This window comes from Pseudoduganella sp. RAF19 (assembly GCF_052114165.1).
Taxonomy (GTDB): Bacteria; Pseudomonadota; Gammaproteobacteria; order Burkholderiales; family Burkholderiaceae_D; genus Rugamonas.
Genome location: NZ_JBFREF010000005.1, coordinates 674,679 through 732,349, shown reverse-complemented (window position 1 = coordinate 732,349; position 57,671 = coordinate 674,679). Strand labels below are relative to the sequence as shown.

Genomic DNA, 57,671 nt, shown 5'->3' with positions numbered 1-57,671 from the left:
GCGACCAAGAGCTTCATCACTTCGCTGGTGGCTGGCGCGCGCATGGTGGCGCAGTGGCAGAACGATCCCGAACTGATGGCAGGTCTGGATGCGCTGCCGGAAGCACTGCGCGCCGCTGGCCAGGCTGACTGGTCGCAGGCGCTGGATGTGCTGGCACCGGCCAAGAACATCATGGTGGTCGGCCGCGGCATCAGCTTCCCTGTCGCGCTGGAATCCGCACTGAAGTTCAAGGAAACCTCGGCCCTGCAGGCGGAAGCCTTCAGCGGCGCGGAAATCAAGCACGGCCCGATGGCGCTGATCGAAGAAGGCTATCCCCTGCTGATCTTCGCAACCCGTGGTCCGACCCAGGCTGGCCTGCTGGCGCTGGCCGACGAAATGCGCGGCCGTGGCGCACGCGTGCTGCTGGCGGCTCCGGATGATGTGGCTTCGCGCGATCTGACGCTGCCGGTAGCCTCGACGCCGGACCTGGACCCGATCGTGGCAATCCAGGCCTTCTATGTGATGGCGGCCAAGCTGTCGGCTGCGCGCGGCCTGGACCCGGATCGTCCGCGCCATCTGCAAAAAGTCACCAAGACCAACTGATCCCCTCCCCGGCCATCAATGAAGATCAAGACTATGGTTGTTGCATTGATGGCCGCGACTACCTGCGCCTGGGCGGCGCCGGTCCAGAAGATCGAGTTCTGGACCTTCAGCATGAAGCCCAAGTTCACGCCTTATTTCGAAGACCTGGTGCGGCGCTATGAGACCGCCAATCCGGACGTGAAGCTGGAGTGGGTCGACTTCCCCTGGGATATCATCCAGACCAAACTGGTGACGCGCATTGTGGCCGGAACGCCGCCGGCGCTGGTCAATCTCAACGTACCCTGGGCTGATGAATTTGCGCGCGACGGCTTGCTGCAGCCGGTCAACGGCCTGCTTGATGGCGCCCACTATATGCCCGCCGCGCTCCAGGACCTCACTTTCCGCGGCAAGACCTACGGCTTCCCGCTGTACAGCAATGTCGCGGTGATCGCCTACAACCGCGAGATCTTCCGCGCTGCGGGAATTCCTCACGCGCCGCGCAATCTGGATGAGCAGCTGGCGTTTGCGCGTCAGATCGCCCAGCGCACGGGCAAGGCTGGTTTGTGTCCCGCGCTGTCGAAGATTGATGGACTGATGATGCAGCAAGGGTTGCCCGTGCTTGCGGGCGGACGCGCCGTCTTCAACTCCGAAGCGCACGTCGCCTTCATCCGCAAGCTGGCCGATACATACCGCGTGGGTGGTCTGCTAAAGGATAGCCTGTTCGCGGAGGACAATTTCCCTGCCGCGATTGATGCCTACAAAGGCGGCCGCCTCGGCATGCTGCTGGCGCCACCGACTGCCATGAAACGCATCCAGTCGGACGCGCAGGATATTTATTCGATTACCGATGTCGCACCCGCGCCGCTTGGCCCCACGGGCATTGCGGATGGCGGTTGGCTGATTCACTTCGGCATTCCGGCTGGCGTGCCCTCGTCGCAACTGCCCGCGATCGGCAAGTTTGCGCGCTACCTGACCAATGACGCGAATGCACTGGCGTTTGCCAAGCAGGCCAGTGTCTATCCATCCTCAACCCAAGCGGCGAATGATGCGTTCTTTGTTTCCGTGCCGCTTGGCGCGGGCGCGGCGGAGAAGGCTGTCGCAGCCGGCGCTGTGTCGATGCCGCATGCACGCACCATGTACGTCTCCGGCATCGAAGACTATGACGAGCTGCGTCGCGCGCTGGTGAAAGCCGTCGAAGCGGGCGTCACCGGCCGCCAGGACATCCAGGCCGCGCTGGACGCCGCCGTCGCCATCTGGAACAAGAAACTTGCCGCGCACCCTGCCGCTTCGGCCGCCGGTGCAGTACCAGCGCATCCCGCCCCGACGGCGCGCCCTGTCGCAGGGGCTGGCGGCAAGGCAGCGGCGTGCACTGTCACAGAGCCGGGCGGCGACAAGGCAGTGGCGTACGCTGTCGCAGAGTCGGGCGCGGGCGCGCCGGCGGAGGTCCGCTGATGCCGCGCTCCCTGGCCGCCTGGCTCTTCCTCGCTCCCGCGCTGATCCTGCTCGCGGTGTTCTCGTTCTGGCCTGTCGGCTACGGCTCGTATCTGGCCTTCACCGACTACAGCCTGATCCGTCCTACTCACTGGGTCGGCCTGGATAACTTTCGCTACATCTTCGATAACGAGATGTTCGTGACCGGCTTGCGCAATTCGCTCATTTTTCTGCTGATGGTCCCTTTCGTGCAGATTGGCGCGCTGTCGCTGGCGGTGCTGGTCAATAACAACCTGCCCGGCATTAGGCTATTCCGCGCGGCTTACTACGTGCCGGTAGTCACCACCGTCTCCGTGGTCGGCATCATGTGGGGATTCATGTTCCACGAACAGGGCGCATTGAACTACGCATTGATGGCGCTTCGAATGGTCGACGCGCCAGTCGGCTGGCTGCAAGACCCAGCCCTCGCGCTGGCCGCGATCATGTTCGTGACCATGTGGCGCGGCCTTGGCTGGTATATGGTGATGTACCTCGCCGCCCTGCAATCGGTTCCCGCCGACATGCAGGAAGCGGCCATTCTCGATGGCGCCAACCGCTGGCAGCGATTCTGGAAGATCACCGTGCCGATGCTGCGTCCGACCATCATGGTCAGCTCCATCCTGTCCGTGCTGGCCGCGCTCAAGGCCTATCAGGAAGTGGACGTGCTGACGCAAGGCGGCCCAATGAATTCCACCTTCACGGCCCTGTACTACGCCTACGACCAGGGACTGAAGCACCTGAAGCTGCCGCGCGCGCTGGCCGCGAGCTTTATCGTTTCGCTGATCTGCATCGGCATTGCTCTGCTCTGCCTGCGCTACCTGAAGCCCAAGCACCGATGAAGACTGCCGCCCATTACCTGCTGCTCGGCGCCATCGCGCTGCTGTGCGTCTTCCCGTTCTGGTGGACGCTGGTGACGGCGCTGTCTACCGAAGGCAATATCTTCGCTTACCCACCGACCTTCTGGCCTAAATCGCCTTCGCTGGCAAATTTCGCGGAAGTGTTCCGCGTGATCCCGATCCTGTCCTTCCTCAAGAACTCGATCCTGATCGCCGTCTTCACGGTGTTCTGGAAGCTGGTGCTGTGCTCCATGGCTGCCTATCCGCTGGCGCGCATGCAGTTCCGTGGGCGCAAACTGGTGTTCGGCCTGATTCTCGCCACGCTGGTGCTGCCTTCCGAGGTCAACTTCCTCGTCAATTTCATCACGGTCACCAAACTGAGCCTGGTCGATACCTACGCCGGCGTGATCCTGCCGAACGTGGTCACGGCGGTTGCCATTCTGCTGTTGAAGCAGGCATTCGAGGAAGTGCCTCAGGACCTGATCGATGCAGCGCGCGTGGACGGCGCCTCTGAATGGATCATCTTCTCGCGCATCATGCTGCCGTTGATCGCACCGTGGCTCGCCACAGTCGGCATCCTGACCGCGGTGGAAGCCTGGAACGAATACATCTGGCCATCCATCGTGATGAGCAAGCCGGACGAATTTCCGCTGTCGGTTGGCGTGCTGTATTTGCGCGGCACCTTTGGCAGCAGCACGCGCGTGATCGCGGCGGGCACCATCATCACTATTCTGCCGACACTGGCGGCATTCCTTTTCACCCAACGTTATTTCATGCGCGGCATGGACGGAGCTGTTAAATGACCCATAATGAACTCAGAAAAATCGCCGGTAAGCTGATCATGATCCGTTTCCCCGGCACGGTCCTCGATGCCGCGACGGCAGACTTCATCCGCGATAACGGCATCCGTGGCGTATGCCTGTTCCGCGGGAATATGACCGACTCCGCCCAGCTGTCCAAGCTGACCGCCGATCTGCGCGCGGTGATGGGGCCTGAATCGCTGATCGCCATCGATCAGGAAGGCGGCGCCGTGGTACGTTCAACCTGGGTGCCTGCGCCGCCTGCCGCGATGGGCCTGGGCGCCGCCGACGACCTCGAACTGGCGCGCCGCACTGGCGCAGCGGTGGCACGTGCCGCGAAGTCGCTTGGCTTCAACTGGAACTTCGCACCGGTACTGGACCTGAACAACAATCCGAACAACCCGGTAATCGCCGAGCGCTCTTTTGGTGCGGAGCCAAAGCGCGCCGCCGAACTGGCGATGGCGTGGATGGCGGGCAGCCATGCTGAAGGCGTAGCCTGCTGCGTCAAGCACTTCCCAGGTCACGGCGACACGCACGTGGATTCTCACCGCGACCTGCCAACTGTGGACAAATCCGTCGACGAACTGAACGCGCTGGAACTGGCGCCGTTCCGCATGGCCGCGCCGCAAGCGCCTGCCATGATGACCGCGCACATCGTCTATCCGGCCATCGATGCGGAAAATCCGGCCACCATGTCGCCTGCCATTCTGGACGGGATTCTGCGCAATCAGTGGGACTACAAGGGCGTGATCATCACCGACGGCATGGACATGCACGCGATTGCGGGCCGCTACGGCGTAGGCAATGCCGCCGTGCGTGCGCTGGTGGCGGGCGCCGACATGGTCATGGCGCTGGGCACCACGGAAACGCAGAACGAAACGCTGGATGCGATTGCCAAGGCCATCGCCGACGGTTCAATCACCCAGGTGCAAATTGACGAACGCCTTGCGCGCCTGTCCGCGCTGGCGCAAGAGTATCCATGCACACCGCGTGCTTATGCGGAAGATGCGGCCGATCGCGAAATCATGTCCGAAGGCTGGCGCCGCGCACTGACCGCGCGCGGCAACCCGCAACGTCCGGCGGCGGGCAGCAAAGTGCGCCTGGTTGCACGTCAGGACGTGGTGAGCGACGGCGTTTCCGAAGCCGGCGTACCGGCGGGTGTTGTCGCGGCCTCGCTGGGCAAGCTGTACGAAGTGGAGTTGATCACCTTCAGCGACGCCAACACTTTCGACTGGAATGCGCTGCCGCAGGATGGCCGCTTCACCTTCCTGGCGTCCACCTCGCGCCTGCGCTACGGCGACCACGCCCGCAACAACTGGAAGCCGGACCTGCACCTGGCGCTGTGGAATCCGTATCAGGCGCTGGACATCCAGTCCCCGGCACTGATGACTTACGGCTTCGCCGCTCCAGCATTGGAAGCCATCAACGCCTGGTTGTCCGGTGCGTTGGAAGCCCAAGGCCGCTGCCCTGTTCCCGGTTTCGAATAAGGACCATAAACGATGAGCGCCAACCGCAGCCCGCTGACGTGGGTGCCGACCCTGTACTTTGCACAGGGCCTGCCTTACTTCTCCGTCGCCCTGATCGCCAGCCTGATGCTGAAAAGCCTTGGTGTGCCGAACGACGATATCGCGCATTGGACCGCCTACATCGGCGCGGCCTGGATCTTCAAGCCGCTGTGGAGCCCCTTCCTCGAACTCGCGCCGAGCAAGAAGCTCATCGTCGTCTCCTTCCAGCTGATTGGCGGCGTGTGCATGGGGCTTGTCGCCATCTCGCTGCATCTGCCCTTCTGGCTGGCGGCCTGCATCGCCATGCTGGCCCTCGTCGCCATCGCATCCGCGACCCACGATATCTGCTGCGATGGCCTGTACATCTTCAGCCTGACGGAAAAGCAGCAGGCGCAGTACGCGGGATGGACCGGCACTTTCTTCAATGCAGGCCGCTTCATTTCGCTGGGCGGTCTGGTGATCCTCGCGGGCATTCTGGAAAAATCGCAGGGTATCGTTCCTGCGTGGACCATCATCTTCTGCATCCTGTGCGCGACCATGATTGCGCTGGGCCTGTACCACAGCTGGGCGCTGCCGCTGGCGCCCAACGCCAGGCTGGAGGATCACACGATCGCCGGCGTGGCGCGTACGCTGAAGGACGTGATCATCGAATACTTCCGCAAGCCGGGTATCTGGGTATCGATCCTGTTCATCATTCTGTTCCGCGCCGGCGAAGCACAGGTGCAGACGATTGGCCCGCTGTTCCTGCGCGATGCACGCAATCTGGGCGGCCTGGGCCTGACCACGGCCGAAGTGGGCGCCGTGTACGGCACCACCGGCACCATCGCCTTCATCATCGGTTCCATCGCCGGCGGCTATTTCACCTCCTGGCTCAGCCTGCGCCGTGCGATCCTGTTCCTGATCCTGGCGATGAACCTGCCGAACCTGGTGTTCTATTATCTGTCGCACGCGCTGCCGACCGACCTGACCGTGATCGGCGCGGCGCTCAGTCTGGAAATGTTTGGCTACGGCTTCGGCTTCGTCGGCGTGATCCTGTACATGATGCAGGTGGTCGCCCCGGGCAAATACCAGACCGCGCACTACGCCTTCTCCACCGGCGTGATGCAGCTGGGCTTCGTGCTGTTCAAATGGATCAGCGGCGACATCCAGCTTGCGCTGGGCTACAAGAATTTCTTCGTGTGGGTGCTGCTTGCTGCGATTCCGGTGGCCGTGCTGTCGCAGTTCATTCCGATGACTGCCCGCCAGCGCACGCCCGCCAAGGCGGACGCGGAAGCAGCAACGGTGGTCTGAGCGATGGCAGGAGTCACCCTCAAAAACATCGTCAAGCGCTACGACGACAAACACCAGGTCATTCACGGCATCGATCTCGACATCGCTGACGGCGAGTTCATGGTGTTTGTCGGCCCATCCGGCTGCGGAAAATCCACGCTGCTGCGCATGATCGCGGGTCTGGAGCAGATCTCGAAAGGTGAGCTGCACATCGGCGGCAAGCGCGCCAACGACGTGCCGCCGGCGCAGCGCGAGCTGGCCATGGTATTCCAGTCCTATGCGCTCTACCCGCATATGACGGTGTACGAGAACATGGCCTTCGCACTGAAACTGGCTGGCCACAAACCGGCTGCCGTACGCGAGGCCGTGGAGCGCGCCGCCGCCATCTTGCAGATCTCGCCGCTGCTGGAGCGCAAACCGAAGGAGCTGTCCGGCGGCCAGCGCCAGCGCGTGGCGATTGGCCGCGCTATCGTGCGCAAGCCGCAACTGTTCCTGTTCGATGAGCCGCTGTCCAACCTGGACGCCAGCCTGCGCGTGCAAATGCGCGTGGAAATCAGCCGCCTGCACCGCGAGCTGAAGACCACCATGATTTATGTGACGCATGATCAGGTGGAAGCGATGACACTGGGCGAGCGCATCGTGGTCTTCAACGGCGGCCGCATCGAACAGGTCGGAACGCCGCATGAACTGTATAACGAGCCGGCCAACCTGTTCGTGGCAGGCTTCCTCGGCTCGCCGAAGATGAACTTCATTCCCGGCGAAATCGTGGCCCTCGGCGCGGAACATGTGGCCGTGCTGCTGGCGACGGGCGCTATCGTCGAAGTGGCAGCCCTGCCCGGCGAGGCCGCGCGCGGCGACCAGGTGACACTGGGCGTACGCGCCGAGCACCTGTCGCTGGCGCCGACCGAGTTCAATCAGATCGAGGCCAAGGTAGGCCACATCGAGTACCTCGGTGACATATCCATTGTGTATATGGCACTGCCCGGCGTACCGGAACTGGTGGCCGTCAAGCTGCCGATGGACGCTCCGCCGCCCGCGCCCGGCGCACCTGCCGGCGTGCACCTGCCACCCGAGCGCTGCCTGCTGTTTGGGGCGGAAGGAAAGTGTTTCGCTCGTCCGAAAGCTCTGGTTACAATTGGCCCCTGTTGAAAACCCGTATTGTTCCGATTTTATGGGACAATACACGTTTGTCCCTGTTTGAAGGATTGAAAACTATGTCCCAATTCCGTTTCGCCCGCATTGGCCTGCTGCTCGCCGCTATCGGTCTGAGCGCATCCCCAGCACTGATGCAAGCTGCCCATGCTGCCGATGAGAAGCCAGCCGCCGCCGCGCCGCAGGAAACCGTCCGCAAGGACATGATCAAGCTGCTGGATAACAATACGATCAAGCCGCTGATGGACCAGAAGAAGTACGCCGATGTGAAGGCGCTGCTGGACCAGGCTGACGCCATGCCGGACAAGACGCCGTACGAAGCCTACATCATCAACCGCATGCGCATTCCTGTGGCGCTGGGCATGGGCGACAAGGAAGGCCTGATCAAGCTGCTGGAATTCGCGATCAACTCCGGCCGTCTGGACGCCAAGGACAAGACCAACTTCACGCAAGCCATCGCTTCGACCTACTTTGAACTGAAGAACTACCCGAAAGCCATCGAGTGGTTCAAGCGTTATGAAACCGAAACCGGCGACACCAAGTTCCACACCACCATCCAGCGCGCTGCTTACCTGAGCAACGACTTCGCCAGCGTGAAGACTGACCTGGGCAAGGAACTGGCCGAGGCGATGAAGGCCAACAAGCCAATGAGCGTGGACGAACTGCACCTGCTGGGCAGCGCGGCCAACAAAACGAAGGACAAGGAAACCTACCTGAACGCGATCGAAGCGCTGGTCCGCTGGTATCCGAACGACGCTTACTGGCTGGACCTGCTGAGCCGCACCCGTGGCAAGGACAGCTACTCCAACCGCTTCGCGCTGGACGTGTACCGTCTGCAGAAGGTCGCCATGACCAAGATGGAAGCCGAAGACTATTCCGACATGGCTGAACTGGCCCTGCTGGAAGGCCAGCCGACCGAAGCCAAGCAGGCAATGGACGCCGCGTCGAACCAGGGCCTGATCAAGACCGACAAGCAGAAGAAGCTGAAGGCGCAAGCCGACAAGCAAGCTGCCGACGACTTGAAGAACATCGCATCCGGTGAAGCTTCGGCCAAGAAGTCCAAGGACGGCCGCGGCCTGGTCAACCTGGGTTACGCTTACGTGACGATGGGCGAGTACGACAAGGGCATCGACCTGATCAAGCAAGGTATCGCCAAGGGCGGCCTGAAGAACGCGGAAGACGCCAAGCTGCGTCTGGGCGTGGCACAGGCAATGGCTGACAAGAAGGAAGACGCCATCGCTACCCTGAGCACCGTGACCGGCACCGATGGCCGCGGCGACATGGCGCGCTACTGGATTCTGTGGGTGAACCGTCCATATCCAGCGAAAGCGGCACCGGCTGCCGAGCAATAATCAGTTTCGGCTGAATTAGAAACGGGAAAAGGCTCTGTGCCTTTTCCCGTTTTTTTATTGCTGAGAGGCGCGCACGATTGGAATCGCGCTTGCCTCAAAAGAATTTCTACGCTGTAATAGCGATCCATATGGTTATCGAAAAAACAACTCGATGCTGGATCGCCTCACACAGGACACGCGCCTGCTCCGACTGACCACACCGGCAGGCACTGCACAGCTGCTGGCCGAGTGCGTGCGCGGTGAGGAAGCGATCGGCAGACCGTTCGCGTTCGACATCTCCGCGCTGTCGACCGATGCCGCCATCCCGCTCAAATCGCTGGCCGGCCAGCCCGTTCTGCTCGAACTACTGACGGCGGACAGCACACTGCGCCCCTTCCATGGCCACATCCTCGCGGCAGAACTAAGCGGGTCGAACGGCGGCCTGGCGCGCTATCAGCTGCGCCTGGAACCTTGGACCGCTTTCCTCGGCAAAGGCCGCGACAGCCGCATTTTCCAGAACATGAGCGTGTGCGACATCCTGGATGCACTGCTCGCGAGCTGGCGAGGCCAGGGCAAGCTGGCGCCGGCATGGCGCTTCGAGTTGGCTGATCGTGGCATCTATCCCAAGCGCAGCCTGTGCACGCAGTACCAGGAAAGCGACTGGGCCTTCGCTGAGCGGCTGATGGCCGAGGAAGGCCTGTTCTACTTCTTCGAACACTTTGGCGATGCAGCCAGCCCGTCGCTGGGCAGCCATACCCTGGTGATCGCGGACCATAACGCCGCCTTCAAGCCCAATGCGCAGGCCCTGGTGAACTTCACGCAGCCGGGTGCCGTCATGCGCGAAGACAGCATGGACCGCTGGCGCAGGGAAACGCGCCAGCTGACCAATGCCATCGCCCTGCAAAGCTGGGATTACCGCACCCTGCACAAACGCACCGTGAACGCCGCCGGAGCGGACAGCGCTGCGCTGCCCTTGACCGCCAGCGACGTCCCCGGCGCGTATGCCTACACCAGCCGCGAACACGGACAGCGCCTCGCCGAAAGACACCTGCAAGCGCTGGATACCAGGCGCAATACCGCCACCGGCGCCGGCACGGTGCGGACCATCGCGCCGGGCACCACGTTTACACTGCAAGGCGAAGCCACAACTTCGATGCTGGGCGACGATGCCTGCAAGTTGCTGACCACGCGCGTGCTGCACCTGATGCACAACAACCTGTCGGCGCAAACACGCTCGGTGCTGCAGCAGAAGCTCGGCCCTTCGCCGCTGGAGGCAAGCCGGCACGCCACCCGCGAACCGCTTGCCGAGCGTCCCCTGTACCGCAACCGCGTCGAGGCCATCCGCGCCAGCCTGCCCTACCGCAGTACAGCCGAGTGGCGACGCCCGACTGTGCAGGGACAGCAAACCGCCATCGTGGTCGGCCCATCCGGTGCGCCGGTGCATACGGATCGCGACCATCGCATCAAGGTGCAATTCCACTGGCAGCGGGGAGATGGCAGCCATAGCCGCCTGTCGCCATCAATGTCCGCGGGCGAAACCGGCGCCCCGGCCGACGACCGCGCCGGTACCTGGGTGCGCGTGGCGACGCCGCTCGCCCCAATCGCCGGAGCCAACTGGGGCAGCAATGCCCTGCCGCGCGTCGGGCAGGAAGTGCTGGTCGATTTCCTGGAAGGCGATATTGACCGTCCCGTCGTCATCGGCACCTTATACAACGGCCGAGGGCAGCCTGACGCGCAGCATAACCAGGTCGCGCAAGGCAACGGCGCAGCGATCGGCAATGCGCCCGCGTGGTTCCCCGGCGAGACTGAAGCGTACGCCCATGCCGCCGTGCTGTCCGGCCTCAAAAGCCAGTCCTTGCAAAGCAGCCAGACAGGCTCCGGGGCGTACAGCCAACTGGTGTTCGACGATACGCCAGGCCAGTCGCGCCTGTCCCTGCAATGCCACGCCCAGCCGCATCAGGGCTCAGCGGAACTCAATCTCGGCTTCCTGCGCCAACAGACGGACAACCAGCGCCTGCTGGCTGTGGGCTTCGGCGCCGAGCTGAAAACCGAACATGCTCTGACACTTCGCGCCGGGCAAGGCATGCTGCTGAGCAGCCGGACCTCGCAAGGCGCCAGCGGCCAGGTGCTCGAGTCACGCGAGGCACAGGGGCAAGTGGAGGCCGGCGCAGAACGGCTGCAGGCGCTGGCCGAGCTGGCGAAGACCCACCAGGCCGGCCTGCCAAAGGAGCCCGATCCGGAAAAGCTGCCCGCAGTCGAGGGCCTGCGCAAGAGTGCGGAAGCGCTGGCAAGCCGCACCTCCGCTGGCGTCACAGCATTCGGCATGCCATTGATGCAGTGGGACAGCCCTGCCGGCATCGTTGCCGCCACACCCGCCAGCGCTGTACTCACCGCCGGTATCACGGGCAGCATGTCAGCCGGCCAGGACATCAACTTCGCCTCGCAAGCCAATCTGCTGCATTCCGCTGCGGGCGGCGTCAGCCTGTTCACGCGCGGCAAAGCGGACGACAGCCAAAAACTGAACCAGGAAACCGGCCTGCATCTGCACGCAGCCAGCGGCAAATTCAGCACGCAGAGCCAGGACGGACCGACGACTGTGAGCGCATCCAGGACTGTAACCGCCGCCAGCACGGATGCCGATGTCAGCATCGCCGCAAAGCAGCATGTACACCTTACCGCACAAGGGGCCGCGCTGCGCCTGGAGGGCGGAAATATCGAGCTGCGCGCGCCCGGCAAGGTGGAGTTCAAGGCGAGCATGAAGGATTTGACCGGCCCGCAGAACGCCAGCGCCAGCCTGCCCGCCCTGCCGAAGCTGGCCGTACCCAATCTTCCGGCCCGCTACAGCAATCGACTGGATGTCAGCAATCTCTTTGTCCAGCATGATTTCGGCGCGGTGTCGTTTGCTGCGAAACGCGCGGACGGCAAAGCGGTGACCGGCCTGCTCGACCAGCATGGCCGCACGGCCCAGGTCTTTGTACCCGCCGAGGAGAACATCGATGTACTGGCTGGCACCAGCCTGCGTCAATGGAACCTCATCTACGATTACGACAACGAGCAAGACGCATGAAAGCCAAGGATACGCCCGCCGAAGACCTGGCCAGCCTGGTCAGAATCAAGCTGATTGACCCGCTGGGCAACAGCATCGAAGGCCTCAAATACCAGATCCGCGAAGGCAGCAAGGTCGTCGCCAAGGGCAGCACGGACGGCAGCGGCGCCATTGGTCAGTTTGCGTCGCGTATTGGCGCCCAGCTCGAAATCTACGTGGAACGCTTTGCCAGCGATGGCATGAAGCAGATCAGCACCCTGGTGCCGTGGGCGGAGAAGTTCTCCGTCAAGCTGGCCAGCGGCAAGGTAAAAAAAACCGTCACGAGCGCCGAACATCATGGCGATGCCGGCGATTACCAGCGCAAGACCCATGTCGTGAAGAGCGGCGACACTTTATCGACCATCGCGGCAAAGAACGGCGCCACGGCGGAAGCGATCGCACGCCTGAACGGCATGCAGCTGAACGAAGTCCTCAGCATCGGCCGGGTACTCAAGCTACCTGTCGACAAGCCCGCCGCCACGCCCGGCGCTGCTGCCCCACCCAGCAGCAAAGCCGACCAGACGCCGGTGCCGATCAAGATCGAACCGGCGCGCGGCGAGAACGGCACGCCCAAGACCGACGCCAACGCCACCTGCGACAAGACCGGCTGCCTGAAGGTTGGCGACAGCGGACCACTGATCGAAGAATTGAATATCCGGCTGTTCGGCTTTGGCATCACCATCGTGCCGGGCAAAAAGTGGAACGAGTTCACGGACAAGACGGCCGCCGCGGTGAAGCAATTCCAGCGCGACTACATGGGCGTACCTGAAACCGGCAATGCCTGCGGCGGTGTGCTGCAGGCGCTGGACGAGTTCCGCACCAAATACCCGGTAAGCGTGGCGGCGATGAAGTGCGTCTGCGGCAAATGCGATGGCTTCGGCCATGGCTATGCCACATCCGAGAAGGTCGAAATGTACAAGAACGCGGCCAAGAAAACGCCCTATTCCGGTACCGAATACCCTGGCATCCACCGCGCCTTGATCTGGGGCTTCCGCGCCGCGCTGTTCTATACGCAGACCAAGGACGCGGACCTGAAGTACAAATTCCTGAAGATCTCGTCCGGCTACCGCTGCTGGCACGATAACAAGAAACACAGCAGAACCTCGACGAACCACATGGGCAATGCCCTGGATCTGCAATTCACACGGAATGGCGGAAAAGAGCGCTGTGCAGGCGAGGACATCGACAACCTGCGCACCAAGGTGTTCATCGGCCGCATGCACGCGCAACTGAACTGGCCGAACCAGAACAAGCTGTCGCTGGAACCGGCCTCGCTCGGCGCCAAGAGCTGGGTGCACATGGACGTGCGAGAATTCGGCGCCGACTGGAAATCCAGCCGCTATTACGCCACGACACAAGGTGCAGCGGATGGCAATCCGCTGGTCGAGATGGCACGCTCCGAATCCCGTTTCAAGCTCGTCAACTGCGCAGGCATTCCGGCACCACCGCCAGCCGGCAAGACCGATCGCCTGGCTATTGCCACCTTGAAGCTGTCCCGCGCGGGGCTGGACTTCATCAAGGACTGGGAAAAATATGGCGACAAGCCTTATGACGATTCAGAGGGCTACTGCACCATCGGCTACGGACACCTGATCGCAAAGAAAACCTGTGCAACGCTCGCGCAGGAGCGCAACTCCGAATACGAAGCCGTCAAAAGCGGGGTAACGCGAGAAGATGCGCTCTCTATTCTTGAAGACGACGTGGACACCGCCGTGCAGGTGGCGAAAAAATTCGCCCAGGTCCCCATGTATCAGCATGAATTCGATGCGCTGGTAAGCCTGGCCTTCAATGCAGGCGGATTGAAAAAATTCCCCAAGCTCGTCTCGAAACTTAACACGCTCGATTACAGCGGCTGCTGTGACGAATTCGCCGATATCACGAATGGCGGAACCTCAGGCCTGGTAAAACGCCGGCAGGCGGAAATGAAGATGTTCCGTAATAATGTCTATGACTCGACTCACTAAGAAACCCATGCAGAAATTGATTTTGCCGGCCTTGCTGGCCGCCGCCGCTTCCGCCGCCATCGCCAGCGAGCCCTCCGGCAGCTGGAAATTCGAACGCATCGTGGACTACCATGGCGACACCAAGGGCGTGCCGCCGCCAAAGACTCAGGTCATTCAGATCGTGGGCGAGCGGGTTGGCCTGGCTTCCAACTGCAACGGCAAGATACGCAAGGACCGCTATTTCTTCTCCCGGGTGTTTCAGCCCTTGGTCAAGGAGGGCGTCAGCGAACAGGAAGTGGGCAGTTTCCTGTCCAAACAGCTGAACTTCAAGCTGGACAACGAAGTGGGCTACTTCAAAACCGTCAAAGACGCTTCTTGCGACGAGCAATTCTCCAATGCCCTGCTGGCGGATGACACCCTGCTGCTACCCTACGCCGGTACATCGTTCTACACTTACCGCCGTAGCAATGGCGGTGTGGAGGCAGGTAACGCCAGCGATGCCCGCTATTTTGGTCACACGCCGTCGCAACTGCCGTTCCGCCTGGGGAGCTACCTGTCGCTGTGTGCCGATCAGCTGGCTGCCGATGGCAAGCTGCTGGAAAAATCACCGAGTTGCGGCCCGGTGTATCAACCCGCCGTGGCGCGCAAGGCGAGCACGAACAAGCTCGATCAGCTGGTGGGCAGCCACGATTACAAGAAACTGGGGGCCAGCCATGCCGATGACTACGCGCCACCGTTTGCCTCGAATCTTCGTCCGGTTTACCTGGTTCTGCCGGCGCTGAAGGATGTCTTGCTGGTTCGGGTCGATGACTTCGAAGCCGGGCCAGGCGGCAAACGCGACGTGATGAGCGGCGCCTGGCTTGCGGTGAAGGGCGGCCAGGTAACAGACCAGATCAACGAAGGGTGCGATTTCGATGAGCAGTATGTTTGCTCGGTAGACGGCAAGAACATCTACCAGCTGACCGATGCCGGCAAGTTCAAACGGTTGCGTAGTAACTGACATGGCCGCCGAATACACAGGCGACGTTGCGTCGCCGTCCCGCAAAACCTGCATATGAGCTACTTTGCCCTGCCGCCAATGAAAGATGTACGTACCGGCTGCCGGACAGCGGCAAGTCCGGCCCGGCCAAATCTCAACGGTATTCGACTGTCCCCATTCTGAAGCGCGGCGTGGTGTGCTGGGTGCTGCCGCAGCAGCGGCAGCGCTTGTCGCGTTTGATGGCGGCTTTCTTGGCTTGCAGCGTGGTTTTGGTGCGGCCACGTACCACCAGGCCTTTGCTGCGTGCGCGCAGCAGCTTGGCACCCAGGGCGTGCAAGTCGTCCACTGCATCCGACAGATCCTGCAGCACCCGCACGAATGCATCGATAGCGGCCTTGGCACGTTTCAGGCGCTTGCCGAGCGAGGCCACCTTGGCGCTGGCGGTGGCAAAGCGCGCCGCCAGCATGCCGATGCGCGCCGCTGCGGCGGTACCGGCGCTGAGCAAGGCGGTAATCACCAGCATCACCACTTCGATCATCAGATAGGCGCCGCCCTTGCCTGCCGCATAGGCATAGAAGTTCGGCGGTATCCCTTCCAGCATCAGGCCTGCATAGGATAGATAGCTCAGCGCGCTGTCATGGTCTGCGATCAGCTCCAGCACGACCGGAAAATTGGGATCGGTCCGGATGGCCTTAGCCAGCTCGGGATCGATATCCATCAGCACCGTGTCGACAAAAGCCTGCACCGGACGCGGATCGCCGTTTGCGATCAGGGTGGGCAGGCCCATGATTGCGTCGCGGTGGCGGTAGATTTTTTGCGCCTTGTCGGCCGAGGCCAGCACATTGCGCGCTGTGTCGACAACATGCTGTCCTGAAGCCTCCAATTCCTTGAGCTTTTGCGTGGCGTAGCTGGTCGCCGTGCGCTCGATCGAGGCCTGCCACCAGGCCCAGTTGTACAGCGTGTCTTCAGGGTTCTCGACGTGACGGTTCAATTCCGCCTTCAGGGCTTCGTAGCGCTCCTTGCTGTACGTGGCCAGCCGATCGTAGCCCGTGCCGGCGGCGTCCTGCAGCTTGTTGCCGAGGTTGACCCAGGTGGCCTTCTCGAACAATTCTGCCTGATCGCTCAGCCATTCGGCGCCGCCCGCATTCCAGCCTTCTTTGGCACTGATCATGAACGCCATGGTGGGGTTTTCGTCCCACTGCTGCTGGAACTCCGACATCTGCTCCATCAGGTGCAGGTAGCTGCCATGCAGACGTGCGACGATGGCGTCACGGTCTTCCGAGATTTCGCGCTCCGACACGTCCGGCTCTACGGTCGCGATTACGCCACCGTCGCGTGGCGCCAGGATTTTTTTCTCTTCGCTTTGCACTTGTGTCATATCGCTATTTCAGTGGATTGACCGACTGGCCCTTGACCAGCGTTTTGCCGTCCAGCGCGAACTTCAGGTGGTCGAGCGGCCATGGAGTGTTCCAGGCGTCGTCGTAACTGGCGGCCAGTTGCACCCAGCTGGCCTCGGAACCCGGCATGACGGGCATCACATATTCATCCTTCGCAGGGCCTTCGAAACTCTTTTTCCCCGCGTGGATGGTCAGTTTGCCGGGACATTGCACGGTGATGTTGCCGCCATCGATGGTGATGTTCGCGCCGCCGGCGGTGGCGATGCTGATCTTCTTCGCCGCAGCCCAATCGATATGGGCATTGACGCTTTTCACGTTAACCGCGCCCTTTGCCTGTATTTGCAGCGTATCGGACTGGGCCTGGATGTCGATGCTTTCCCTCGCCGCGACCAGTTGCACACCCAGCTCCTTGTCGCCCGGCTTCACCGCGCCACCCAGCATACCTAAGGCCTGGCCGGTATGCAGGCGCAACTGGCCGCCGGTGGCCAATTGCGTGTCCTGTCCGCTCATTGCAACCGCCAGCTCAGACGACGCGATCTGCAGGTGCTTGTCGGCGCTCAGGGACAGTCCCTCTCGCGCCGTGACCGCCAGCACCGGATCGGCACTGTGCGGCAGCTTGCCGTCACCACCGCCGGCCTGCCGCTTACCTGCGTCCGCGCGCGCGTCGTCAAGACTGGACGATGACACCATGCCGGAAACAGCCGTCAACAGTCCCTGCAGCGGCGCTTCCTGCCCGGCCAGTGTGGAAGCCTTCGCGCCGCTGACACCGATGCTTGCGGCCAGGCCGACCGTCTGGTGCCTGACTGCGGCGTCGCTGAAGGACTGGGCCAGCATGCGCGCCTGCTTCAGCATCGCAATGCCCGGCATGTTGTCACCGGCCGGCTCACGCCGCTGCGCAGAGTGCTGCAGGCGATAGCTGCTGACCAGCAGACCCGCGCCGCCGCGTAGCGCGCCATACGCATCGGTGCGCAGCTCGGCGCCGTGGCCGCGCAAGCTGCCGCGGTAGTTGTCCGCGGCATGGATCAGGTGTCCGAGATTCAGCTCGGTGGCCGCCTGCGAGCTGCGCAACTGGATGCGCCCCTGGCTGTCGGCATCGTCAAACAGTAACTGGTTGTAGCCGTTGGCGCCAAACTCCTTGCTGCGCACTCCCCACATCGAGGCGGCATTGCGGTGGCCCGCACTGTCCGCTGAGGCGCCATGCCATACCGGTGCGTTGCCGCCAGCCAGATTCCCCTGCGACGATACGCCGCTGTCGTGCGCGAGGTCGAAGGCCGCCGCTGGCGCCTCGTCTCCCGCGCCGCCCGGGGTGGGCGGTGTGCCGCCTTCACCCTGGCCGTTGTACAACGCGCCAACGATGATGGGCCGGTCGATATCGTTCTCAAGGAACTGCACCAGCACTTCCTGTCCAATGCGCGGCAGGAACTGGCTGCCCATGCCGCCGCCAGCAGATCGCTGCGCGACACGCACCCAGCAACCGGCGTCGGCCTGATCCTGCCAATGGAAGCGGATACGCACGCGGCCCAGCCTATCGCAATGGATTTCGTCGGCACCGGCCCGGCCGTCGCCTCCTGCGGCGCCAACCACGATCGCGCTCTGGCAACCCGATGCTGTGGGACGCGCGTGCTGGCGCGCCTGCTGCACGCCGGGCATGGGACGCCACGGCTGGCTTGCTTCCACCACGGAGAAGGCATTCGCGTACCCGCTGGACGCCGCCTGGCGCAGCGTCAGCGGGAAGTCCTCCGGCTGCGCCGGCAGCGCAGCGGCGATATCTTCCAGCAGTTCCGGCACCGGACCAAACAACTCGGCCAGTGCGTGCGCCGCCGGCGCGGGCAGGTTGTTCAACCCCACGCTCAGCACCCGCAGCACGACGCACTCCTTGCCGCCGGACTGCGTGCTGAGCGGCCCTTGCGTCAGCGTAAAACGCGTCCCCGCGCGCATGGTGCGCACGGTGGAGCGGCCTTCGCAAGCCGCAGCGCAGGCTTCCAGCGCCTGCAGTTGCAAACCGGCGTAACGCTGGGCCTCAGCACTGCTGCCAAAGTAGTATTCGCCGGGATAGTCATAGCTCTCTAGCGCCAGCGCCGCCGACGCGGACGCAGATGCGCCACCAGCCACGGCCTGTTTGGCCTTGTAGTCATAGCTCGCCAGTGTCACGGATGACGTCTGCAGGCTGCTGCGCGATTGCAGCGCGAGAATGCTGTCATGTTCTTCGCCGGCGCGCGCCGCGTGGTAGCGTATGCCCTGTCCTGCGGCGCTGCTGGCATCTTCAGGTACGGCGGCACTGTCCGTGAACAGAACCAGCGTCTGCTCCTTCTCGCCGTCCTCGAAGCGCCAGCCGATACCTTCCTCGCTCAGAAGCCGCAACACGAAGTCGTAATCGGATTCGCGATACTGGCAGCAGTAGCTCCGCGCAGGGATCGCCGCCAGTTCGGCCAGCGCATCGTCGCTCCAGCGCCATGCCGCAAGCGGTGCGTAACTGCCGAATACTTCATCCACGATGTCCGGCACACTGCGGTCCTGCCACACACGGCTGGAGCGCACTTGCGTCAGCAGCCAAAGCCAGGGAGTGATGCGCAGGCGGTAGCGCGCCATGCCCCCTTCGCTGCCCAGCAAAGCCGCCTGGCTGACGAAGCCATGGAAGGTGGTCCGGCTGCCATCGGCCAGGCTGGCCTGCAAGCCGGCGCGGCGGCCGAGCAATGCATCCATGTCGACATGAGCGCTGGTGGACAAGGCAATTACATCGCGCACGGCAGTGGCCTGCAGCGCGTCTTGCGCGAGGAAGGCCTCCACCAGCAAGCCGCCCGAACCCAGCTCGCCGCCGCTCTCGATCGTCAGCTCATACAGCCTGCTGGCGCTGGAGAACTGGGCAAGCGCGGCATACGCCTGCCGCAAAAGGTCGGTCCGCATGGCTCAATAATCGCTGACGCGCTGGCACCAGGCACCGCTGGCCGACTGGAACAAGGGCAGCAAGCTTTGGTGGCTGACCACGAAGCCATTCAGGTCGCCATCCATCTTGAACAGCTTGCGCTGGCCCAGCGGCGCCGCATCGATACGCTCCTGGTCCAGGCTGTATTCATAGACCTGAACGAATTCCTTGCCCGCCAGGCGCACCGGATCGTCATCCTGCTCGTAGTCTGAAGCAGCGCGGTCCCAGCAATCGAACTGTTCGCTGAAGGTCAGATACCAGTAGTCTTCGTGCCAGTTGCCTTTGTCGTCGATATACACGGCGGGATGCATGTGCAGGTGGTCGATGTCCTCCTGCAGCAGCCTGTCACGTAAGTTGCTGCGCACCAGCAGGTCGGCACCTGCGAACAGGATTTCGGGCGTTGGAACGTAATTGCCTGTGCGGCGATTCTCCTCCGCCGCTGCGTTGCTGAAGACCAGCGGCGGCGAACCCATTGGCTGCGGCATGAAGCGGAAGTTGCGGTCTTCGGTATTCTTGTCCGGCACCAGGAAAGGCAGCTTGTCCTGTTCGCGCGGGAGACGCACAAAGTAATACTCTTCGGCGTAATTGCTCATCTTATTTTCCAACCTCAAGCTTGTATGGGCTCTTGCCCTGATAACGTATTTTCTCGACCTGCTGCTTTGGCCCCTGCGATAGCCTGGGCGCTTCGTCGCGATAGAAATGGTTGCGGCCGACGGCGCAGGCGCCGGTCAGTTTATGGTCGCGAACCGAATCCACACCGCCGCAGCCGATGCCCATTTTGCCGAAGCGAAGCGCGACCCTGGTCAACGGCGCCTCCTCAGGCTTGCGGCGGATATTGCCGAGGATTTGTTTGCTCAGCGCGTCCAGCGCATCGATCACCTTGTCGCGGTAATGCAGGTCATTACCGCGGCAGGCGATGTGCAGTGCGCGGTCAAGCTGCTGCACCATGGTCGCCACCATATTGTGGTAGTTGGGCGGTTCGGAGTCGTCCTTGTAATCGTCCTGGTCGATCTTGAAATCGTGGTTGCCACGGTGCGGCTGCACGCCGAGGTGACAGGCGCCCTGCAGCGTGCAGGGAATGAAGGCCAGGTTCGGCAACAGATTGATGTCGTAGCCCGCCTGCTCGATCTTGTGGCCAAGGCGCGAGCGCTTCATACCTTCGCCAGAGATGACATGGTGCGCCTGCATTTGCACACCCAGGTTGCGTGGGTGCGACTTGTCATGTTCGATGGCGTCCTTGATCCGGTTCAGGTAGGAGCTGTCCTTGGACGTATTGCCCACCAACTTGGCGATGCTCATGCTGCCGCCGATCGTTCCAGTTTGCTGCGGCTGTAGACGCGGCATTCGTCCGACTTCCAGCGCGCGTCGCACACCCGCAGGCGGCAGCGCGCGGCGTCGCGCTTGTCCTGCCGCTTGCATTGTTCCAGCGCCTTCACCAGCGGCAGACGCGCGTCGACCGACGTCGGGCCTTTCGAATGGGCGACCAGGGCGCTCAGCAACTCGACATCGCTGTCCGGCTCGGCTTGCGGTGCCGTCGACGTTTTCGCCCGTACCTGCATCGGCCGGGCTTTGGGCTTGGCCGACGCGTGCGGCGCGGCCCTGGTCCCTTCCAGCATTTGCGCCAGCGATTCCGCCGGTTTGGCTGGCCCCGGTGTCGCGGGCGGCGCGGGCGTCGCTTCGTCGAGGATCGCAGCCACGGCTGCCGGCTCCGGCGTCGGCGCGGTCACAGCCGCCAGGACAGGCGCGGCGGCAGCCGGCGCGGCAGCTACAGGGCCTGGCTCCGCCGTTTCGCCGGTAACGATGAAAGCGACACACACTGCCGCCACCAGCATGAGGGCAGCAACGCCAATGGTCCACTTGCGGCCAGAACCGGATGCGGCCTGCGACGGCCTGGCGGACTGGCCGCTTCTCTGGTCCAGCTCTTTCTGCTGTTCAGCCGACAGCAGGGATGGACGGCCCCTGGTTTCGTTGTTATTAGGCAAAATGTAGCTCCTAGTAAAGGTTGTCAATACTTTACTTCAATGCCCAAAAAGGCCGCGCACTCTTCAATAGCACAATGACAAAAGAGCTGCGCACGATTGAAAACCAAGCGAGCGCAGGTTATCAGAAGTTCAAGATATACTTGCTCGCAATAATTATTTGATAAGACGAAACTTGCCTAAATTGTTACAAAATTTGCAATTTTCGTCCATCCTGATCGAGGTTTTTTCGTGCTGCTTGCCACCATCGCCCTGGTCTTCCTGCTGGCCTGCGCCATAAGCTGGATGGTGCTGTTCCCGCATCCCTCCGGCCGCGCCACGCCGTCCGCGGTCCGCCACGCCGGCGCCTTCCTGCGTCGCCGCGCGTGGATCGTGCTGGCCTGTGCGCTGTTGCTCGCGCTGCCGCCACTGCTGGCCTGGCTGTCCAGCGGCCGCACCATGCTGGGCGGATTTGACGACGACAGGCGCGCACCGAACGAGCAAATCGCCGCACTGCTGCAAGGCGAACAACTGGTACCGCCACCGGCCTTGCCTCCCCTGCTGTTCATGACGCAGGAAGTGGAGGCCGTGCGTCCGCAACTGGCGTCGGCCAGCCGCGACTGGGCCATGCTGGATCAGGCTTACTCCCAACGCCTGCTGCAAGCCTTCCGCATCATGAAGGAGCGCCATGGCTACGACATGGCGCTGCTGGAGGGCTACCGCAGCCCCGAACGGCAGGACATGCTGGCGTCTATGGGCGGCGGCGTGACCAACGCCACCGCGTTCCAGAGCTGGCACCAATACGGACTGGCCGCCGATTGCGCCTTCGTGCGCGATGGCGTGCTGGTGATTTCTGAGCGTGACCCATGGGCCATGCGCGGTTACCAGCTGTTTGGAGAAGTGGCCGAGAGCCTGGGCCTGACCTGGGGCGGCCGCTGGAAGATGATGGATTTCGGCCACACAGAATTGCGCGTGGCCGGCGTGATGAAGCGATAGGAGCGCAGCATGTCAGGAGCACTTATCCGTTTGGGCGACAAGATGTCGCATGGGGGCGTCGTGATCGAAGCTGCCCAGTTCAGCGACAGCGGCGGCAAACCGATTGCGCGCGTGGGCGACAAGGTGAGTTGCCCGGTACACGGCCCCACCATGATCGCCAGTGGCGACCCGTCCATGCTGGTGGACGGCAAGCCGGTGGCGCGTCACGGCGATCGGGTGGCGTGCGGCGCAACACTGATCGCCAGTCAGCAAAACACCACGGATGCGGGCTGACAGAACATGAACATCTGGCTGAAACGGAGCCTGGCTACCGTGGGTGTCTTTGCCGCTTGCTGGCTGTGCGCAGTCTGGTACTGGCGCGCTACCACCCGCTTGCCGGACAGCGGCGACCTGGCGCTTGGTCTGCTGGGCGCTCCGCTGGCATTGCTCACCGGCTGGTGGGTCGCGCGCCAGGGCATGGCGTTCGCAGCTACGGCGCGGTCCCGCTCCGGAGCCGTCGTCCCGTCCGTTTCGCCCGACGCCGCAGCCGCCACGGCAGCCATGCCAGTTGCGGCGCCAACCGCGCAGCTGGCGGTGCTGGCGGCAGCGCTGCGCATGCCGCATGGCGATTCAGCCGCCGAACTGGCATCAGCTTTCGAAGCCGGCAGCGCGCGCCTGGAACTTGACCCCGAACTGACGGACGCACAGGGTTTTCCCATCCTCGCGGGCCGCGTGCGCGAAACGGACACTGGCGCCGTCAAGGCCTGGCTGACGAGCCAGGGCGCGGCGCTGCCCGCGCCGCATCTGCTACGCGCCATGGCGCTGGGTGGCGCTGTCGTAGCGCAGCTCGCACAGGCAACCCGCGTGCAGGCCGCCGAATGCGTGCTGCAGGTAGCACCACTGCTGCCGCCTACCTGGTCCGACGCACAACGCGAGCAGGCCGCCCGCTGGCTGCTGTATGCCACACACGGCGCTGGCTGGCCACAGGACCGCTTGTCCTTGCGCACGGTCGGCAGCGCAGCGCCGTTCGACGCGCTGCAAGACATTGCACGGCATGCTTCCGCACCCGCCGCGCCGGATCTGTTCCTGCTGCTGGCTCTCGATTCGTCCATCAGCGAGGGCGCCGTGGCGCAGATGATGTCGGACGGCACACTGTTTGGCCGGCGCCAGCCGAATGGACGAATTCCGGGCGAAGGCGCAGCCGGCCTGCTGCTGCAGCGCGCGGCCGCCGCGCCGGAGGCAGTGCAGATACTGGCGCTGCAGGCAGGCGTTCCCGCCAGTCCGGCGGAATCGGCCGATGGCGCGGGACTCGCCGGCCTGGCCCGTGCTGCGCTGGCCATCGCCGGCACACCCCCACCGCAGCCGCTGTTCATCGCCGCCGATACCGATCACCGCAGCAGCGCCATGATGGAACTGATGCAGTCTGCCGGCAGCGTTCTACCGCAAATCGATCATGGCAGCCAGCTTGGCTGCATTGGCGCCGCATGCGGCCATAGCGGCAGCGTTGCCAGCCTTGCTGCCGCGGCGCTGGCCTGGCACCACGCTGCCGCGAGCGAAGGCCATGCACTCTGCTTCAGTAACAACGACGAGCAACAACGCTACGCGCTGCTGCTCGGTCCCGCCGCTGCCGTGGCACCTACTCTCACCTGAACCAGCCAGAAAATCATGATGATGCACAGACTCCGGGACCACCTGACATCACGCACCAGCCTTATTGTCATGGGCTGGATCGCTTTGGCTGCCGTACTGCTTCTCGCCGCAGCCCTCTTCGAACTGCCTTACACGCTGGCCTTCAGCGTATTCGGCGCCGCGCTGCTGCTGGGCGCCGCGTTGTGGTACTGGCGCTGGCGCCGCAACAAGCGCGCATCCGGCCAGCTGGGCTCCATGCTCGAACAGCAAGCGGCCGTGAATCCTAAAGCCGATCCCTCGCAACGCCACGAAATGGAGGCGCTGCGCAAGCGCATGCTGGAGGCCATCGCCACCATCAAGACTTCCAAGCTGGGTCTGCGCTCCGGCAGCGCTGCCTTGTACGAGCTGCCCTGGTACATGATCATCGGAAATCCAGCTGCGGGCAAAAGTTCGGCCATTGCCAACTCCGGCCTCCAGTTCCCGCTGTCGGGCAGCCGCATCGTGCAGGGCGTAGGCGGCACCCGCAACTGCGACTGGTTCTTCACCACCGATGGCATCCTGCTCGACACGGCAGGACGCTATTCGGTTAACGATGAAGACCGCGCAGAGTGGTTCGGCTTCCTCGGCCTGCTGAAAAAATACCGCCGCAAGGCGCCGATCAACGGCATCATCATCGCCGTCAGTATCGCCGAACTGATTGGCCGCCGCCCCGAATTTGCAATGGACCTGGCGCACAGCCTGCGCCAGCGCGTGCAGGAGCTGACCGAGAAACTGGAAGTCCACGCGCCGGTCTATATCGTCTTCACCAAAGCAGACCTGATCAACGGCTTTGCGGAATTCTTCCAGGACTGCCAAATCGGCGAGCGCGAACGCGTCTGGGGCGCTACCCTGCCCTACCGCCGCGACCATTCGAACGAGGAGGTACTGAACCAGTTCGATGTCCGCTTCGACGAGCTGTACGAAGGACTGAAGGAAATGAGCCTGGCCAATATGGCGCTGCAATGGCGCGAACGGCTGCCGCCCGGCGTGTTCACCTTCCCGCTGGAGTTCAACGCCATCAAGGCGCCGCTGCGCGCCTTCATCGCCACGCTGTTCGAAGACAATCCCTTCCAGTTCAAGCCGGTGTTCCGCGGTTTCTACTTCACCAGCGCGCTGCAGGAAGGCGAAGGCGTCTCGGCTACCACGCACCGCGTGGCGCAGCGCTTCGACCTGCAATTGCAGGAAGCAGGCCATGGCAGCAATGAGCGCCAGCATGGCTACTTCCTGCTCAAACTGTTCCGCAACGTGATCTTTGCGGACCGCGACCTGGTCGCGCAGTATGCCAGCCCGGCCAAGACGCGCATGCACTACGCGGCCTTCTTCGGCGCGGTGGCGCTGTGCGGACTGCTGCTGGGCGGATGGAGCTGGTCCTACCTGGGCAACCGCCAGCTGGTAGCCAATGTGCAGGCCGATCTGGAGAAAGCCGTCAAACTGCAACAGCAGCGGCCGGACCTGGCGGCCCGCATCGAGGCCATGGAAATCCTGCAGGACCGCATCGAACAGCTGCAACAATTCCGCGATGACCGCCCGCTGTCCGTCAGCCTTGGCCTGTACCAGGGCGAGCTTCTGGAACGCAAGCTGCGCGAGGAATATTTCAACGGCCTGCGTGAAGTGATGCTGAAGCCCGTGAGTCAATCGCTGGAAGCCTTCCTTGCAGAAGTCAATGCCAATGCGGCGCAGCTGCAACCGCAGGCGCATGCGCCGGCGCCCCAGGCACAGCAAGGCATACAGCAGTTCAAGGACGTGGCACCCGACAATGTGGAAGATGCCTACAACGCGCTGAAAACCTACTTGATGCTGGCGGATCGCAACCGCGCCGAAGCCAGCCACCTGAATGACCAGCTGACGCGCTTCTGGCGCGTGTGGCTGGAAACCAACCGCGGCGCCATGCCGCGCGAACAGATGATCCGCAGCGCGGAACGCATGATCGCGTTCTATCTGGAGCAGATCAACGATCCGTCCTGGCCGCAAGTCGAAAACCGCCTGGCGCTGGTCGACCAGTCGCGCACTACGCTGCGCCGCGTGGTGCGCGGCATGCCGGCGCGCGAACGCGTGTACGCAGACGTGAAAGCGCGCGCCGCCACCCGCTATCCGGCAATGACCGTCGCCCGCATCGTCGGCGAACAGGATCGCGAACTGGTCATGGGCAGCTATTCGATCTCCGGCGCCTTCACGCGCGCCGCCTGGGATGGCTTCGTTCGCGATGCCTTCCGCGAAGCCGCCAACCGTGAACTGAGCAGCGCCGACTGGGTGCTGAAGACCGCCAGCAAAGACGATCTGACGCTGGAGGGCAGTCCGGAGCAGATCCAGAAATCGCTGGTGGAGGCCTACAAGAACGATTATGCGAAGGAATGGCAGAAGTTCCTGCAGGGCGTGGCAATCAAGGACCTGGACGGCTTTGCCGCCGCCGCCGGCGCCATGGACCGGCTGGGCGATCCGCAAAACTCGCCCATCGCAAAGCTGGTCAACACGGTGTACCAGGAGACTTCATGGGACAACCCTTCGCTGATCGACACCGGCCTGCAGCGTGCGCAGCGCGGCCTGGGTGACTGGTTCCGCGAGACCATCCTGCGCCGCAAGCCAGGCCAGGTGACGGTGAGCGTGCCGGCGAACACAGCGCCGGGCAGCGCCCTGCCGCTGGGTCCTGTCGGCCGCGAATTTGCGGGCGTGGCGCAGCTGGTGGTGGCCAAGGACAAGGGCGCTTCGCTGATGCGCGGCTACATGGACAACCTATCCAGACTACGCGCCCGCTTCAACCAGATCCGCAACCAGGGCGATCCCGGTCCCGGCGCCAAGCAACTGATGCAGCAGACGCTGGACGGCAGCGGTTCCGAACTGGCGGATGCCTTACGCTACGTCGACGAACAGATGTTGACCGGCATGGGCGAGCAGCAGAAGCAGGCCATCCGCCCGCTGCTGGTGCGTCCGCTGATGCAGACCTTTGCCGTGATCGTGCAGCCCACCGAGGCCGAGATCAACAAGGTATGGACGGCGCAAGTGCTGGAGCCCTTCCGCAAAGGCCTGCTGGCCAAATATCCTTTCGCGCCGGAGTCGCGCCAGGAAGCCAGCAATGCCGAAATCGGGCAGGTATTCGGTCCTGAGGGCGCAGTGGCCAAATTCTTCAACAGTACGGTCGGCCCGCTGGTGGTACGACGGGGCGACACGCTCAGCGCCCGCACCTGGGCCAATATGGGTATTGCCCTGTCGCCTGCAGTCACCACCAGTTTTCCCGGCTGGATCGCACCGTTGAACGCCAATGGCGTCGCCAACCAGGCCAGCGGCGAAGAGGCGCAGACCCGCTTCCAATTGCAGACCGTCGCGGTACCGGGCGTCAGCGAATACACCATCGAGATCGACGGACAGGCGCTGCGCTGGAAAGGCCAGCCGCAACCCTGGACGCCGATGGTCTGGCCCAATCCGCAAGGCGTGCCGGGCTCCCGCATCACGGCCTTCACGCCGGACGGAAAAAAGGTGGTGGTGCTGGACGAGCCTGGCCATTTCGGCTTGAAGAAAATGATCGACTCCGCACAGCGCAAGCGCAAGGATGATGGAAGCTTCGAACTTAGCTGGAGCAACAGCGGCGTGACAGTCACGGCCAATCTGCGTCTGCTGCCTGCCGCGCCAGCCTCCGCACCGGCCCAGGCAGGACAAGGCTTCCGCAAGCTGCGCCTGCCGGACTCCGTGGTGGGTGGCACGCCTTCGCCCACGCTGGCGTCGCAGGTCGCGGCAATGGGAGCGCAGCAATGAGCCGCATGCCTACGCCTGCCGCCATCGGCTATTTCGGCAAGGTTCCCAGCCGCGCGGACTTCGTCAAAGGCGGCAGCGATCCGCGCGTGATCAATGTGCTGGATGACTGGCTGGCGCGCTCAATGGAGATGCTGAGCGCCGATGCGCGCTGGAAGCTGACTTACGACGCGGTGCAGCCGCTGCATTTCGCCCTGCTGGGGCCACGCCGCCGCTCCGCCATCGCAGGCCATATCACTGCTTCCAGCGACCAGTCCAGCCGCCGCTTTCCTTTCCTGATGGTGAGCAGCGTGGAAGTCGAGGAACCGGCCAGCTTCGCCTCATTCAGCCCGCTGCTGCTGACGCGCTTGTGGGCCAGGCTGGAGCAACTGAGCGGTGGCGTGCTGGCCGCTCCGGATGCCGGCGCGCCGCTGCAAGCGCTGCAGGGAAATACGCTCGATCTGGAACTGCGCGCGGCGGCCTATGACGCTGCTTTCGCCGACTTCCTGGAACTGCAAACCGTGGGCGCCCTGGACGGCCTGCTGGCACAGGCGGGCTTTGGCGGCACGGTGCGTCAACTGATGCTGGCGCTGGGCATGCTCCTGCAGCCGGTGATGGCCAGCAGCTCCAGCCGTCTTGAAAAAAGCCTGGTGCTGCCCCTGCCGGCCGATGCGCTATACCGCAACCTGGTGGCGGCCTTCTGGATGCACGTGATCACGCCTTTCCTGATGCGCGCCGACTTCGAATTGTCGCTCTTCGTCACGCGCCTGCACGGCAAGCCCGTGCTGGTGCTGGGCTTCAGCGGCGCTTCGCCACACACCCTGCTGGGCATCATGGACCCTCAGGTCGGCGAGCAGCATCACATCCGCTTCGACGATGTGGAATGGGTCGAAGACCAGGTCAAGGACGATTACGCGAGCCAGAAGGTTTCGGCCTATCTTGCCCAGCCGGCGCTGTCCCTGAAATCCGCGCGCGACTCGCTGCGCACCGCCTTTATTGGAAACTGATATGCGTTGCATTCCTGTCCTCCTGCTGTTTGCCGCCTGCGCGGCACAAGCCCAGTTGCCCGGCCAGGTGGTGGCCAGCGGCACCGTACCGGACGAAGCGGCCAAGACGGCCCTGCTCAACCAGTTGCGCGAGGTGTATGGCGCCGACAAAGTGGTGGACCAGCTGGCGGTCGGCCAGGTCGCCAGCCCGGCGAACTGGAGCAACTACGTACAGAAGCTGATCACGCCCAATCTGAAGCAGATCAGTCGTGGCCAGCTCAAAGTGGACGGCAATATGGTCAGCGTGCGTGGCGAAGTGTCCAATGAGGCACAGCGCCAGCGCATCGCCAGCGACTTCGCCACCAGCCTGAATCCCACCTACACCGTCAACAACGGCTTGCGCGTGGCGATGGCCGAGCAGGGCATCCTGGACCGCACGCTGGCCAACCGCATCATCGAATTCGAGAGCGGCCAGGCGGTGCTGACGCCGGCCGGCAAGACTATCCTGGACGAGATGGCGGTCGCCATGCTGAAGATGAAAGGCCAGAAGGTCGAGATCATTGGCCACACCGACAACGTGGGTCTGCGCGCCAGTAACCAGAACCTGAGCCAGGCGCGGGCGGAAGCCGTGCGCAATTACCTGTCCGGCAAAGGTATCGCGGCCGAGCTGCTGACCGCCTCGGGCCAGGGCTCCGACCGTCCTGTAGCAAATAACGACACAGCGGAAGGCCGGGCGCGCAATCGCCGCATCGAATTCCGCATGGCGCAGTAAGCGCCGCTATTGAAGGAGTAGCTATGTTTTCCGCTGAATCCCTGCTGGAACCCATCACCCCGGAACAGCCGGCCGGTATCGATCTATCCTTTTCGCCGGCCTTTGACGCCATCGCCCATGCGCGCCGTTTCGACGATCCCTCGCTGGAACAGGGCGAATGGGTCACGGAACTGAAAGAGGCCGACTGGTCGTTCGTTGTGGCTCGCTGCAGCGCACTGCTCACCGAACAAAGCAAGGACTTGCGCCTGGCCGTCTGGCTGGCCGAAGCCGCAGCGAAGCAGCATCAGTTGCGCGGTCTGGGTGAAGCGTTCCGCGTGCTGGCCGGCCTTTGCCGCGCCTATTGGAATAATGGCCTGTTTCCCCTGCCCGATGCCGGCGACAGCGAGCAGCGCATCGGCAATCTGGCCTGGATACTGAACCGCACTGCAGCGCTGACACGCGAAATGCCGCTCACCGAGGGACAGGGATTCTCCACCATCGATTTCGAGACGGCGCGCAGGCAGGCCAGCCTGCCGGACAATGTGCGCAATCCGGATTGGCCGAAGCTGGCCGATATGGAAAGTGCCCGCGCTCGCAATTCGGCACGCTTCCGCGAACAGTTTGCCGCTGATGCGCGCTACTGCATGGAAGCGCTGCGCACACTGGAAACGGCGGCTGACGAACGTCTTGGGGCGGACAGCCCGGGCTTTGCCGCCGCCCGCAATGCGGTGCAGGCGATGATCGATGCCATGCCCTCGCATGCGAGCCTGCCTGCGACGGTGCCGGCGCCCGGCCCGGATAGCGCGCAGGACGCGCAGATCATGTTCGCCCAGCCGGCTGCAATGACGCATGGCGCCGCCGGATCACGCGCGCAGGCTGTGGCCCAGTTGCGCGAGATCGCCAGCTTCTTCCGGCGCACGGAACCATACAGCCCGGCGTCCTATTACGCCGACAAGGCGGCCGACGCTGCGGAGCAGGACCTGCATACCTGGCTGCGCAGCGTGGTCAAGGATTCCGGTTCACTGGCGCATATCGAGGAGCTGCTGGGCGTCCAGCGCTCCTGAGCACTCAACGCACGCTGTATTCGAATTTGCCCAGACCGTCGGCCGCCACCTGGATGCGGCTGATGGTCCTCCCCTCCGCCATCTTCGCCAGCACGGCTTCAGCAATTTCCGGCAACAACGTCCCGTTCAGTATATTGTCGACATTGCGCGCGCCGGAATCGACCTCGGTGCAGCGCGCAAGCACTGCATCCACCAAGCTATCGTCATAATGGAATTCCGCCTTGTGGTTGATGCCGATGCGCTGGCCGATGCGGTCCAGCTTCAGTTCAATGATACTTGCCAGCGTGTCGTCTGCGATCGGGTAGAACGGCACCACTTTCAGGCGCCCCAGAAAGGCCGGCTTGAACACCTTCAGCAGCTGCGGACGGATTGCCGCTTCCAGTTCTTCCGGTGAGGGCAACTCCTCCTCGGCGCGGTTCAGGCAGGACTGCATGATGGTGGACGAGGCCACATTCGAGGTGAGGATGATGATCGAATTACGGAAGTCGATTGCGCGGCCTTCAGCGTCGTCCATCATGCCTTTGTCGAAGACCTGAAAGAACAGCTCCAGCACGTCGGGATGCGCTTTCTCCACTTCGTCCAGCAGCACGACGCTGTAGGGATTGCGGCGCACGGCTTCGGTCAGCACGCCGCCTTCGCCGTAGCCGACATAGCCCGGCGGCGAGCCCTTGAGGCCCGATACACTGTGGGCTTCCTGGTATTCGCTCATATTGATGGTGACCAGTTTGCGCTCCCCACCGTACAACGCATCGGCCAGTGCCAGCGCGGTTTCCGTCTTGCCCACGCCGGACGGGCCGGCAAACAGGAACACGCCTTTCGGCTTATTGGGATCGTCCAGATTGGCACGCGCGGTACGCACGCGCTGGACCACGGCGCCGATGGCTTGCGGCTGGCCGATCACGCGTTCCTGCAATACGTCCTTCAAACGCAGTACGGCCTGGATTTCATCCTTCACCATTTTCCCAAGCGGTATGCCGGTCCAGCCGGCGACGATGTCCGCAACCACGTGACCATCCACTTGCACCGGCACCATCGGCGTTTCACCCTGCAGCGCGCGCAGTTCGGCCAACAGCACCTGAATGTCCCGTGCGGCGCCGCCATCACCCGTCATGGCGCCCGCCGTGCCATCCCCCGCGCCATGCTTTTCCAGCGCGGCGCGCGCCTCGGCAATCCGGGCCGCCAGTGATTTCTCTTGCTCCCAGCGCACGCGCAGCGCCATCAACTCCTGCTCAGCCAACGCGCAGCTGTCGTCGAGCTGCTGCACACGCTGCGTGTGCTCGGCGCCCGCCGCCTGTTCACGCAGCAGGGCCGCAGCCTCGGCGCCTTCGCGCTCCAGTTGCCGCTGCAGTGCTTCGATCAGCGCTGGCGTCGCGCTCTGGCCCAGCGCCACCTTTGCGCAGGCTGTATCGAGCACACTGATTGCCTTGTCCGGCAGCTGGCGGCCGCTGATGTAACGATGCGACAGACGCACCGCTTCGGTGACTGCCTCGTCCATTACGCGCACACCAAAGTGCGCTTCCATCAAAGGCGCCATCCCGCGCAACATGGCGCAGGCCAGTTCTTCGCTGGGTTCTTCGACTTTCACAACCTGGAAGCGCCGCGCCAGTGCTGCATCCTTTTCGAAATACTTCTTGTACTCGCCCCAGGTAGTCGCCGCAATGGTACGCAATTCGCCGCGCGCCAGTGCGGGCTTCAACAGGTTGGCGGCGTCATTCTGCCCCGCCTGGCCGCCCGCGCCAATCATGGTGTGCGCCTCGTCAATGAAAAGGATGATCGGTTGTGGCGACTTTTTCACTTCATCGATCACGCTCTTCAGCCGATTTTCGAACTCGCCCTTGACGCTGGCGCCGGCCTGCAGCAAGCCCATGTCCAGCGTGTGAATCGCCACGCCTTTCAGCACATCGGGTACGTCGTCCGTGGCGATGCGCAGCGCCAGCCCTTCCACCACAGCCGTTTTGCCGACGCCCGCCTCGCCAGTCAGGATAGGATTATTCTGGCGTCGGCGCATCAGGATATCGATCGCCTGGCGGATCTCCGCATCGCGCCCGATCACCGGATCGACTTGACCCGCACGGGCGCGTTCCGTGAGGTTGGTGGTGAACTGGTCCAGGGCCGGAGTCCTGGCGGGCACCTGCTGCAATTCGCCGACCGGATCGCCCTCCTCCTGCGCCGCGCCAGTCTCCACCACAGCCTCCTGCGAACCGGCAGTGATCTGCTCCAGATGATGCTTGATATCGTCCGCACGGAACCTGTTGAACAGCGGCGAGCTGCGGTATGCCAGCTGTGCCAGCTCCGCATCGGTCAGCAGCGCCTGCAGTAGATGGCCGCTACGGATGAACACCTGTTGGCCAGCCTGCAGATCGAGCGAGGCAATCAGCCAGGCATGTTCGAACAGGCGCGGCAAGCGCGAAGAAAACACCGGCGTGCGTGAATTGCCCGCCTTGAAGCGGCCTATCTCGTTCTGCAGATCGCTTTGCAGCTTGCTGGTATCAACATCGAAATGCCGAGCCAGCAGAGTGAAATCGCTGCGTGGCTGTTCCAGCAAAGCCAGGAACAGATGTTCCAGATCGACTTCGAACTGGCCCAGCCCGACGCAAATGCTCGCCGCACGCGTGGCGGCCTCGCGGCAGCTCGCGTTCAATTTGCCGATCAATGTCTTCAGGTTGATGCTCATTGAATATCCTTTAAATGATGTAGCACACGTCGGCGCGGTCCTGTGATGGCGCGCCCTCGTGCATGAAACTGTCCCAGCCCAGGCGCCCTGCCGCGCCAACCTGGCCCAGCGTGGTGCCGGCAACATCCTCGCCGCGCAGCACCAGCCGGATCTCGTATTCCAGCGACACGCCGGTGAACATGGCCAGCAGCTTTTCCAGCGCCCGGGCCGCGCTGCCGCCCGGCAGGAAGGCATTGAAATCGTCGCGCCGCAGCGGCCCCACCGTCAGCCGCAGGCGCAGATCGCGCTGCCAGACGCGCGTGCCCGCCATGGCCGTCATGCCGAGCTGCGCATGGATGCCTCCCAGCGCCGTAAGCTGTTCACGCGGTACGTCATACCAGCAGCCGATAAACTGCGTCGCGGCGACCTGCACGTCAAAATATTCGCCCAGAACGCGCGCGATCATGGACGCCGATGCCGGCTTGTGGCGCAAGGCTGCGGCGAAGAAGGCCAGCGATTCATCGCGCACGCCGCCCTGTTGCAGGCGCTGAGTGAGCGACGGATTACCCAGTCCGCCCAAGGCCAGCAGCAGAGGCAGAAAGCGGTCATGGCGGTCGGCCTGATACTTCAGCGCCAGCCGGTATTTACGCCACGCTTCGTAAAACAGCGACAGCGAGCGAGTAGAGAAGGCATCAAGGAAGGCCCGTGGCCCATCGTCCTTTTCGTACAGCTGGTGGGCGGCAATCGTTTCCGTGTAGTGCGCGGGCAGCGTGCCCGAACTGCCGAGGAAGCCCATGAAATTGGGCGTCATGCGCAGATATTGCAGCTGGCGCGATGCCAGCGCTTCGGCCAGGGCCGGTGCAGTCGGCAGGATTTCGCGCGGCTCCGGACGCAGCGCCTCAATCTGGCTGGCAGGGAAGGCCAGCGAGACGGGATTCTGGAAGCGCAGGAAGTTCGCCACCGCACCTTCCTGCGGCGCGCCGTGCCGCTTTAGCCACAGCTCGAGCATGCGCACGGCCTGGAAATACTGAAAGCGGTAGGGTTCGGCGAACAGGCGCTCGATTACAGAAGGCTCAAATCGCCGCTTCGCGGTGTGCATCGCAACAGCTCCTCTCCCGACTTGGCGGCCACGATGACCAGTTGCGTGAAACTGTTGGCATGCACATATTGCCCCAGGAAGCTTTCAATGATGTGGGCAAAGGCGTGGATACCGCTGCCGACGAAAGCTTCCTCATCGACCTCCAGCCGCACTTCCATGCCGCGCACCAGGCAGGCAAAGGGATTCCCCGGCAGCCACGCATTGGCGGGCTTGTAGGCGATGGCAGTCAGGCCACGGATCTGGCGCTGGGTGGCCGGGGACCGCGGCAGGTCATACAGGGTCAGCATTTCCTGGAACGCTTCCAGTCCGCTGCCGGACAGCGACAAGTGATTCAGCGACAGATGCGAGATCAGGCGCCAATGCGCACTGCCTTCGCGACCGAAGCGCTGCGACACGGTCGGCTTGCGCAGGAAGCTGATGCTGCGCACACTGGAACCGCCCTCCATGAACAGGTCACCGCCGCGCACACCGTAAGCCAGGGAAGCAGGCAGGTCGCGGTTGGTGCATGTCAGCTGCAGGCTCAAGGTGTCGGTTTCGACCGCAGCCGGATCGAAGTCGATATCGACAATCGTTATTTCCGCTTCGTAGCCCGGGCTTTTGTGCGCCATCTGTTCGTCGCGCCGCATGACCCAGTAATGGCCGTTCTTTTCCGGCGCTTCGCCATGACGCAGCGAATAGAAAGGACGAAAAGCGACTACCGATTCACCTTGCGGTCCCTGTCTCACCATGCGCACCGATTCGATGGCATGCACCTCGTAGGCATAAGCACGGCGTGCATCGGCCAGTACCGGGTAGCTGTCCGAAGTATGCGTCAAGCGGATCGGCTCCCCGCGCTGGCGGAACAGGTTGACCACGGGGGTACAACCAAGCAGCAGATTGTTTGTCGAGAGCGTGGCCAGCATGCGCGCCACGTTCGAATCGCTGCGCAGGCCGGACATGGCCAGATGCAGCGTGACCTTGCGGCTGCCGGGCGGCAGCTGGCTTCGCAGCAGCCGCAAGTCGATGTCGAAGAAATTGAATTTCTCCGGGAAGCAGAAATATTCGGTCAGAAGACGGTAGGCGCTGTGCGAGCGCGCGGGAAAATCGATCAGGGCGTCCTGCTCCGCAAAGCCCGCCGGTGTAACGGGAATGCGCTCCAGAGGCAGCCAGCGCCCCTCATGCTCGGCATAGGCCTTCACCGTTCGCATGAACAGTGCATCGCGCAGTGCGGCGCAGAAGGAAGGCTCGCCATCCATGAAGACGCGCAGCGATGACACTGTGGGTTGTGCCAGCGTCGCCTGCTCCGCCGTTGCCTCAATGGTGATGCTCAGACTGGCCCCGGCGCCAGGCGGCAGCTGGACTGCTTCCGGCGCGTTGATCAGCGACGCGAAAGCCGCATGGGTCAGGGCCAGCGGCGCCACGGTGACCGGATAAGCCGTCCGGAAAGTGCACGCCACGCCGTTGACGGGGCGCGTGGAGAGTGCAGTGCCGCGCGCGATTTCGGTGGCGCTGGTCAGTTGCGCAGCGGCCGCTGCGTAATCCATGCGCGCAATGGAACACGACGGGAACGGCCGCAGGTAATGCGGATAAAGCACCTCAAACAGGGCTTCGGTAAATTCGGGATAATCATCGTCCAGCCGTTTGGCGATGCGTGAATTGAGCAGGGCAAAGGACTGGATCATGCGTTCGATGTGCGGATCTTCGCACACCTCGCCGCCAATCATCAGGCGGCCCGCAATCTTGGGATAGCGCTCGGAAAATTCGCGCGCATAGCGCCGCAGGAATCCTAGTTCGCGCTCGTAATATGGCAGCAACTCTTCCAAATCATGCTCCCGGCAGCGCCGCGCGGCGTGCCTTGCTTATCGTGTAGTGCAGGCTGGACGGCTGCAGCACCGCGTCGAAATTGACCGGCTCATGCGCCTCGTTCAGCACCAGCAGCGCCGTGATGGCGAAATTAAGCCGGTCAATGGCGCCCTCCTGAATCTCCAGCGCGGCACGGACCTGCCGCAGCCGGGGCTCATGCCGCGCGATGGCACGTTCCAGGCTCTGGCAGATGTGAGTGCGGTCATCGATGCTGGCGAGCGACAGGCCGGCAAAATCGTTCAGGCCATAGCTGGCGATCGAACGCGCACACTCGGGATAGCGCTTCAGCAAATGCTCAGGCATGACAGTACGGGTATTCAGCAGCGCTTCCAGGTCGCGCGCCACCGCATCCTTCATTTCTTCCAGGGACAGGCGCATTACCGTGGCGCTGCCGGCGCCAGGCGCCAGCAGCCGGTCCAGCAAGCCCGGTGTGAATCCCCTTTCCGCCATGCCCGCGCCGCCTGTCAGGCTACTTTATTGGCCGACAGGTCCCAGCCGCCGGAGGTGTTGCCGCCCGCGCCGCCGTTGACTTTCTGCTGGGTGTACTTCCACTTCACCTTGGAGTATTTCAGGGACACATCCTCACCCAGGATGTCGCCCGGACGAACTTCCGGCGCCACGCTGGCGATCAGCACGTTTTCCAGTTCGATCTCGAAATACTTGATACGCTCGCCCTGGCTGTCGGCGCGCATGAACTCCAGCTTGGCCTTCGGCAGGGTTTTACCGGAGGAGCAGTTCTGCAGCAGCAGCGGCGAAGACAGGTCGGCCATCTTGGAGAGCAGGATGTCGCGATGCTCGGTGCGCTCGGCGGTGTGGCCGCCGCCAGTGGATGCGGTAGCCGACTTCGGCTGCAGCACTTCCCACTGTACGGAGCGGACTTCGATCCAGTCCTTGTGCGCGGTATCGGTCGACTCGCCTTTGATGCCGTCGATTTGCAGATAAACGTCGATTGCCATTTTCTTCCTTTCAGGTGTTTAGGTTAGGACTTGGTCGATTGCGGGAGCTCCGCGACCAATCGGAGCGAGACGGACAACTCATCGAGCTGGAAGTGCGGACGCAGGAAGGACACCGCGCGGTACACGCCCGGACGTCCGGGGACCTCGGATACCTGCACCGAGGCCTCGCGCAAAGGGAACTGCGCCTTCTGCTCCTGGCTGGCGTTATCGTCCAGCAGCACGTACTGGGTCAGCCAGCGGTTCAGGAAATCTTCCACATTGGAGGCGGCGGCAAAACTGCCGATCTTGTCGCGCATCATGGCCTTCATATAGTGGGCGATGCGGGACACGGCAAAGATGTACTGCAACTGCGACGACAGCACGGCATTGGCGTTGGCGGCGTCGCTGTTGTATTTCTTCGCTTTCTGCGCCGACTGGGCACCGAAGAAGGCGGCATAGTCGGTGTCCTTGCAGTGAACCAGGGAGATGAAACCGAGGTCGCTCAACTCCTTTTCGCGGCGGTCGGTGATGGCGATCTCGGTTGGGCACTTCAGCGCCACCTCGCCCTCATCGGTCTTGAAGGTATGGGTCGGCAGGTCTTCCACCAGGCCACCGCCTTCAACGCCGCGGATGGCAGCACACCAGCCGAAGTCTTCGAAGGCGCGCGTCAGGCGCACGCCGAAAGCGTAGGCTGCGTTACACCACAGGTATTTCTGGTGGTCGGTACCGTCCACGTCTTCCACGAAATTGAAGCCTTCCACGGTGGCGCCGTCGGCCGGGTTGAATGGCAGCCGGCCCAGGAAGCGCGGCAGGGTCAGGCCCACGTAGCGCGCGTCTTCCGATTCGCGGAAGGACTTCCACTTGGCATATTCCACGGTGTCGAAAATCTTGGACAGGTCGCGCGGCTTGCCCAGGTCGGCATAGCTCTCCAGGCCGAACAGCTCGGGCGATGCAGCGCTGACGAACGGCGCGTGGGCGGCCGCTGCCACATGCGACATCTGCTCGATGAAATACATGTCTTCCGGCTGGCGTGTGACTTCGAAGTCGCCGATCAGCGCACCGAACGGCGCGCCGCCAAAGGTGCCGAATTCTTCTTCATACACCTTGCGGAACATGGCGCTCTGATCGAATTCCAGCGCGCTCTGGAAGTCCTTCACCAATTCCTTCTTGGTCGCGTTCAGCAGCTTGATTTTCAGGCCGGTGCCGGTGGCCGTGTTTTTCACAAGGTAATGCAGGCCAGTCCAGCTGCTTTCCAGCTTCTGGAATTCCGGCGCATGCATGATGGCGGACAGCTGATTCGAAATCAGGCGATCCAGTTCCGCCACGCGGGCGTCGATGGTGGCCGCCAGGTTATCGGACACCACTACGGTACCCGCCATCACCTGCTGCACCAGCTCGGAAATGATGTCGCGCGCACGCGCATGCTCGGTGCTGGATTTAGCAACCTTGCTTTGTTCGACGATCTGGTCCAGCAGGTTGTTCTCGGCAGTGGCCAGGCCACCCTTTGCGTTCAGTTGGGCCGACATCTCACTCCCCTTTCACATTCTGCTGGCCCAGTTCAGCCAGTTTCTCGGTACTTTGCAAAACCTGGTTCAGCAGGTCTTCCAGTTTGTCGTTGCCGGCCAGCTTGTTGCGCAGGTCGGCCAGCTTGTTGCGCGCTTCCAGCAGCTGGCGCAGCGGCTCGACCTGCTGCACCACGGACTCGGGACGGAAGTCGGCCATTGAGCGGAAATGCAGGTCGACGCCAAAGCGCCCCTCGCCACTCAACTCGTTCGGTACCTGGTAGGCCGCGCGTGGTTCCACGCCTTTCAGCACCTCGTCGAAATTGTCGCGATCAAGATTGACGAACTTGCGTTCCTTCAGGCGCTTCTGCTCCACTTCCGAATTGCCGCCGAAGTCGCCGACTACGCCCAGCACGAAAGGCAGCTCCTTGTTTTCGATGGCGTCGCCGATCTCTACGTCGTAGGTCATCTGGACCCGGGGCGGGCGGATTTTCTGCAGGCGCTTCTGGACGCTTTGGCTCTTGGACATGACTTCTCCTTCTTTCAACGAGGGGTTACTTCAAGGCGCCAAAGGGATCGGCGCTGGGATTGGAGGCGGTGGTTTTCGTCTTGCGTCCACCGGACTTGGCAGGCGCCGCGGCAGCCTTGGGGGCCGGCGGCACCAGCACGGTTTCGCCCAGGCTTTCGCGCAGCAGCTTGGCCAGGTCCTGCGATTCGGTGCGGATCGATCCGGACAGATTATTCTGGCGGCTCAAGTCCCCCAGCGCGCGGGTCGACAGGCGCAAGCCGCTGATGGCGATGATGCTGTTGGCCAGCTGGTCGCTCGGATCGCGCACCAGGATTTCCTGTGCGCCCATGATGGCTTCCCCATACTGCCCTGCGTCATAACGGGTTTGGGCGATGCGCACCCAGGGCTGCTTGTCTTCCGGATAGTTCTGCGCCGTTTCCTTCCACAGCGCGAGCGCCTGCTCGGTCTTGCCGGCAGCCTGCGCCTCGCTGGCCCTGGCAAGCAAGTCTTCAATCTTGGGTTTGACCGGCACCGCCGCCACCTTGGGCGGCTCCATGGTCTGGCAGGCGCTCAGCACGAGCGAAAATGCTGCGACGCACAATAAACGCAGCGGCGTGACGCTTTTCTTCATGACTAACCTCGTATGGACACGGAGATATCGAAATTGCAATTATTATGATTAGCGCAACACTATCAGAGAAAAAATATTACCTGCGCACAATTGAATCTATCCAATTCTCACACCCCTGCGCACGATAGCGCCTGTAGCTACAGGCTTTTCGCAAAAATGTTATTGTTCTTACAGTTGAAAAATGGCAATGAATAAAGAGGTCCAAAATGAGTAGCAAGGTCTTATGGGGGGAAGGACTTTTCCTGCGTCCCCAGCATTTCCAGCAGCAGGATCGCTATCACGAACATCGTGTGCATTGCAGCGTGAAAGCTGCTCATCCATTCGCCTGGGGCGTGGAACGCGTGGCCATCGACCATGAAGCGCTGGCCAGCAACCGTCTGCGATTGCTCGACCTGGCGCTGATCTTCCAGGACGGTGAACTGGTCGATGCCCCCAACAGCGATGACCTGCCGGATAGCGTGGACCTCAGCCAGTTGCAGCAGTCGCAGCACAGCGTCACCTACTACGCCGCCCTGCCCGCCTTCAAGCATTTCGGCGGCAACTTCACGCCCGCAGGACAGCCGGTGAACGGCGCGCGCTTCGCGCAGGCCAATGCCGACACACCGGATCTGTACACGCAGGCTGCGCGCGCCGAGCTGGCCTACCTGAAAAAAACGGTGCGCCTGCTGGCCGATACCGAGCCGCGCGACTCCTACGTGAGCTTTCCCTTGCTGCGCTTACGGCGTCTTGCCACCGGCGGTTTCGAACTCGACCCCACTTTCATCGCGCCAAGCGTGAGCGTACGCAGCGCGCCGCCGCTATTCCAGCAATTGCGCCGCCTGCTCGACGCCTTGCAGGCCAAAGTCAGCGCGCTGTATGGCCACCACCGTGAACCGAGCCGCAACTTCATCGAGTTCCGCAGCGGCGACATGTCCACCTTCTGGCTGCTGCACACGGCCAGCAACGCATTCGGCTCGCTGTCGCACTACTTCCATAATCCCGAACTGCATCCGGAGCGGCTGTACGAACAGCTGCTGTCGCTGGCCGGTTCGCTGATGACCTATTCGCGCAGCTGGTCGCTGGCCGATCTGCCGCCTTACCGGCACGACGATCCCGGCCCGGCGTTCACACAGCTGCATATGATCATTCGTGAGCTGCTGGATACGGTCATCTCGTCGCGCTACTTCGCCATCGCCCTGACGCAGCCGAAACCGTCCTACTTCCACGGCATGCTCGATTCCGGAAAAATCGACGAGCGCACGACCTTCTACCTCGCCGTGCAGGCAGATATGCCCGCTGTGGAAGTGGTGGATGTGGTGCCGCTGCGCTTCAAGATAGGTGCGCCGGATGACGTCGAGAAGTTTGTGCTGTCCGCCATGCCCGGTGTGCGCATCGCGCATGCACCGCAGGTCCCGGCCGCTGTGCCGGTGCGCCCCGATTGCTGCTACTTTGTGTTGGACGGCAAAGGCGCCATGTACGAACGCATGCTACAAGCCCAGTCGATCTCGATCTATGCGCCGTCCGGTATGCGCGACCTGCGCCTGGAACTCATTGCAGTCAATTCCTGATCCAAGGTGAACATGAATACGATCGCCCCTCCCTCCCTCGTCGCCAGTGCAGCGGCCGCACCGGTATCGGACGCGCACGCCACGCTGCTGGACCTGATGTATGACGGTTTCTATGCGCTGTTCATGCTGAAGAACGGCAGCGGCCCGCAGGACAACGCCGAGTTCCAGCCACGCATGACGCGCTTCCTCGACGACTTTGGCCGCAACGCCCGCAAGAGAGGCGCTTCAGCGGACGATATCGATGCCGCCAAATATGCCTTCAGTGCGGCGGTGGACGAGATTATCCTGCGCTCCTCCTACCCGATCCGTGACAGCTGGGAGCTGAAGCCGCTGCAACTGGCACTGTTCGGCGACCAGCTGGCCGGCGAAAATTTCTTCAATCGCCTGGAACAGCTGCGTGCGCACGGTGCCGAACATCTGGAAGCGATGGAGGTATTCCATATGTGCCTGCTGCTGGGATTCCAGGGCCGCTATATTCTGGAGGGTTCGGAGAAGCTGGGCTACCTGACCGCGCGCCTCGGCGACGAGATCGCCCACCTGAAAGGCAAACGTCCCGGCTTCGCGCCGCATGCGGAGCGTCCCGACAATGTGATCCATAAGCTGCGCAGCAACACGCCCCTGTGGACCATGACGGCTGTCTTCGCGCTGGTGTGCATCGTGGGCTACATCGGGCTGCGCACTTCACTGACCCGCCACACCGAACAGCAGGTGCAAGCCTACAACGACGTTGTGCGCATGGCGCCCCGCCAGGCCAACATCACCATCACATTGCCGTGATGGACCGCTTGTTCGGCACAGGCCTCAGCCAGCAGGGTCGCCTGCTGACGCTCGCCAGCGCGCAGGCTTCAGACCTGCCGGAGTCGCTGATGGTCCAACGCTGGCAGGGCCGCGAGGGCGTCAATGAGCTGTTCCGCTTTGATGTCGATGCGCTCAGCACATCGGCCGATGTCACCCTCGGCCAGTTCATCGGCAGGGAGCTGACCGTGCGTCTGCTGCAGCCGGACGGCAGCCGCCGTGCGTGGCACGGCCTGTGCACGGATGCGCGCTGGCTGGGCGCCGATGGCGGCGTGGCGCGCTACCGCCTGCGGCTGGAACCGGCCCTCGCGCTGCTGCGCCTGCGCCGCGACAACTGGATCTTCCATGAGCAATCCGTGCGCGACATCGTGCAGGAGCTGCTGGCCGATTATCCGCAGGTACGCCTGCAATTCGACGTGACGCAGGAACTGGCGCCGCGCGCCATCTGTACGCAGTACCGCGAGAGCGACTACGAATTCCTGTGCCGCATCCTGGCGTCCGAAGGCCTGAGCTGGCGGTTTGAACACGACCAGTCCGATGATGAGGCGCCGGATGGGCAATCCCGCCACCGCGTCGTGATCTTCGACAGCCGCGCCGCCCGCCCGGCGTCCGGCGCACTGCGCTTCCATGGCGTGCGCGCAACGGGGCCGGATGACGCGATCGACCAGTTTGCAGCGCGCCGAGCAATATCGGCGAACGCCGTCAGCATCGCCGGCTGGGAGCCCGCGCAAGTCGCCGCTCCCGCCGCCGAACGGTCCAGCAGCCTTGATGCAGGCGAGCTGCCGGCAATCTCCGTGTACGACGGTAGCGCAGAACGTCACTACACTGCAAGTGGTGCGGCCGATGCCCACAGCCTGCTGATGCTGCAAGCGCTGGAGCTGCACAACAAGATGTTTGCAGGTGAAGGCTCGGTGCGCCGCCTGACTGCGGGCCACACGTTTTCACTGACCGGCCATGAGCAGCTTGAGGCAAGCGAATTCACAACGCTTTGGATTGAACACGATGCGCGCAACAACTTCTCGCCGGCCTTGAAGAGCACGGGCGGCGTGGAGCCGGGCACGTACCGCAACCGCTTCGGCTGCGCGCGCGCTGCGGTGCCGCTGCTGCCTGCTGCGACGGCACTACGCATCCGTGGCGCCACGCTTGGTCCGCAAACCGCGCTGGTGGTTGGCCTGCCGGGCGCCGTCAGCACCACGCAACGCGACCACCAGGTGCGCGTGCGCTTCCCATGGCAGCGTGACGAAGTGCCGGACGAGCGCTGCGGCACCTGGGTGCGCGTCGCCGAGGCATTGTCAGGTCCCAACTGGGGCACCCAGTTCACGCCGCGCATCGGCACCGAAGTGCTGGTGGATTTCATTGAAGGCGATATCGACCGGCCGGTGATCGTTGCGCAGCTTTATACGGGTAGCGATGAACCACCCTTTTCCGCGGGTGTCGATTCCACGGCGAATCACGCGGGCGTGATCTCAGGCATCCACAGCCGCAATTTCGACGGCAGCGGCTATAACCAGTGGATACTGGACGATACGCCCGGTCAGTTGCGCATGCGCCTGGCCAGTAGTACGGCCGCCAGCCAGTTAAATATGGGCTACCTGGTGCAGCAATCGCACGCGTCGGCGACGCGCGGCGCGCATCGAGGTACCGGTTTCGAACTGCGCAGCGACGCCTGGACGGTGCTGCGCTCAGGCGAAGGCTTGCTGATGACGACCAGCATGCGCCGCGCACAGGGTCCTGGCGTCCAGTCCACGCAGCTGGAAGCGGCAGATGCGCTGGAACGCCTCAAGGCTGGCAAGAAGCTGGCGGACGACCTGGCGGCTACCGCAAAACAACAGAACGCCCTGTACAGCGCCGGCGCGCTGACCGAGCATGAACAGCTGATCAAGCAGATCGATCCGCAGCAGGACGGCAAATACAGCGGATCACTAAACGGTCAGTCTGCCTTGCGCGCTGCGGACGGCTCGCGTGAGACAGCGCAAGGCCGGCCCGTAGAGCGCTTCGCCTCCGCCATCATTGCAGCCGACAGTGTGGACAGCATCAACCTCGCCACGCCCGCATCGACGCTGCTCTACGCAGGCGAACAGCTGCATTGGACTGCCGGCTCCGACCTGCACCTGGCCGCGCAGCACACTTACTCCGCCGTCTCCGCCAACGCCACCGCCCTGTTCGCCCGCGAAGGGGGCATCAAAGCCATTGCCGGCAGCGGTGCCGTTTCGCTGCAAGCGCACACCGGCGAACTGGAAATCCTGGCGGACCAGGAAGTAGTGGTCGTTTCGGTCGACGACAGCATCGAGATCAAGGCCAACAGGAAAGTGGTGCTGCACGCCGGGGAATCCTCAGTCGTACTCGAAGGCGGCAATATCACCTTCAGCTGCCCGGGCAACTTCACTGTGAAGTCCGGCCAGCACGCCTTCCTCGGCGGAGCCTCACAAGCTGCGGCGCTCCCCGAGCTGCCAGGCTCGCTCGCCACCATGAATAGTTTCATCGCCCAGGACTAACGCGACGCAGACGCCGATCCGATCGCCGGTATGAAGTACCAAATCACATTTGAAGGCGGCCCGGTCGTCTCGGGTCAACCCGACGACAAGGGCTTCGCGCGCCTCGACGCATAAGCTAAAGGCCGCTTTATCCAATCGGCTTATCGGGATGCGGACATCGCGTGCGTATAGGCACCAGCCGGCACTCCTTGCATGCTGCTGCAGTTTCCGTCGGCAGCTTTCAGGGGCTGGGCGCAAGGCTTGTCGCGGTCGAGGGACCAGAAGTGCAGACCGGCCATGCGCTGCGCCCGCACGCCCGCTGCAACCGTGCGTGCATCATCCAGGGTGAAGACGTTTTCCACTACGTCGTTCATGCCGATCATGGGCGTCAGCTCGATCTGCGCATACGGCAGCTTGTACTGTTTGTGCACATTGCGCGCGGCCTGCAGCGCGGAGGCGCCCATGTCGCAGCGCTTGTCGCGCACCACGCAGACCTTGGGATCATTGGCGCCGTAGTCCATCACCATCAGGTTCAGCACGAAGTCCTGCAAGCCGATGCGGCGCGCAGCTGCCAATACGGCTTCGCCGGTGGCATTCAGGCTGTTGCGGCTGCCGTCCGACGCGGCAAAGGTGGCGATAGTAAAGCTGAAACGCAGATTCGGTGCGTTGCGCTGGGCATTGCGGGCGCGCTGCACGATCGAATCGATCTGCTCCTGTGTCTGCTCGGCCTCGATATCGAAGTCGACGCCCACGAAACGCGGAGACGCATAGCGCGCCAGGAAGCGCGCCATGCCTTCATCCGTGGCGCAGGTGAACACGCCACCCTGCCCTCCCGTGGAGATGATGAAGTCGACACCAGCGCGTTCTGCGGCAGCAATGTTTGCGTCGGCAATCTGCTCGCCTGGCACGCCCATCCACTTTTCGTCGCCGCACTCGCCTGTCGCAAAGGCCCAGGTCAGTGCAGACAGCTTGCTGCCATCGGGCGCCATGCTGACGGCGCGGCCCGCCCCGCCCATCAGGCCGAGGAATTGATAAGGGCTGTGGACCACACGCGGCTCGGCCGCCGCCGCGCCGCACAGCAGCGCCAGCAAATACGCGAGTTTTTTCATTGATTCACTTGCGCCAGCACCTTGGCCTTGTCCAGGCCATTGGCGGCAGGTGCGCTCCACCAGTAGTTGACCATGGCGTTCAGCAGGCCGATGGACTCGACGTGATGCCACCACAGCGAAGGAATGTACAGGGCGTCGCCCGGTTCCAGTTCGGCCACTTGTGCGGCAGCCAGCGCGTCATGAAAGCGCGGGAAGCGCGTGAAGTCCGGCGAACGGAAAGCGACAAGACTGATCGGCGTCGGCGTTGGCGCGAAGTCGAGCGGCCCCAGATACAGATTGCGCACCTGCTCCGGTGGAAGCAACGTGAATCGCCGGCGTCCACTGACCACGCAAGCCAGATTATGCGACTCATCGAAGTGCGCGGGCGTGATCACTTCATTGCCAAGCCAGAGCCGTGGCCGCACCTCAGGATCGAGGAAAGGCGCTGGATTCTGCGCCGCAAAGCCGGGCAGGCATTCGTCCAGCAAAGCGCTCTGCATTGCCACCGCAGGCGCAATCGGGAACTGCGAATAGCGCACGATCTGCTCGATCACCGCAGTCACCGTGCGTTTGGCGCGGACGAAGTTAAAGCCCTTCATGTCCGCAGAATAAAAAAGCCGCCCCTGTACTTCAGGCGGCATAAGCACCGTATCGCAGGCGCCACCACAATCAAATCGCATCAGGTAGCGGCACAGGTCTTCGGGGGATTGCAAGGACTGCTGCACCGAAGGCCAGTGCCGTACCAGGCCGCGCAGCACCACGGGACGTTGCGCCGCCGTCGCCGCCGCAAAAGCTGCGGCGTCGGCGTGCTCGATCTCAGGTGTGCGGGCCAGCTGCGAGAACATCAATACTTGAAACGTACGCCAGCGTAATACTGCACACCGTTCACGTAGAAGCGAGCCGGCTGGTCCTTGTTGTAGACATAGTTCTTCAGAATCGGGTTGTTCAGATTCTGGCCACTGAAGGTTAGCACCACGTTCTTGCTGATGGTGTAGTTCAGCGATGCCGACAGGGTGCCAACTGCATCCTGGTACAGCGGCGTGCCGCGGTCCTGTGCAGCAAGGTAGGACGAGCGCCATGCGTAGCTGATACGGGCGTTGAACTTATCGTTCTCGTAGTAGCCGCCGATATTGGCGGTGACTTTCGAAGCGCCCAGCATGTCGCATGGATTAGCCGTGGTCGAAGTCTGAGTCTGCGGGCAGGAGCCGAACTTCTGTTTCGAATCCGCCAGGGTCAGGTTGCCGTCCCAGCCGAAGCCGGTCGCAGCGATTGGCATCTGCAGGTTGAATTCCAGGCCCTTCACTTCAGCATCCACATTGATCGGAGACGTGATGGTGTAGTCCGCGAACACTGGTTTGTTCTGCTGTTGCGAGGCACGCGAATCGATGAAGGTGCCGTGGCTGATACCGTAGCCCACGTAGTTGCGCAGATCCATGTAAAAAGCGCCAACCGAAGCCAGGGCGCGCGGTGCGAAGTACCACTGCAGCGTTGCGTCCAGGTTGTTCGAAATGGTCGGCTTCAGCGCTGCGTTACCGCCGTTACCGGTATGGGTTTCGTCGGTCAGCTGCACAGTACCACCCAGTGCACCGAAGTCGGGGCGGGTCATGGTGCGGGAGATGCCCAGACGGCCCACGACATCTTTCATCAGGTCCAGACGCAGGTTGGCGCTTGGCAGAACTTCGGTGTGGTTATTGTCCACGCGGGTCTGCTGCACGAAACCACCCCATGGGAAGGCTGGCAGATTACCACCTGGGAGCTGTACCGGCAGGATCTGGTAACCGTTGGACTGCCCTTCGGTACGCACCACGCGCACGCCGGCGTTACCACTCCAGCCCTCGCCTTCGAAGTCGCCCGAGACGTAAGCCGCCTTGGTCTTCTCCTTCAGGTTAAACATATCCGGATAGTAGATACGGGTCTCACTGCGGTTGGAGTGCTCGTTACCCCACTGTTGCAGGATGGCGCGGTCCAGCTCCCATACGTTGCGTGGGAATTCACCTCCCAAGTCGCTGGCGAAATCACTCGGGTATGTATTGCCGTTCCAGGCGGGGTTGCTGTTTGCCGTTCCGGTTTCCGTATTAGCAAAGTTCGGGCCTTGCGACACTTCGAAATTGCTGCGCTTGTGGCTCGTGCCGCGTACGCCGAACTTCAGCTCGCGCAGCGGACCTGCGTCCACGCGGAAGGCTGCGTCCAGCTGGCCGTAGTTTTCTTCATCGGTGGTGGTTGCCGGGCTGGCGCCAAACACCCAGTCCAAAATAGTGCCAGTGAACTTGGACGTGTCAATGCTTGGGAACTTCACGGATACCGGAGCACCCAGGCCGTTCAACTGATAGCTCACGCCGGAGTTGTTCACGTCACCTTCATACACGCCCTGCGATGGGGTGGCGCCGCTGCCCTTGGTGCGGCCGAAGGAACCGCTGATGGTCAGCTCATTGGTTGGACGCCATTTACCGGAGATGTCGGCAAATTCGCTCTTCGCGTAAGCGCCTTCACGCACGATGTCGTCGACGATACCGTAGCGCAGTGGCGCCGCTGCCGTACCCTTGTTGGAGTAGTTCACGGAGGTCAGCGTGCCATTGCGCACGGTGTACGAATCCGGAATCACATTGCCGCCAATCGCGCCGTTGGCGTTCATGTCAGTCATGTAGTTGCGATTGTAGTTGGACGCTTCCAGCTTCGAATTGAAGTAAGTACCTTCCAGTGAGAAGTCGCGGCTTGGCTTGATCTGTGCAACCACCATACCGCCTTTGCGGTCACGCTCCTGCTCGAAGAGAGAGGAGCCGATCAGGCGTGGATACCAGACGTTTGCCAGATCGGGCTTCGCCTTGGCCAAGTCGCTGGTCGGCGAAATCTGGGTCCATTGCAGAATTTCCTGGCCATCACGGCGCAGGTGGCGCTTTTCCTTGAAGCCTTGCAGCAAAACGCCGAAGGTATTGGCATCGTTCTTCCAGTTGATCAGACCGGAGAATTGCGGGTCGGTCTTGCCAGCCAGGGTGGTGTACACGCCCTGGATGGAGCCTTCCAGCGACAGCGACTGCTTGAAGTCCAGTGGGTGACGGGTCAGGATGTCGATGGTACCGGCCGAACCGCCTTCCACCAGGTCAGCGGTCGGCGACTTGCGCACCACGACCTGACCAACGATCTCGGAGGGCAGCAGGGAGTAGGAAGTGGTACKGCCCACGGCGCCGCCCACCTGGTCCAGCACGAACCAGTCGCCGGACGATACAGCGTGGCCGTTGATCAGGGTCTGGGTCAGGGCCGGTGCAGTACCACGCAGGCTGACGCGGTCGTTTTCGTCGAAGCCACCGGAACCGGCAGCGGACTGCGAAATGTTCACGCCAGGGAGACGCTGCAGGGAGTCTGCAACGTTCTTGTCAGGCATCTTGCCCACGTCTTCCGCCGTGATGACCTCGACGTTGGCCGATGCGTTGCGCTTGACCGACAGCGACTGCTGCAGCGAACCGCGAATACCAGTCACGACCACCACCGAATCGGTGGGCTGTTGTTCAGCCTGTTGCTGCGCCTGGGCTGGAATCGCAATGCCCAGCACCAGTGCTGCAGCGGCGGTGGCGATTGGCGTCAGGCGGGTTTTGCCGTTTGCTGCTACCTGATAGTCCTTCATTTACTCCCCCTAGATGTGGGCCTATGTGACCCGTTCGACTTAAAAGTTCTACTCCACTACAAAACCAATTGAACGCCAATATACAGCCAACCAATACCAGAACACTACCAATTTTCATATTTTTTTCATATGTTGTACTGAAAATACRTACCACTTCGTCCACAAACCGATACTGTTAGCGCTACCTCAAGGCATGTTTGATCTGCCTCAATGCATACCGATTGGAGTACGGTCTTTTTTTGGTATTATCGCCAGACCCTTTCTCAGGAGCATGAATGAGTTCGCTTGCCCAGATCATGGAAGACCTGTCGCAGTCCAGCAGCCAGCCGCTCTACCAGTTGCTGCAGCGTGCCCTGCGCGAAGCCATCAACCAGCATGTGTTTGGCCCGGACGAAGCCTTGCCGGCGGAGCGCCAGCTCGCGGCGGACTTGTCCATCTCCCGCATCACGGTGCGCAAGGCCATCGACGGGCTGGTGGAAGAAGGCCTGCTGGTGCGCCGGCCAGGCTCAGGGAACTTCATCAACGCCAAGGTCGAAAAGAATTTCGCGAAGTTGACTTCCTTCTCGGAAGACATGCGCGCGCGTGGACGTACGCCGCGCAGTGTGTGGCTGAAGCGCTCGGAAGGGACTGTGACGCCGGAGGAAGCGCTACGTTTGCGACTGAGTCCGGGCGCGCCGGTTTATCGTTTCAACCGCATTCGCTTTGCGGACGATGTGCCGATGTGCCTGGAGTACGCGACCATCGTGGCCAGCGCCCTGCCCTCGCTTGAGGTGGTGGATACGTCGATGTATGAGGCGCTGGAAGCGCAGGGCTGCCGCCCGGTGCGCGCGCTGCAGCGCTTGTCTGCGCTGCTGCTGAATGCGGAGCAGGCCAGGCTGCTGCAGGCGAAGGAAGGTGATGCGGGGCTGGCGGTGGAGCGCCTCGGTTTCCTGCGCGATGGCCGCGCCATTGAATTCTGCCGCTCGATCTTCCGCGGCGATATGTACGATTTCGTGGCGGAGCTGAGCACACCCTGACCCGAGGCGTGAAGCTGGTGCCTGCCACGGCGTGGCAGGCACCAGGTTTGCGCCGTGGGTTTACTTCGCCTTCGCCGGATCAGCCGCCACAACCACCGTCAACTTCGACGGATCGATCGCCTTGCGGAAGGCGGCATTGACCTGCTCCACCGTCAGCGCCTTCAGCCTGGCCTCATGCTGCTTGCTCCATTCGAAAGTACGGCCTTCATCCAGGAAGCGGTTCCATGCGCTGGCCACGATGCCATCCTTCGAACGATTCTGAATCCGCTGTTGCAGCAAGCCGGATTTGGCGCCCGCCACTTCCGCCGCCGTGAAGCCTTCCTTCAGCGCACGGGCCAGTTCCTGCTTCACTGCCACATCCAGCTTGGCCATATTCTGCGGCGCCGCGATCGCGCTGATCGAGAAGGCGCCGGCGCGGTCAAACTCGCCCGCATCCAGCTGCGAAGCACCGCCGTAGGACAAGCCATCCTTCTGGCGAATGCGGTCCATCAGACGCGACTTCAAACCGCCGTCGCCGAAGATGAAGTTGGCCAGCTCCAGCGCCGGATAATCCGCATCGTCATTCTTCAGATCGAGGTTCATGCGCGCGGTGTAGAAAGCGTTCTCCTTGTCCGGCGTAGCGATGCTCTTTTTCGTCGGCGCCTTGTCGACATAGGTATCCAGAATGCGGGCATAGGAGCCCTTGCTCTGCCAGCCGCCAAACTCCTCGCCGATCACCTTCACTATTTCGTTCTTGTCGAAGTCACCCACGATGGACAGCTCACCGTGCGAGGCGCCGTAGAACTCATTGTGATAGTCCTTCAGCTCCTCCAGCTTGAGCGCCTTGATACCTGCGATCTGCTCATCGATCGACATCACACTGCGCGGATCGCCCTTCGGCCAGTGATCGAAGTATTCCGCCATCGCCTGCCCTGCCACCGCCTGCGGATCGCTGCGCATGGATTCCAGGCCCACGATCCACTGCTGGCGCAGCTGTTCGAATTCAGCCACCGGGAAGCTCGGCTCCTTCAGCACATGTGCTACAAGGCGCAGCGCTTCAGCCAGATGTTCGCGCGTGGTGTCGAAGTGGTACACGCCGCCGCCGGACATCTTCAGCTTCGACATCTGGTCCGCCAATTGGGTGCGCGTGTATTTGCTGGTGCCGCGCGTCAGCATCTCATTGGTCGCCGAGGCCACCAGCTGCTTGCCGAACTGGTTCTTCTCATCGCCCCAATGCAGGCGCAGATCCACCGACACCATTTCACCGCGGTTCTGCTTCGGCAGCAGCGCGAGCTTCAGGCCATTGACCTGCTTGAGCTCCGTGCGCTTCATGATGTTGTCCTGGCTCGGATCGAAGTCCTCGGACTTCAGCACGCTCTCCTTGCCCTTGAAATTCTTCAGCAGTTCTTCGGCAGCCGGCGCCTGCGGAATGTCCGCACGCTGCGGCGCATCTTCCGGCAGGAACACGCCTACCGTACGATTATCGCGCTTGAAGTAGCGTGCAGCGGCATCGGCCACCTGCTTTGAGGTGATCGCCGGCAGCTCATCGCGGCCCTGGAACAACAAGCGCCAGTCGCCCAGCGCGATGTATTCGGACAGCGCCACACCCACCTGCTGCGGGTTGTTCAGCTGCTTCTCGATCATATTGGTGTAGTCGCGGCGCGTGCGCTCCATCTCTTCATCGGTCGGCGGCGTCTTGGCGAAACTCTCGACGGCGGCAATCAGCTCATCGCGCACCGGTTCCACCGGCTGTCCTGCCTTGACCACGGCGCCGAACATGTACAGGCCTGGATAGAAGCCCACCTGGCCATAGTTGAACACTTGCGCGGCCTTGCCCGATTCGACCAGCTCCTTGTGCAGGCGGCCAGTCGGCGTGTCGGCCATGATCTGGCCCATGAAGGCCAGCGGATCGGAGTCCGCATGCAGGCCGGATGGAATCTTGTAGGCCGCCAGCACGATTTGCACATCGCCCTTGCGGCGCACGGTGAACAGGCGCTCGCCGTCCTGGGTCGGCTCCACGGTCCAGAAGTCAGGCAGCTTGCGCTTGGGTTTCGGGATCGCGCCGAACGTCTTGCTGATCCAGGCCAGGGTTTGCGATGCGTCGAATTTGCCCGCCACCAGCAGCACGGCGTTATCCGGCTGATACCAGGTGTGATAGAAGGCCTGCAGGTTCGAGATCTTGACGTTTTCGATATCGCTGCGGTTGCCGATGGTGGAACGGCCGTAGCTGTGCCAGTCGTAGGCCACGCTCGACATGCGCTTGATCAGCACTTCGAACGGGCTGTTCTCGCCGTTTTCGTATTCGTTGCGGACCACGGTCATTTCCGAGTCCAGATCCTTCTTGGCAATGAAGGACCTGGTCATGCGGTCCGCTTCCATCTCCAGCGCCCACTTCAGATTCTCCGGACTGGCCGAGAACACTTCGTAGTAATTGGTGCGGTCGAAGGAGGTGGTGCCGTTGAATTCCATGCCGCGTTCCGCGAACTGCTGCGTGATATTGCGGTGCTTCGGCGCGCCCTTGAACATCAGGTGTTCCAGCAAGTGCGCCATGCCCGTCTCGCCGTAATTCTCATGGCGCGAGCCGACGCGGTAAGTCACGTTGACGGTGACGGTCGGCTTGGACGCATCGGGGAACAGCAGCACCTTCAGGCCGTTCGGCAAGTGGTACTCGGTAATGCCTTCGACCGACGGACCTTTGGTCACACCGGCTGGCAGGGTTTGCGCGAAGGCGGAAGGGAGGAAACTGGCGCCGGACAGGAAGAACGCGGCGATAAGGGTTTTTTGCATGGGATTCTGCTTTTATTGGCAAAACCCTATGCTACGCCATCTCAGGCCTTTTCGTCAGGTAGGAGACAAGCGTCCACGACCTGCAAATCATTGTCTTTCGCAAATTCGACGACGAAGTTATAAGCCAGCGGCTGCATCTCGCGCAGCTTGCTGTTCACGACGACGGCTTTCACACCATTGATGACGGTGGGCGTGACCATCGACGAATAACCGAGGTGGCCATGGGGACCGCTTGCCGTGGGAGCGACGCAGGCCATGACACCGCAGAGGCGTTCGGCCCAGTCGCTGGGACGAAACTGCTTGCCTTTGGAGGTAAGGCCAAGAATGAAGAACTCGCTGTCCATGTGGGGGCGCTTTCTGTTGCGTGGTGGAACTTAGGTATTATATCTTATAGAAGACCTAAGCGCTATTTCCCGCGCCCCGCAGCCGCAAAAAAAGCGGCCGCGAGTCCTGCATTTTAGCCTAGCCAGGCAGCTCCGGACAGCAACAGGAGCAGCATCATCCACAGCAGCAGCGCACGCCAGACCAGGCCGACAGTGCTTTGCAAGGCACGCACACCAGGCTCATCACCCGGCATGCTTTCCACTTCGACATCGGAAATATCCACGGTCGCGGCATCGGCCGGCACGATCTTGGCCGCGTTTTCCTGCGGGGTGCCGAGGCGCACGCCCATGGCGCCGCCACCGGCCGACAGGATGATGCCGATCGCCTCGTCCTTCCAGCGGTGGGCGAAGTTACGCCAGGCGTAGACAGCGTCCTCGAAGTTGCCGACCACGGCAAAAGCAACGGCGGTCAGACGGGCCGGAATCCAGTCGATCCAGTAGAACGCCTTGGCCGCGAATTCACCGAAGGCTTCATTGCGCATGTGCTCCGGCTCGTTCCAGGCGCGGGCCAGGTATTCGGACACGCGGTACAGAATGGCGCCGGTCGGACCGAGCGGCATCAGGAACCAGAAGAACACGCCAAATACATTGCGATGCGTGGTGATCAGGGCCTTCTCGACCGCAATGCGGGAGATTTCGGAAACATCCATGCCCACGGTGTCCAGCTTGGTCCACTCGCACAGCAGGGAACGCGCAGTCGTTTCGTCGCCCGCGTTCAGGGCCAGCTGGATCGAGGTGAAGTAATGGCTGTAATGGCGGAAGCCCAGGGTCAGGTAGACGATCAGCACATTCCAGGCGAATGCAGCCAGAATGAGCTTGTAGCTGATCAGCACCCAATAGATCAGACCGGCAGGAACCATCAGCGCTGCCATCATCAGGAACCAGCCCATGCGGCCGTGGCTGGCGTGGCCAGCGTTGAACCAGGTCTCCATGCGAATTGCGAGGGCCTTGATCTCGGCGTAGATCGGATTATCCGCACGCAGAGGCTTCAGTTGTTCAATCAGCAATGCACACAGGATGGAGAGAAAAGTCATCGAATTCCTTTGAATAAAACCCAAGGCAAAAGCTGGTGACAGCCACTTCGTGGCAGCCACCCAGGTTACTGCAGCATGCACGGTGGCTGCCACACCGTGGCTGACACCAGAATTTACGGTTTCGCAATGCCCGCTAGGGTAGCTTAAGCGCGCAAGAAATGAAACAGATTGCGGAGCATGCCAGCTGTTGCTCCCCAGATAAAATATTTTTCGTACGGCATGGCGTAGAAAGTGCGGCGGCCGCTCGGCAATTGCGCCGACAGCAGCTGGTGATTCTGCCCGTCCATCAGGAAGGGCAAAGGCACTTCAAAAATCTCGGCGACTTCGAACGGGTCTTTCGTCAACTCGAACGGCGGCATCACCAGGCCAACCACCGGTGTGACTTCGTAGCCGGTGCCGGTGTAGTACAGCGGCAGCGTGCCGATCACTTCGATATGGCGGCGGTGCAGGCCGATTTCTTCTTCCGTTTCGCGCAGCGCGGTGTCGATGGCGTCGGCATCGGTTTCCTCGGCGCGGCCACCGGGGAACGCGACCTGCCCTGCGTGGTCGTTCAGATGCGCCGTGCGCTGGGTCAGCAGCATGCTCAGGCCCTCTTCCCGCACCACGATGGGCACCAGCACCGAGGCGGCCGTGGTTTTGGGACGCTCGATGAAGACAGTCTCGTTGCCTTCCGGCGTCCACTCAGGCGGATGGGCGAATCGCTCGCGCAGCCATGCGGGCGCCAGGCGCTCCAGCAGTACCGCCGCCTCGCCGGCGATGGCGTCTACAGGCAGCTGGGTGGGGTCGAAATGCGGTCGTGCCAATCTGTCCTCCTCCGAAAAACCCGAGACGTGAACCTGGTGGCTGCCACGTCGTGGCAGCCACCTGCTTTTCCGCCGTTGGTTTTTCCAAAACAAAAAAGGGGCACCAACGGCGCCCCTTCGATCCAATCAGATACGAATGGATTACTCTGCCGCAGCAGCTTTGCGGTTTGGCAGTTTTTCCTTGATACGAGCAGACTTGCCCGAACGGTCGCGCAGGTAGTACAGCTTAGCGCGGCGCACGTCACCACGACGCTTCACTTCGATCGAAGCGATCAGCGGGGAGTACAGCTGGAAGGTACGCTCAACGCCTTCGCCGGACGAGATCTTACGAACGATGAAGTTCGAGTTCAGGCCACGGTTACGACGGGCGATCACAACGCCTTCGTAAGCCTGGGCGCGCTTGCGGGTGCCTTCGACTACGTTCACGTTCACGATCACGGTATCGCCAGGAGCAAACTCAGGGATGTTTTTGCCCAGACGAGCGATTTCTTCTTGCTCGAGTTGTTGAATCAGGTTCATTTTATGACTCCAATGACCATCTTGCCGGCGCCAAGGTTGCCCGGTAGAGGATGGGGTTAAACATGGCAGGCAACATGCCTGCCTTGGTACTACAACGGGTTTACAAACCCGCCAAAAACTTTTCGTCCTTCTTCGAGAGCAGGCCGGCTTCGCGGGCCTTCACCAGCAGGTCGGGACGCTTGCGCGCCGTCGCTTCCAGCATGCGCTCGCGGCGCCACTTCTCGATCTCGGCGTGATTGCCGCCCAACAGCACCGGAGGCACGCTCTCGCCTTCATACACTTCAGGCCGCGTATAGTGCGGCGAATCCAGCAGGCCGTTGACGAAACTGTCTTCAACGGCCGAGGCATCGGTGTTCAGCACGCCAGGCAGCTGGCGCACCACGGCATCCATCAGGGCCATGGCCGGCAGCTCGCCGCCGGACAGCACGAAATCGCCGAGGCTGACTTCTTCATCGATGCAGCGGTCCAGCAGGCGCTGGTCCACCGCTTCGTAACGGCCGCACAGCACCACAAGTCCGGGCTCCTGCTTCAGCTGCATCACGCGCTCGTGCGTCAGCTGCTTGCCTTGCGGCGACATGAATACCACGCGCGGCTCGGGCAGTCCGGAGACCACCTGGCGCTGTTTCGCGGCATTGATCGTCGCTTCCAGCGGCTTAGCCAGCATCACCATGCCGGGACCGCCGCCATAAGGGCGATCATCCACGGTGCGATGATTGTCGGTGGTGAAATCGCGCGGATTCCACAGCGACAGGCCCCACTTCTTCTGCTCGAACGCGCGGCGGGTAACGCCGGACTGCGTCAGGGCAGCGAACATTTCAGGGAACAGGGTGATAACGTCGAATTGCATCGCTGCGGTTCCGGATCAGTAATCCAGGCCCCAGTCCACGATGATTTTCTTCGCGTCCTTGTCCACCTTGATAACGTACTGGTCAACAAACGGGATCAGGCGCTCCTGCGCCGCTCCCTCGGCCTCGACCTCGACGCGCAGGATGGATTGGGGTCCATTGCTCATCATATCGGTGACCGTGCCAAGGCTTTCGCCCTGTTGATTCTCTACTGCCAGCCCGATCAGGTCGGACCAGTAAAACTCGTCTTCTTCGTCGAGTTTGGGGAAGTCGCTGCGGCGGATAAACACCGAGGCGCCTTTCAGCGCTTCTGCAATATCACGATCAGCGATTCCGATCATGGTCACGACAACGTCGCCACCATGCAGCTTGGCCCGCTTGACTTCTACGTCGCGCAGGCTCGGCTTATCAATCCACCAGGTTTTCGCGTGCAGCAAAGCATCCGCATCTGCGGAGAAGGGACGTACCCTCACTCCACCAACCAGACCGTAGGCGCCGGAGACAAAGCCCACTTGCACCAGATCGTCTGGGGCTTGTGCCCCGGATGCTGCCTTCTCGCTCAAGCCTTAGGCTGCTTTGTTGGTAGCAACCAGTTTGGCAACAGCTGGGGACAGCTGTGCGCCAACGCCTTGCCAGTAAGCCAGACGGTCTGCAGCAACGCGGAAGCCTTCAGCCTGGCCGGTAGCCATTGGGTTGTAGAAGCCGATACGCTCTACGAAACGGCCGTCACGACGGTTGCGGGAATCGGTTGCAACGATGTTGTAGAAAGGGCGCTTCTTGGCACCACCACGAGCTAAACGAATAACGACCATAATATTTCCAAAAAAGTGTGCTGAGTCGGAAAAAGCCGCAAATTATAGCGCGCCTTCCCTCCGACGGGCAAGCATTAATAACAATGGGTGAGTGTTGGGGTAATCCGTGATTATCCCCCGTTCTGGCCTCGTCGGCAACAGCTTTGTTGTGCCATACTGCTGGCTTCCTGCAATTTCGCCGCGCAATCATGTCCGTTTTGCACAAAAACAAAACCCTCGCCACCCTGGCCGCCACACTGCTCGGCGGCATTGGCCTGCATCGCTTTTATCTGCGCGGCTTAGGCGACAAATGGGGCTGGCTGCATATCGCTTCCCTGCCCGTCTGCGGCATTGTCGCAATGGCGGCGCCGGATGCAGATCCCTACTTCAAGCTGCTGCCCTACTTCATCTCCATCCTGACTGGCTTCCTGGAAGCGCTGGTGCT

The 57,671-nt window shown here is 62.4% G+C and carries 47 protein-coding genes (2 of these 47 cut by a window edge); 23 read left to right on the top strand and 24 right to left on the bottom strand.

The window, feature by feature from the left end; translation table 11 throughout:
• From AB4Z19_RS16640 to AB4Z19_RS16590, 11 genes are all read left to right on the top strand, one after another.
• A protein-coding gene (locus tag AB4Z19_RS16640; protein ID WP_442035637.1) for an SIS domain-containing protein crosses the window boundary here: on the top strand, positions 1-582 show its 3' portion. It extends 432 nt beyond the left edge of the window; only the last 582 of its 1,014 coding nucleotides appear in the window; its start codon lies off the left edge, out of view; it ends in the stop codon at positions 580-582.
• 18 nt (positions 583-600) lie between these two features.
• Positions 601-2,013 carry an ABC transporter substrate-binding protein gene (locus AB4Z19_RS16635; RefSeq protein WP_442025863.1) on the top strand — a complete coding sequence of 471 codons (1,413 nt, stop codon included), beginning with the start codon at positions 601-603 and terminating at the stop codon, positions 2,011-2,013.
• Positions 2,013-2,870: a carbohydrate ABC transporter permease gene (locus tag AB4Z19_RS16630; protein ID WP_442035636.1), complete on the top strand. Its 858-nt coding sequence runs from the start codon at positions 2,013-2,015 to the stop codon at positions 2,868-2,870. The genes AB4Z19_RS16635 and AB4Z19_RS16630 overlap by 1 nt, the downstream gene beginning before the upstream one ends.
• Positions 2,867-3,670 carry a carbohydrate ABC transporter permease gene (locus AB4Z19_RS16625; RefSeq protein ID WP_442025865.1) on the top strand — a complete coding sequence of 268 codons (804 nt, stop codon included), beginning with the start codon at positions 2,867-2,869 and terminating at the stop codon, positions 3,668-3,670. Before AB4Z19_RS16630 ends, AB4Z19_RS16625 begins: the two co-directional genes overlap by 4 nt.
• The gene (gene nagZ / locus AB4Z19_RS16620; RefSeq protein WP_442025866.1) at positions 3,667-5,154 is read left to right on the top strand and encodes a beta-N-acetylhexosaminidase; all 1,488 of its coding nucleotides are present in this window, start codon (positions 3,667-3,669) and stop codon (positions 5,152-5,154) included. Before AB4Z19_RS16625 ends, nagZ begins: the two co-directional genes overlap by 4 nt.
• Positions 5,155-5,166: 12 nt before the next feature.
• Positions 5,167-6,462 (top strand): MFS transporter, encoded by a 1,296-nt coding sequence (locus tag AB4Z19_RS16615; protein WP_442025867.1) that lies wholly within the window; start codon positions 5,167-5,169, stop codon positions 6,460-6,462.
• A gap of 3 nt (positions 6,463-6,465) precedes the next feature.
• Positions 6,466-7,590: an ABC transporter ATP-binding protein gene (locus AB4Z19_RS16610; protein ID WP_442025868.1), complete on the top strand. Its 1,125-nt coding sequence runs from the start codon at positions 6,466-6,468 to the stop codon at positions 7,588-7,590.
• A 65-nt stretch (positions 7,591-7,655) separates the two neighbouring features.
• Positions 7,656-8,945 (top strand): tetratricopeptide repeat protein, encoded by a 1,290-nt coding sequence (locus AB4Z19_RS16605; RefSeq protein WP_442025869.1) that lies wholly within the window; start codon positions 7,656-7,658, stop codon positions 8,943-8,945.
• 151 nt (positions 8,946-9,096) lie between these two features.
• Complete coding sequence (locus AB4Z19_RS16600) at positions 9,097-11,991, top strand: type VI secretion system Vgr family protein (RefSeq protein WP_442035635.1); 2,895 nt, start codon at positions 9,097-9,099, stop codon at positions 11,989-11,991.
• Entirely contained in the window at positions 11,988-13,973 is a 1,986-nt protein-coding gene (locus AB4Z19_RS16595) for a glycoside hydrolase family protein (protein WP_442035634.1), read from the top strand. Before AB4Z19_RS16600 ends, AB4Z19_RS16595 begins: the two co-directional genes overlap by 4 nt.
• Positions 13,974-13,980: 7 nt before the next feature.
• On the top strand, positions 13,981-14,952 hold the full coding sequence (locus AB4Z19_RS16590) for a hypothetical protein (protein ID WP_442035633.1): 972 nt from the start codon (positions 13,981-13,983) through the stop codon (positions 14,950-14,952).
• A gap of 133 nt (positions 14,953-15,085) precedes the next feature.
• Here AB4Z19_RS16590 and AB4Z19_RS16585 read toward each other — a convergent pair whose 3' ends face one another.
• The 5 genes from AB4Z19_RS16585 to AB4Z19_RS16565 are packed head-to-tail and all read right to left on the bottom strand — an operon-like array spanning position 15,086 to position 21,233.
• Complete coding sequence (locus AB4Z19_RS16585) at positions 15,086-16,309, bottom strand: hypothetical protein (protein ID WP_442025029.1); 1,224 nt, start codon at positions 16,307-16,309, stop codon at positions 15,086-15,088.
• A 4-nt stretch (positions 16,310-16,313) separates the two neighbouring features.
• Positions 16,314-19,232 (bottom strand): type VI secretion system Vgr family protein, encoded by a 2,919-nt coding sequence (locus AB4Z19_RS16580; RefSeq protein ID WP_442035632.1) that lies wholly within the window; start codon positions 19,230-19,232, stop codon positions 16,314-16,316.
• 3 nt (positions 19,233-19,235) lie between these two features.
• Positions 19,236-19,844, bottom strand: a complete 609-nt coding sequence (locus tag AB4Z19_RS16575; RefSeq protein ID WP_442025033.1) for a hypothetical protein — start codon at positions 19,842-19,844, stop codon at positions 19,236-19,238.
• Between the two features lies 1 nt (position 19,845).
• A complete protein-coding gene (locus AB4Z19_RS16570; RefSeq protein ID WP_442025035.1) occupies positions 19,846-20,550 on the bottom strand; it encodes an AHH domain-containing protein in 705 nt (234 codons plus the stop codon).
• Positions 20,547-21,233: a hypothetical protein gene (locus AB4Z19_RS16565; protein WP_442025037.1), complete on the bottom strand. Its 687-nt coding sequence runs from the start codon at positions 21,231-21,233 to the stop codon at positions 20,547-20,549. The genes AB4Z19_RS16570 and AB4Z19_RS16565 overlap by 4 nt, the downstream gene beginning before the upstream one ends.
• Positions 21,234-21,461: 228 nt before the next feature.
• Between AB4Z19_RS16565 and AB4Z19_RS16560 the strand changes: the two genes are divergently transcribed.
• The 7 genes from AB4Z19_RS16560 to tssA are packed head-to-tail and all read left to right on the top strand — an operon-like array spanning position 21,462 to position 30,376.
• Positions 21,462-22,205, top strand: a complete 744-nt coding sequence (locus tag AB4Z19_RS16560; protein WP_442025039.1) for a M15 family metallopeptidase — start codon at positions 21,462-21,464, stop codon at positions 22,203-22,205.
• A 9-nt stretch (positions 22,206-22,214) separates the two neighbouring features.
• On the top strand, positions 22,215-22,478 hold the full coding sequence (locus tag AB4Z19_RS16555) for a PAAR domain-containing protein (protein WP_442035631.1): 264 nt from the start codon (positions 22,215-22,217) through the stop codon (positions 22,476-22,478).
• Between the two features lie 6 nt (positions 22,479-22,484).
• Positions 22,485-23,834: a hypothetical protein gene (locus AB4Z19_RS16550; protein ID WP_442035630.1), complete on the top strand. Its 1,350-nt coding sequence runs from the start codon at positions 22,485-22,487 to the stop codon at positions 23,832-23,834.
• A 21-nt stretch (positions 23,835-23,855) separates the two neighbouring features.
• Entirely contained in the window at positions 23,856-27,599 is a 3,744-nt protein-coding gene (gene tssM / locus AB4Z19_RS16545) for a type VI secretion system membrane subunit TssM (protein ID WP_442035663.1), read from the top strand.
• A complete protein-coding gene (tagF, locus tag AB4Z19_RS16540; protein ID WP_442035629.1) occupies positions 27,596-28,582 on the top strand; it encodes a type VI secretion system-associated protein TagF in 987 nt (328 codons plus the stop codon). Before tssM ends, tagF begins: the two co-directional genes overlap by 4 nt.
• A 1-nt stretch (position 28,583) precedes the next feature.
• Entirely contained in the window at positions 28,584-29,333 is a 750-nt protein-coding gene (locus AB4Z19_RS16535) for an OmpA family protein (RefSeq protein WP_442026928.1), read from the top strand.
• A 23-nt stretch (positions 29,334-29,356) separates the two neighbouring features.
• Positions 29,357-30,376, top strand: a complete 1,020-nt coding sequence (gene tssA / locus AB4Z19_RS16530; RefSeq protein WP_442026929.1) for a type VI secretion system protein TssA — start codon at positions 29,357-29,359, stop codon at positions 30,374-30,376.
• Positions 30,377-30,380: 4 nt separating this feature from the next.
• Here the strand turns inward: tssA and tssH are convergent, their stop codons facing one another.
• Genes tssH through AB4Z19_RS16490 form a run of 8 tightly spaced genes read right to left on the bottom strand, consistent with a single transcriptional unit; the run spans position 30,381 to position 39,546 of the window.
• On the bottom strand, positions 30,381-33,050 hold the full coding sequence (tssH, locus tag AB4Z19_RS16525; RefSeq protein ID WP_442035628.1) for a type VI secretion system ATPase TssH: 2,670 nt from the start codon (positions 33,048-33,050) through the stop codon (positions 30,381-30,383).
• 10 nt (positions 33,051-33,060) lie between these two features.
• The gene (tssG, locus tag AB4Z19_RS16520) at positions 33,061-34,128 is read right to left on the bottom strand and encodes a type VI secretion system baseplate subunit TssG (RefSeq protein ID WP_442026278.1); all 1,068 of its coding nucleotides are present in this window, start codon (positions 34,126-34,128) and stop codon (positions 33,061-33,063) included.
• Positions 34,092-35,930: a type VI secretion system baseplate subunit TssF gene (gene tssF, locus AB4Z19_RS16515; protein ID WP_442026279.1), complete on the bottom strand. Its 1,839-nt coding sequence runs from the start codon at positions 35,928-35,930 to the stop codon at positions 34,092-34,094. Before tssF ends, tssG begins: the two co-directional genes overlap by 37 nt.
• Before the next feature lies 1 nt (position 35,931).
• Entirely contained in the window at positions 35,932-36,420 is a 489-nt protein-coding gene (tssE, locus tag AB4Z19_RS16510) for a type VI secretion system baseplate subunit TssE (protein ID WP_442026280.1), read from the bottom strand.
• A gap of 14 nt (positions 36,421-36,434) precedes the next feature.
• A complete protein-coding gene (locus AB4Z19_RS16505; RefSeq protein WP_442026281.1) occupies positions 36,435-36,926 on the bottom strand; it encodes an Hcp family type VI secretion system effector in 492 nt (163 codons plus the stop codon).
• 23 nt (positions 36,927-36,949) lie between these two features.
• A complete protein-coding gene (tssC, locus tag AB4Z19_RS16500) occupies positions 36,950-38,431 on the bottom strand; it encodes a type VI secretion system contractile sheath large subunit (protein WP_442026282.1) in 1,482 nt (493 codons plus the stop codon).
• 1 nt (position 38,432) lies between these two features.
• Positions 38,433-38,936: a type VI secretion system contractile sheath small subunit gene (tssB, locus tag AB4Z19_RS16495; RefSeq protein ID WP_442026283.1), complete on the bottom strand. Its 504-nt coding sequence runs from the start codon at positions 38,934-38,936 to the stop codon at positions 38,433-38,435.
• A gap of 25 nt (positions 38,937-38,961) precedes the next feature.
• Positions 38,962-39,546 carry a tetratricopeptide repeat protein gene (locus AB4Z19_RS16490; protein ID WP_442026284.1) on the bottom strand — a complete coding sequence of 195 codons (585 nt, stop codon included), beginning with the start codon at positions 39,544-39,546 and terminating at the stop codon, positions 38,962-38,964.
• A 206-nt stretch (positions 39,547-39,752) separates the two neighbouring features.
• Between AB4Z19_RS16490 and tssK the strand changes: the two genes are divergently transcribed.
• Genes tssK through AB4Z19_RS16475 form a run of 3 tightly spaced genes read left to right on the top strand, consistent with a single transcriptional unit; the run spans position 39,753 to position 44,383 of the window.
• Positions 39,753-41,093, top strand: a complete 1,341-nt coding sequence (gene tssK / locus AB4Z19_RS16485) for a type VI secretion system baseplate subunit TssK (RefSeq protein ID WP_442035627.1) — start codon at positions 39,753-39,755, stop codon at positions 41,091-41,093.
• 12 nt (positions 41,094-41,105) lie between these two features.
• The gene (gene icmH, locus AB4Z19_RS16480; RefSeq protein WP_442035626.1) at positions 41,106-41,870 is read left to right on the top strand and encodes a type IVB secretion system protein IcmH/DotU; all 765 of its coding nucleotides are present in this window, start codon (positions 41,106-41,108) and stop codon (positions 41,868-41,870) included.
• The gene (locus AB4Z19_RS16475; protein ID WP_442027279.1) at positions 41,870-44,383 is read left to right on the top strand and encodes a type VI secretion system Vgr family protein; all 2,514 of its coding nucleotides are present in this window, start codon (positions 41,870-41,872) and stop codon (positions 44,381-44,383) included. The genes icmH and AB4Z19_RS16475 overlap by 1 nt, the downstream gene beginning before the upstream one ends.
• Positions 44,384-44,523: 140 nt before the next feature.
• Here the strand turns inward: AB4Z19_RS16475 and AB4Z19_RS16470 are convergent, their stop codons facing one another.
• The 3 genes from AB4Z19_RS16470 to AB4Z19_RS16460 are packed head-to-tail and all read right to left on the bottom strand — an operon-like array spanning position 44,524 to position 49,069.
• Positions 44,524-45,471, bottom strand: coding sequence for a glycosyl hydrolase (locus AB4Z19_RS16470; RefSeq protein WP_442027275.1), 948 nt, complete (start codon positions 45,469-45,471; stop codon positions 44,524-44,526).
• Positions 45,468-46,295 carry a cupin-like domain-containing protein gene (locus AB4Z19_RS16465; RefSeq protein ID WP_442027277.1) on the bottom strand — a complete coding sequence of 276 codons (828 nt, stop codon included), beginning with the start codon at positions 46,293-46,295 and terminating at the stop codon, positions 45,468-45,470. The genes AB4Z19_RS16470 and AB4Z19_RS16465 overlap by 4 nt, the downstream gene beginning before the upstream one ends.
• The gene (locus tag AB4Z19_RS16460) at positions 46,295-49,069 is read right to left on the bottom strand and encodes a TonB-dependent receptor (RefSeq protein ID WP_442035625.1); all 2,775 of its coding nucleotides are present in this window, start codon (positions 49,067-49,069) and stop codon (positions 46,295-46,297) included. Before AB4Z19_RS16460 ends, AB4Z19_RS16465 begins: the two co-directional genes overlap by 1 nt.
• Before the next feature lie 275 nt (positions 49,070-49,344).
• Between AB4Z19_RS16460 and AB4Z19_RS16455 the strand changes: the two genes are divergently transcribed.
• A complete protein-coding gene (locus AB4Z19_RS16455) occupies positions 49,345-50,085 on the top strand; it encodes a GntR family transcriptional regulator (RefSeq protein ID WP_442035624.1) in 741 nt (246 codons plus the stop codon).
• A gap of 60 nt (positions 50,086-50,145) precedes the next feature.
• On the opposite strand, the gene AB4Z19_RS16450 is transcribed toward AB4Z19_RS16455, so the two are convergent.
• The 8 genes from AB4Z19_RS16450 to rpsP form a co-directional block, all read right to left on the bottom strand.
• A complete protein-coding gene (locus tag AB4Z19_RS16450; RefSeq protein WP_442023755.1) occupies positions 50,146-52,851 on the bottom strand; it encodes a M16 family metallopeptidase in 2,706 nt (901 codons plus the stop codon).
• A gap of 41 nt (positions 52,852-52,892) precedes the next feature.
• Complete coding sequence (locus tag AB4Z19_RS16445; RefSeq protein WP_442023753.1) at positions 52,893-53,195, bottom strand: DUF3579 domain-containing protein; 303 nt, start codon at positions 53,193-53,195, stop codon at positions 52,893-52,895.
• 113 nt (positions 53,196-53,308) lie between these two features.
• Positions 53,309-54,268 carry a CobD/CbiB family protein gene (locus tag AB4Z19_RS16440; protein WP_442023751.1) on the bottom strand — a complete coding sequence of 320 codons (960 nt, stop codon included), beginning with the start codon at positions 54,266-54,268 and terminating at the stop codon, positions 53,309-53,311.
• Positions 54,269-54,411: 143 nt separating this feature from the next.
• Positions 54,412-55,071: a CoA pyrophosphatase gene (locus tag AB4Z19_RS16435; RefSeq protein WP_442023749.1), complete on the bottom strand. Its 660-nt coding sequence runs from the start codon at positions 55,069-55,071 to the stop codon at positions 54,412-54,414.
• A gap of 141 nt (positions 55,072-55,212) precedes the next feature.
• On the bottom strand, positions 55,213-55,590 hold the full coding sequence (gene rplS / locus AB4Z19_RS16430) for a 50S ribosomal protein L19 (protein WP_442023747.1): 378 nt from the start codon (positions 55,588-55,590) through the stop codon (positions 55,213-55,215).
• A 100-nt stretch (positions 55,591-55,690) separates the two neighbouring features.
• The gene (trmD, locus tag AB4Z19_RS16425; RefSeq protein ID WP_442023745.1) at positions 55,691-56,437 is read right to left on the bottom strand and encodes a tRNA (guanosine(37)-N1)-methyltransferase TrmD; all 747 of its coding nucleotides are present in this window, start codon (positions 56,435-56,437) and stop codon (positions 55,691-55,693) included.
• A 15-nt stretch (positions 56,438-56,452) separates the two neighbouring features.
• Positions 56,453-56,998, bottom strand: coding sequence for a ribosome maturation factor RimM (gene rimM, locus AB4Z19_RS16420; protein WP_442023743.1), 546 nt, complete (start codon positions 56,996-56,998; stop codon positions 56,453-56,455).
• Between the two features lie 3 nt (positions 56,999-57,001).
• Positions 57,002-57,247, bottom strand: coding sequence for a 30S ribosomal protein S16 (rpsP, locus tag AB4Z19_RS16415; protein WP_442023741.1), 246 nt, complete (start codon positions 57,245-57,247; stop codon positions 57,002-57,004).
• A gap of 188 nt (positions 57,248-57,435) precedes the next feature.
• Here rpsP and AB4Z19_RS16410 point away from each other — a divergent pair, with 188 nt between their 5' ends.
• Positions 57,436-57,671 carry the 5' portion of an NINE protein gene (locus tag AB4Z19_RS16410; protein WP_442023739.1) on the top strand. Its footprint extends 181 nt past the window's final position, so 236 of the gene's 417 nt are visible here — the first part of the coding sequence; its start codon is at positions 57,436-57,438; its stop codon lies off the right edge, out of view.

Coding starts and splice junctions, on each gene's coding strand:
- AB4Z19_RS16635 (WP_442025863.1), top strand. CDS start 601: ATGAAGATCAAGACTATGGTTGTTGCATTGATGGCCGCGACTACCTGC.
- AB4Z19_RS16630 (WP_442035636.1), top strand. CDS start 2,013: ATGCCGCGCTCCCTGGCCGCCTGGCTCTTCCTCGCTCCCGCGCTGATC.
- AB4Z19_RS16625 (WP_442025865.1), top strand. CDS start 2,867: ATGAAGACTGCCGCCCATTACCTGCTGCTCGGCGCCATCGCGCTGCTG.
- nagZ (WP_442025866.1), top strand. CDS start 3,667: ATGACCCATAATGAACTCAGAAAAATCGCCGGTAAGCTGATCATGATC.
- AB4Z19_RS16615 (WP_442025867.1), top strand. CDS start 5,167: ATGAGCGCCAACCGCAGCCCGCTGACGTGGGTGCCGACCCTGTACTTT.
- AB4Z19_RS16610 (WP_442025868.1), top strand. CDS start 6,466: ATGGCAGGAGTCACCCTCAAAAACATCGTCAAGCGCTACGACGACAAA.
- AB4Z19_RS16605 (WP_442025869.1), top strand. CDS start 7,656: ATGTCCCAATTCCGTTTCGCCCGCATTGGCCTGCTGCTCGCCGCTATC.
- AB4Z19_RS16600 (WP_442035635.1), top strand. CDS start 9,097: ATGCTGGATCGCCTCACACAGGACACGCGCCTGCTCCGACTGACCACA.
- AB4Z19_RS16595 (WP_442035634.1), top strand. CDS start 11,988: ATGAAAGCCAAGGATACGCCCGCCGAAGACCTGGCCAGCCTGGTCAGA.
- AB4Z19_RS16590 (WP_442035633.1), top strand. CDS start 13,981: ATGCAGAAATTGATTTTGCCGGCCTTGCTGGCCGCCGCCGCTTCCGCC.
- AB4Z19_RS16585 (WP_442025029.1), bottom strand. CDS start 16,309: ATGACACAAGTGCAAAGCGAAGAGAAAAAAATCCTGGCGCCACGCGAC.
- AB4Z19_RS16580 (WP_442035632.1), bottom strand. CDS start 19,232: ATGCGGACCGACCTTTTGCGGCAGGCGTATGCCGCGCTTGCCCAGTTC.
- AB4Z19_RS16575 (WP_442025033.1), bottom strand. CDS start 19,844: ATGAGCAATTACGCCGAAGAGTATTACTTTGTGCGTCTCCCGCGCGAA.
- AB4Z19_RS16570 (WP_442025035.1), bottom strand. CDS start 20,550: ATGAGCATCGCCAAGTTGGTGGGCAATACGTCCAAGGACAGCTCCTAC.
- AB4Z19_RS16555 (WP_442035631.1), top strand. CDS start 22,215: ATGTCAGGAGCACTTATCCGTTTGGGCGACAAGATGTCGCATGGGGGC.
- AB4Z19_RS16550 (WP_442035630.1), top strand. CDS start 22,485: ATGAACATCTGGCTGAAACGGAGCCTGGCTACCGTGGGTGTCTTTGCC.
- tssM (WP_442035663.1), top strand. CDS start 23,856: ATGCACAGACTCCGGGACCACCTGACATCACGCACCAGCCTTATTGTC.
- tagF (WP_442035629.1), top strand. CDS start 27,596: ATGAGCCGCATGCCTACGCCTGCCGCCATCGGCTATTTCGGCAAGGTT.
- AB4Z19_RS16535 (WP_442026928.1), top strand. CDS start 28,584: ATGCGTTGCATTCCTGTCCTCCTGCTGTTTGCCGCCTGCGCGGCACAA.
- tssA (WP_442026929.1), top strand. CDS start 29,357: ATGTTTTCCGCTGAATCCCTGCTGGAACCCATCACCCCGGAACAGCCG.
- tssH (WP_442035628.1), bottom strand. CDS start 33,050: ATGAGCATCAACCTGAAGACATTGATCGGCAAATTGAACGCGAGCTGC.
- tssG (WP_442026278.1), bottom strand. CDS start 34,128: ATGCACACCGCGAAGCGGCGATTTGAGCCTTCTGTAATCGAGCGCCTG.
- tssE (WP_442026280.1), bottom strand. CDS start 36,420: ATGGCGGAAAGGGGATTCACACCGGGCTTGCTGGACCGGCTGCTGGCG.
- AB4Z19_RS16505 (WP_442026281.1), bottom strand. CDS start 36,926: ATGGCAATCGACGTTTATCTGCAAATCGACGGCATCAAAGGCGAGTCG.
- tssC (WP_442026282.1), bottom strand. CDS start 38,431: ATGTCGGCCCAACTGAACGCAAAGGGTGGCCTGGCCACTGCCGAGAAC.
- tssB (WP_442026283.1), bottom strand. CDS start 38,936: ATGTCCAAGAGCCAAAGCGTCCAGAAGCGCCTGCAGAAAATCCGCCCG.
- AB4Z19_RS16490 (WP_442026284.1), bottom strand. CDS start 39,546: ATGAAGAAAAGCGTCACGCCGCTGCGTTTATTGTGCGTCGCAGCATTT.
- tssK (WP_442035627.1), top strand. CDS start 39,753: ATGAGTAGCAAGGTCTTATGGGGGGAAGGACTTTTCCTGCGTCCCCAG.
- icmH (WP_442035626.1), top strand. CDS start 41,106: ATGAATACGATCGCCCCTCCCTCCCTCGTCGCCAGTGCAGCGGCCGCA.
- AB4Z19_RS16475 (WP_442027279.1), top strand. CDS start 41,870: ATGGACCGCTTGTTCGGCACAGGCCTCAGCCAGCAGGGTCGCCTGCTG.
- AB4Z19_RS16470 (WP_442027275.1), bottom strand. CDS start 45,471: ATGAAAAAACTCGCGTATTTGCTGGCGCTGCTGTGCGGCGCGGCGGCG.
- AB4Z19_RS16465 (WP_442027277.1), bottom strand. CDS start 46,295: ATGTTCTCGCAGCTGGCCCGCACACCTGAGATCGAGCACGCCGACGCC.
- AB4Z19_RS16455 (WP_442035624.1), top strand. CDS start 49,345: ATGAGTTCGCTTGCCCAGATCATGGAAGACCTGTCGCAGTCCAGCAGC.
- AB4Z19_RS16450 (WP_442023755.1), bottom strand. CDS start 52,851: ATGCAAAAAACCCTTATCGCCGCGTTCTTCCTGTCCGGCGCCAGTTTC.
- AB4Z19_RS16445 (WP_442023753.1), bottom strand. CDS start 53,195: ATGGACAGCGAGTTCTTCATTCTTGGCCTTACCTCCAAAGGCAAGCAG.
- AB4Z19_RS16440 (WP_442023751.1), bottom strand. CDS start 54,268: ATGACTTTTCTCTCCATCCTGTGTGCATTGCTGATTGAACAACTGAAG.
- rplS (WP_442023747.1), bottom strand. CDS start 55,590: ATGAACCTGATTCAACAACTCGAGCAAGAAGAAATCGCTCGTCTGGGC.
- trmD (WP_442023745.1), bottom strand. CDS start 56,437: ATGCAATTCGACGTTATCACCCTGTTCCCTGAAATGTTCGCTGCCCTG.
- rpsP (WP_442023741.1), bottom strand. CDS start 57,247: ATGGTCGTTATTCGTTTAGCTCGTGGTGGTGCCAAGAAGCGCCCTTTC.